Source organism: Bradyrhizobium sp. USDA 4504 (genome assembly GCF_054063995.1).
In genome coordinates this window covers 2114501-2171664 of sequence record NZ_JBSSGV010000001.1, presented here as the reverse complement: position 1 = coordinate 2171664, position 57164 = coordinate 2114501, and the positions used below count along the sequence as shown (strand labels likewise).

The window sequence follows — 57164 nt, the reverse complement described above, 5'->3', positions numbered from 1 at the left end:
AGCCGCCGCCGATATCGAACAGGATGGCGCCCCGCCCCTTCGGATCGAGCAGCGGCGAGCAGCCGATCACCGCGAGCGTCGCCTCGGTCTCACGATCGATCACCTCGAGCTTGATGCCGGTCTCGGCCGCCACCCGCGCGCGGAAGCTCTCGGCATTGCCGGCGGCGCGGCAGGCCTCGGTGGCGATCAGGCGGAGCCGGCGCGCCTTGCGATAGCGAATCTTGTCGCTGCAGATGGCCAGTGCGGCAATCGCCCGCTCAATCGCGGCCTCGCTGATCGAGCCCGTGGCGGCGATGCCCTCGCCGAGCCTGATGATCCGCGAGAATGAATCGACCACGCGGAACCCGTCGCCGGTGGGACAGGCGATCAACAGCCGGCAATTGTTGGTGCCAAGGTCAAGCGCGGCGTAGACGCCACTTTCCGCCGCTGCCGCAACCAACCCTGGCGGGGCTTCGCTGGCCGGAGGGCCGTCGCAAAGCCGCACATGGTCGTTCATCAAAACTGTCTTTCCACGGGACCCCAGGGGATCCGTAGGATCCTTTAGGCCCGCCGAATAATTATCGTTCACGGAAACTTTAGCAGCGTCAAAGCCCTACGCAAACTCCGTTCACATTGGGTCCATGCCCAATCGGGCGTTGTCGTTAAGGGGGGTGTGCGTTATCTCCTCAGCGCCCCCAAACTCCAGCAAATCCGGGCATTTCAGGTCATTTTCGATGCAAGATCACACGCCGCCTGCCTCCCTCGAAAACGCTATCGCACTGCAAAAATACGGTGTCGGACAGCCTGTTCGACGAAAGGAGGACGACACCCTGGTGCGCGGCAAGGGCAAATACACCGACGATTTCTCGCTGCCCGGCCAGGCCTATTGCTGGATGGTTCGCTCCTCGCATGCCCATGGAATCATCAAGGGCATCGAGACGGCGGCCGCCAAGGCGATGCCGGGCGTGCTCGGGGTCTGGACCGGCGCCGACCTTGCGGCCGCCGGCTACAACCCCTTCACCTGCGGCCTGCCGCTGAAGAACCGTGACGGCTCCCCGCTCAAGCAGACCAACCGTCCCGCGCTGGTGACCGACAAGGTGCGCTTCGTCGGCGATCCCGTCGCCTTCGTGGTGGCGGAGACCGCGGCGCAGGCGCGCGATGCCGCCGAGGCCGTCGAGGTCGATATCGAGCCGCTGCCCGCGGTGACCGACGCAGCTGAAGCCGCCAGGCCCGGCGCGCCGCAGCTCTACGACGACATCCCCGATAACGTCGCGCTCGACTATCACTATGGCGACACCGCCAAGATCGAGGCGGCGTTCGCCGGCGCGGCGCACGTCACCAAGCTCGAGATCGTCAACACCCGCGTCGCCGTGGTCTCGATGGAGCCGCGCGTCGCCCTCGCGCATTACGACAAGAAAACCGAACGCTTTACGCTGCAGGTGCCGACCCAGGGCGTCTCCGGCAACAAGGCGATCCTGGCGCGCCTGCTCAACGTGCCCGCCGACAAGGTCCGCATCCTCACCGGCAATGTCGGCGGCTCGTTCGGGATGAAGAATCTCAACTATCCCGAATACACCTGCATCGCGCATGCGGCGCGTGAGCTCGGCCGCCCGGTGAAGTGGCTGGATGAGCGCTCGACCAGCTTCCTCTCCGACAGCCAGGGCCGTGCGCAGCTGATCCACGCCGAGCTCGCGCTCGATGCCGACGGCAAGTTCCTCGCGGTGCGGCTGTCCGGCTACGGCAATCTCGGCGCCTACATCACCGGCGTCGCGCCGGGCCCGCTGTCGCTCAACACCGGCAAGAACCTCGCCAGCGTCTATCGCACGCCGCTGCTCGGCGTCGACATCAAGACGGTCCTGACCAACACCACGCTGATGGGCGCCTATCGCGGCGCCGGCCGGCCCGAGGCCAATTACTACATGGAGCGGCTGATCGATGCGGCCGCCGACGAGATGGGCATCAACCGCTTCACGCTGCGCAAGCGCAACTTCATCAAGCCGTCGCAGCTGCCGTTCCCGGCGGCGTCCGGCGTCACCTACGACAGCGGCGATTTCGCCGGCGTGTTCCAGAAGGCGCTGGAGATCTCCGACTACGACAACTTCGCCAAGCGCAAGAAGGAAAGCAAGAAGAGCGGCAAGCTGCGCGGCATCGCCGTCGGCTCCTATCTCGAGGTCACCGCGCCGCCGAGCGGCGAGCTCGGCAAGATCAGCTTCGAGCCCGATGGCTCGGTGAAGCTCACCACCGGCACGCTGGATTACGGCCAGGGCCACGCCACGCCGTTCGCGCAGGTACTGTCCGACCAGCTCGGGGTGCCCTTCGAGAAGATCACCCTCGAACAGGGTGACAGCGATCTGGTGCGCTTCGGCAACGGCACCGGCGGCTCGCGCTCGATCACCGCAACGGGGCAAGCGATCGTCGAGGCCTCGGCGCTCGTCGTCGAGAAGGGCAAGAAGGCGGCCGCGCACATGCTGGAGGCCTCCGAGGCCGACATCGAATTCGGCGCCGGCCGCTTCACCATCGCCGGCACCGACCGCTCGATCGGCATCATGGAGCTCGCCGAGCGGATGCGCGCCGGCAAGATGCCGGAAGGCACGCCGGACACGCTCGACGTCGATCACGCCACCAAGGAGACGGCGTCGACGTTCCCGAACGGCTGCCACGTCGCCGAGGTCGAGATCGATCCCGACACCGGCGTGACGCGGATCGTGCGCTACTCGGCGGTCAACGATTTCGGCGTCGTGGTCAATCCGATGATCGTCGCGGGCCAGCTGCACGGCGGCGTCGCGCAGGGCATCGGCCAGGCGCTGATGGAGGAAGTCAGCTACGACGCATCAGGCCAGCCGATCACCGGCTCGTTCATGGACTACGCGCTGCCGCGCGCCGGCGACGTGCCGTCGATGCTGGTCGGCGATCATCCCTCGCCGGCGAAATCCAACCCGCTCGGCACCAAGGGCTGCGGCGAGGCCGGCTGCGCCGGCAGCCTCGTCTGCATCGTCAACGCCGTGGTCGACGCGCTGTCGGAGTACGGCATCAAGCACATCAACATGCCGCTGACGCCCGAACGCGTCTGGCGCGCGATCCAGGACGCCAAGGCGAGCGCGGCATAAGGGCTCTCCTGCTCCCTCGCCCCGCTCTTGCGGGGAGAGGGCTGGGGTGAGGGACTCCATCCGGCGAGCAAGGTCGTTGTAACTGGAATTGTGCCTTGCCCCTCACCCGGATCGCATCTGCGATGCGATCCGACCTCTCCCCGTGAAGAACGGGGAGAGGTGGAAAGTTACGCCGCGGCCTGCTCGCGCGGCTGGGTGATCGCGATATGCCAGCAATGCGCGAGCGGGGTGCCATTGCCGAGCACCAGCGCGTCGAGCTCGACGAAGCGGTGGCCCTTCTTGTCGTAATTGCCCGTCACCTTGGCGCGCGCGGTCAGCTCGTCGCCGATCTTGCCCGCCGACAGCAACTGCATGCGGGTGCCGACATGGATCCAGGGCCCGAGGATCGCATTGTCGACCAGGACCTTGTTCATCACCCGCGGCAGCAGGCCGGGATGGCCGAGACCTTCGCGCAGGTAGATCGGGTCGGTCTCCCTGATATCGGCGAGATACTCCTTCGCGGCATCGCCCGACCAGTCGCGCGGGATGGTGCCGAGCCACTTGCCCTCTTCATAGGACGAGGCGCTGACCGGCTTGCGCTCGGAGACCGCGGCGACCTGCTTGTAGTCATCGAGCACGAATTTCGGCGCGGAGGCCGGCAGCGACGCGGTGCCGGTGGCGCAGAGCTCGCCGCGGCTGTGGAGCTCGATCGTCAGCCCATTGCCGGTCTCCTGTCCGGTCAATTCCGCGATCTCGCCGTCATAGACCGGCTTGACGAAGCGCGCCTCGATCAGGCCGCGCGCGAGGAAGTCGCGGCCCCATTTCTCGACCGGCAGGTGCATCATGTAGGCCATCACGTCGACGCCGGGCACCAGCCCGCCGGAAAAGCCGAACTTTCGCGCCACCGTGTCGTCGTGGATCTTGTTCTCCGACAGTTTCGAGGTGTTGTACGCCGAGACGCAGTAGGTCAGCGAAGCCGTCTTCGAATCCATGGGGTTTCCCCTTATTTCCGTTGTTTTTCTCAGGCAATCGTAGTCGAACCGGGCAGCGTGACAAGCCTCTCGTTTTGCTCGCTATTTTCCGCCCGATGGAGTACACGCAGGCCGCGCCTGCCAACCCTGGAATCGATGACTGAAACCCCTGCTCCCACCCGCATCTATGTCGACGCCGACGCCTGCCCGGTGAAGGACGAGATCTATCGCGTCGCGATCCGGCACGGCGTGCCCGTCAGCGTGGTCGCGGGCAATTTCATCCGCGTGCCGCAGGATCCGCTGATCGAGCGCATCGCTGCCGGTTCCGGCATGGATGCGGCCGACGACTGGATCGCGGAACGCGCGCGTGAGAGCGACATCGTGATCACGGCGGACATCCCGCTGGCGAGCCGCTGCGTCAAGGCCGGCGCCGACGTGATCGCGCCGAACGGCAAGCCGTTCACGGAGCAGTCAATCGGCATGACGCTCGCGGTGCGCAACCTGATGACCGATCTGCGCTCGTCGGGCGAGATCACCGGCGGGCCGAAATCATATTCGCCGCGCGACCGCTCGACCTTCCTGTCGACGCTCGACCAGACCATCCGCCGTATCCAGCGCCGCCGCGCCGAGCAGGCGCAGGCGAGCCAGCAGGGTTAGCGCGATGGCTCCTCCCCCTCTCATCCAGCTCAAGGACATCAGCCTGACCTTCGGCGGCACGCCGCTGCTCACCGGCGTCGAGCTGTCGGTCTCCGCGGGCGAGCGCGTCTGCCTGATCGGCCGCAACGGCTCCGGCAAGTCGACGCTGCTGCGCATCGCCGCCGGCCTGGTCGAGCCGGACGCGGGCAGCCGTTTCGTGCAGCCGGGCGCCACCATCCGCTATCTGCCGCAAGAGCCGGACTTCGGCGACCACAAGACGACGCTCGCCTATGTCGAGGCCGGCCTCGGCCCCGGCGACGACCACTACCAGGCGCGCTATCTGCTCGAACAGCTCGGCCTCAGCGGCGAGGAAGATCCGGCGCATGTCTCCGGCGGTGAGGCGCGCCGTGCGGCGCTGGCCCGGGTGCTGGCGCCCTCGCCCGATATCCTGCTGCTTGACGAGCCGACCAACCATCTCGACCTGCCGACCATCGAATGGCTCGAGGGCGAACTGGATAGCCGGCGCTGCGCGCTGGTGCTGATCAGCCATGACCGCCGCTTCCTCACCAATTTGTCGCGCACCACGGCCTGGCTCGACCGCGGCCAGATCCGGCAGATCGAGCGCGGCTTCGGCGCCTTCGAGGCGTGGCGCGACGAGGTGCTGGCCGAGGAAGAGCGCGAGCAGCACAAGCTCGACCGCAAGATCGTCAACGAGGAGCACTGGCTGCGCTACGGCGTCTCCGGCCGCCGCAAGCGCAACGTCAAGCGGCTCGGCAATCTCTTTGCGCTGCGAGACCAGCGCCGCAACTATCGCGGCGCCACCGGCAATGCAACGCTCGCCGCCGCCGAAGCCGAAAAGTCCGGCCGCCTGGTGATCGAAGCCAAGAACATCGCGAAAGCGTTCGGCGAGCGCAGGATCGTCGACGGCTTCTCGACTCGGATCCAGCGCGGCGACCGGCTCGGTATCGTCGGCCCGAACGGCGCCGGCAAGACCACATTGGTGCATTTGTTGATCGGCAACGATCCGCCCGAGTCCGGTTCGGTGCGACTCGGGGCCAATATCGAGATGGCAACCCTCGACCAGCACCGCGAGAGCCTCGACCCGAAGCTGACGCTGGCCGAGGCGCTCACCGGCGGCCGCGGCGATCACGTCATGGTCGGCGACAAGTCGAAGCACGTCATCGGCTACATGAAGGACTTCCTGTTCGCGCAGGAGCAGCGCGGCACGCCGCTGGAAGCGCTCTCCGGCGGCGAGCGCGGCCGCCTGATGCTGGCGCGCGCGCTGGCCAAGCCGTCGAACCTTTTGATCCTGGACGAGCCGACCAACGACCTCGATCTCGAAACCCTCGACGTGCTCGAGGACATGCTCGGCGATTACGAAGGCACGGTGATCCTGATCAGCCACGACCGCGACTTCCTCGACCGCGTCGTGACCTCGGTGATCGTGCCCGAGGGCCAGGGCCGCTGGATCGAATATGCCGGCGGCTATTCCGACATGCTGACGCAGCGCGGCGCCGACGTGAAGCGCGAGACGGTGAAGGCGGATACCGCGACCGAAGAGAAGAAGGAAGCCAGGGCCGCGGCGCCCGAGGCAGCACCGCGGCGCCGGCTGAGCTTCAACGAGAAACACGCGCTGGAAACCTTGCCGAAGACCATCGACAAGCTGCACAACGAGATCGCCAAGCAGCAGAAGCTGCTCGACGATCCCGATCTCTATACGAAGGATCGCAAGACATTCGACGCCGCCTCGGCCGCGATCGCAAAGGCGCAGCAAGAGCTCGCTGCCGCCGAGGACCGCTGGCTCGAGTTAGAGGTGCTGCGCGAAGAGATCGAGCAGGCATGAACACAATGATTCTTGCCGTCATTGCGAGGAGCGGAGCGACGAAGCAATCCATGCATCTGCAAACGCGGACAGATGGATTGCTTCGCTCCACTCGCAATGACGGAAACTCTGCAATGGAGCCACCCCGATGACGACGCCCCTCGCCGCCAAGATCGCCAAGGAATACGGCACGCCCTGCGCCGTGATCGACATGGACCGGGTGGAGCGCAACATCGCGCGCATCCAGAAGGCCTGCGACGAGGCCGGCGTCGCCAACCGTCCGCACATCAAGACGCACAAGAACCCGATGCTGGCGCAGCTGCAGATCAAGGCCGGCGCCAAAGGCATCACCTGCCAGAAGCTCGGCGAGGCCGAGATCATGGCGGACGCCGGCATCGACAACATCCTGATCAGCTACAATCTGCTCGGCGACGAGAAGATGGCGCGGCTCGGCGCGCTGCAAGCAAAGGCCAACGTCACCGTCGCAGCCGACAATTCCGTCGTCGTCGGCGACCTGCCGAAGGCCGCCGCCGCCTCCGGCCGCCCGCTCTCGGTCGTGGTCGAATGCGACACCGGCCGCAAGCGCGCCGGCGTCGAGACCCCGGCCGAGGCGATCGCGCTGGCGCGCGAGATCGCAGCCTCCAAGGGCCTCAGCTTCGCGGGCTTCATGCTGTATCCGACCGAGACCGGCTGGGCCGATGCGCAGAAATTCTATGACGAGGCGCTAGCCGGCGTGCGCGCCCATGGCCTCGACGCGACCATCGTCTCCACCGGCGGCACGCCGAACCTGAAGAATCTCGGCAAGCTGAAGGGCGGCACCGAGCATCGCTTCGGTACCTACATCTACAACGACCGCATGCAGGTCGCGGCCGGCGTCGCGACCTGGGACGATTGCGCGCTGCACATCTATTCCACCGTCGTCAGCCGCGCCGGCCCCGAGCGCGGCATCCTCGATGCCGGCTCCAAGACGCTGACCTCGGACACCGGCGGCCTCGAAGGCCACGGCCTGATCCTCGAACATCCCGAGGCCAGGATCGCGCGCTTCGCCGAGGAGCACGGCTTCCTCGATCTCTCCCGCAGCAACACCCGTCCCAATGTCGGCGACGTGGTGCGGATCGTGCCCAATCACGTCTGCGTCGTCGTCAACATGATGGACGAGGTCGTGATGGTGCGCGGTGACGAGATCATCGGTGCGCTGCCGGTGACGGCGCGGGGCAAGCTGCGGTAGCCGCATACACAGACCTTGTAGGATGGCTAGAGCGTAGCGAAACCCATCATGTCACTGCGGATCGAAGTTGATGGGTTTCGCTTCGCTCTACCCATCCTACGAACTCCGCATTTATTCCCGCATCAGCGCCTGCAGCTCGCGGTCCAGCGCCGCGCGAAACACCTCGATCGGCCGCGCCAGGCGGCCGGCCGGCGGGCGATGCACGATCCAGGCGCGGACTGCGGGATTGAAATCCGCGATCTTCACGGCCTTGAGCCGGCTACGGATCGGGCTTCGTTTCAGCGCCACCGGCGTCACGAGGCCGATGCCGAGCCCGCGCGCCACCAGCGACAGCCGCAGCTCGCTGTCGAGCGCCTCGACCGCGATGTTGAACGGCAGATGCGCCGCATCGAATTGACGCTTCAGCGTCTGGCGAAAGCCGCAGCCGTCCTGGTTGATCACCCATCCGGTCCGCGACAGCCATTCGAGATCGACCGACTTCGGCGTCTTCGTGTCGCGCGCGACGACGAACACCACCGGCTGCGCGCCGAGATCGTCGGCCACGAGATCGTCGGGCGGCGCGGTGCCGTCAGGCAAACAGATTGCAGCGGCATCGAGCTCGTTGCGGCTGACCCGCTCCATGTGGTTGGGCGACCAGCCGGAGACGACGCGCACCGCCAGCGCCGGAAATTCGCCGCGCACCGCATCGAGCGGTCCGGTCAGCCCGGCCTCCGACAAAAACGGTGTCAGGCCGAGCCTGAACTCGCCGCGCACCACGCCGTCATTGGCGACGCCTGACTTGAGGTCGTCGAGCATGCGCAGCAGCCGGCGGCCCTGCTCATAGGCTTCGATTCCCGCCGCCGTCGGCTTCAGCGGCTTCGATAGCCGGTCGAGCAGCTGCGCGCCGAGCATCTCCTCGAGATTCTGGATCCGCCGCGTCACGCCGGGCTGGGTCAGGTTCAGCCGCGCCGAGGCCGCGACGATCGATCCGGTCTCGACCACGGCGACGAACGCCACGAGGTCATGGGTGTTCATAATAATCTCGCATATTCTTCATCATCTTATTTGAATTGTAGCATATTATCCCGATCCCCTAAAGGGGGCCTCGCCACTCCATCGCGAGGTCCCATGACCATCTCCGAAGCTACCAAACTCTCCCCGGCGCGCACCGTCGCCGTGCGTCCGCTGATCTGGATCGGCGCCATCACGACCGGCACCGTCGTCACCAATCTCTTTGCGCCGCAGATCCTCGTCGGTCTGATGGGCCGCTCGCTCGGCATGACCACGCTAGAGGCCGGCCTGATCTCGACGTTGACCCTGCTGGGCTACGCGCTCGGGCTGCTGCTGCTGGTGCCGCTGGTCGACCTCGTCGAGAACAAGCGGCTGATCCTGCGGACGCTGGCCTGCGCTATCGTCGCGGCGATCGGCACCGCGATGGCGCCGACGCCGCTGATCCTGCTGGCCGCCACCTTCATCCTCGGCGCGTCGTGCGCCGCGATCCAGATGGTGGTGCCGCTGGTTGCGTCGATGGTGCCGCCGGAGCGCCGGGGACAGGCGATCGGCGATGTGATGAGCGGCCTGATGATCGGCATCCTGCTGTCGCGGCCGATGGCGAGCCTGATCGCGGACAGCTGGAACTGGCGCGGCTACTATGTCACCTCGGCCGTGCTGATGACGGTGCTCGCCGCAGCACTGGCGCGCACCCTGCCGACGCTACAGCCGGCGGCGAAGGTCAGCTACGGCGCGCTGCTGCGTTCGTTCCCGACACTGCTGCGCGAGGAGCCGGTGCTGCGCGTCCGGTCCTGGACCGCGGCGCTGGTGATGGCCTCGTTCACCGCGTTCTGGGCCGCCGTGGCGCTACGCCTGCCGGACGCGCCGTTCAAGCTCGACGCCAAGGGCATCGCACTGTTCGCACTGATCGGCGTTGCCGGCGCCGTCGCGACGCCGCTGGCCGGCCGCTGGGGCGACCGTGGCCTGGCACGGCCGATGCTGATCGGCTCGCATCTGCTGATATCCGCATCGCTCGCGCTGTGCGCTTGGGCCGGCGTACTGGAGTCGCGGATTGCAGCACTCGTCGCGCTGAGCCTCGGCACCATCCTGCTCGATCTCGGCATCACCACCGACCAGACGCTAGGCCGCCGCGCCGTCAACCTGCTGCGCCCCGAAGCGCGCGGCCGCATCAACGGCCTGTTCGTGGCGCTGTTCTTCATCGGCGGCGCGGTGGGCGCGGCAGCGGCATCCGCGGCGTGGAACTTTGGTGGTTGGACCGCGGTGTGTGCGGTGGCTGCGGCGTTCGGTGTGCTTGGATTCATCACCGACCTCGCCACGAAGACCGGCTCGGAATGAGCCTATCCCGTAGGATGGGTAGAGCGCAGCGAAACCCATCATGCTTCCGCTGGGAAAAAAGTTGATGGGTTTCGCTTCGCTCTACCCATCCTACAGAGCTACGATTTCTGCACGAGCCATCGTAACACGCCCTTCCCAGCGGCGACGCCTGTTGCAAACGACGCCTGCAACAGATAGCCGCCGGTCGGCGCCTCCCAATCGAGCATCTCGCCGGCCGCGAAAACGCCGGGCAGCCGCCGCAGCATGAAATGCGCGTCGAGTTCGTCGAACCTGATGCCGCCAGCGCTCGAGATCGCGCGTGCGATCGGTGCCACGCCGGTGATCCGGATCGGCACCGCATTGATCAGTTCGGCCAATTCGGCCGGCGGCAGCGCGGCCAGCGAACGGCCGACGGCGACGGCCGCCTCCTGCAACAGCCCGATGCCGACCGGCGAGAGCTGCGCGGCCTTGCGCAGGAAATTGGAAAGGGATTGCTTGCCCTTCGGCGCCGACAGACGCGCGACCAGTTCGTGGCGCGCGGCATCGGGCCGCAACGCCACCGTCAGTGTCGCCGTTCCCTTCGCGAGCACCGCCTCGCGCAATTCCGCCGACAGCGCATAGATGGCGCCGCCCTCGATGCCGGCGCGGGTGACGATCGCTTCGCCGCGCACCGTATGCGGACCAATCGTGAGCGCGACGCCCTTGAGCGGCTGGCCCTCGAACCGGTCGCAGAAGATATTCGACCAGGCAACCGTGAAGCCGGAATTGGCTGGCTTGATCGGCGCCATGGCAACGCCCTTTGCGGCGAGGATCTCCGCCCAGGTGCCGTCCGAGCCGAGCCGCGGCCAGCTCGCGCCGCCGAGTGCCAGCACGGTCGCATCGGCCTTGACTGTGCGCTGGCCGTCCGGCGTCTCGAACAGCAATCCCCCGCGCGCGTCCCATCCGATCCAGCGATGCCGGAATGCGAACGCAACGCCGGCGGCATCGAGCCGCCGCAGCCAGGCACGCAGCAGGGGCGACGCCTTGAACGCCTCAGGGAATACGCGGCCGCTGCTGCCGACGAATGTCGGCTGCCCCAGCGCCTCGCTCCAGACGCGCAGTGCTTCAGGCGGAAAAGCCTCGACCGCAGCCTTCAGATGCGGCATCGCCTCGCGATAGCGCGCAAGGAAATCCGGCAGCGGCTCGGAGTGGGTGAGATTGAGCCCGCCACGGCCGGCCATCAGAAACTTGCGGCCGGCCGACGGCATCGCGTCGTAGACGGTGACCTGTGCGCCACCTTGCGCGAACACCTCCGCCGCCATCAGGCCGGCAGGTCCGGCTCCGATGACGGCGACGCTCATGCTCAGAGCTTGATCCCGGCCCGCGCGGCGGCCTGGGCGACATACTTCTGCGTCTGCTCGAACGCGCCCTGCAGCGCCTTCGCGGTCGACATGTCGCTGATCGCGTTGAAGTGCGCGGCGACGCCGTCCGGCGTCCATTCCGACTGCGGCAGGTTGACGCCTTCGGTCTCCAGCACGCGGATCACGGCAAACGAGCCGGCGCCGGCGCCCATGATGGTGCGGGTCGGTGCGTCCTCCGAGAGCAGGAATTCGACCGCGGGCGTGATCGCTTCCGGCTTCATCAGCGCCAGCGCCTGCGGCGGCAGCAGTTCCTCGGTCATGCGGGTCGCAGCCGTCGGCGAGATGGTGTTGACCTTGATGTTGTTCTTGCGGCCCTCTTCGGCGAGCACGTTCATCAGGCCGACCATCCCGGCCTTCGCCGCGCCGTAATTGGCCTGGCCGAAATTGCCGAACAGGCCGGACGACGAGGTCGTCAGCACGATGCGGCCGTAGTTGCGCTCGCGCATGCCGGCCCACACCGCCTTGCAGCAGTAGTAGGTGCCGGTGAGATGCACGTCGAGCACCTTGGCCCAGTCGGCGACCTCGAGCTTGGCGAACGACTTGTCGCGCAGGATGCCGGCATTGGCGCACAACAGATCGACGCTGCCCCACTCCTTGGTGGCGCGCTCGACCATCGCGGTGACCTGCTCGAAGTTCGAGACGTCGGCGCCGTCGGCCATCGCGGTGCCGCCGGCTTTCCGGATCTCCTCGACCACGGTCTCGGCCGGCGACAGCGACCCACCGGTGCCGTCGCGCGCGCCGCCGAAATCGTTGACCACCACCTTGGCGCCGCGGCTGGCGAGCCCCAGCGCATGCGCCCGTCCGAGACCATTGCCCGCGCCGGTGACGATAGCGACGCGTCCGTCAAACCTGATTGCCATGCTTGTCATTCCTGCTCTGACTTCCCTGCTCCCCTTGTGGGAGAAGGTGGCGCGCGCGAGCGCGCCGGATGAGGGGTTCTCTCCACGGATGAGCACGCGGAGAGAGACCCCTCACCCGGCTTCATCTCGCTCCGCTCGATTTCGCCGCCCTCTCCCACAAGGGGAGAGGGTTAGTGCCCGAGCGGCATGAAAAGGTTGGAGACTTTTGAGCAGCGATGGATGGCCGGGTCAAGCCCGGCGCGCTAGACCGAAGGGGTCATCGACCCGCAGGGTTTCAGGCTTTTGAGCAGATGCCCGCTCCAGCACTCGTGATGCTCTTGAGCGTAGCTAATCGCACCGATCACAATCAAAGCGACTACGACAATTCCGGCGACGATGTTTTGCACCATGGCTGCCACTCCCGGGACCGCACCGCCTAAAGCGGGCATCATGGACACCGGGGAACACAGCCGTCAATGCGCTACATGGGCCAGAGCAGCGCACCGCCTGAAAAACAGATTGAGGTGGCTCGCTGCACCTCCCCGCTTGCGGGAGAGGTGCACAACCCTTCGCGGTTGCAACACAACCGTGTCTTGTGATCCTCAGCTGAAATAGATCAGGCCGAGCCAGTCGGCGACCAGCGCGGGCTTTTCCTCGCCCTCGATCTCGACCGTGACGTTGGTGCGCGACAACAACTCCTTCGGCTTGCGCAGCGTGGCTTCGGCCAGCACGAAGCGGCCGCGGACGCGTTTTCCGGAGCGCACCGGCGAGATGAAGCGCAGCTTGTCGAAGCCGTAATTGACGCCCATCGCGGTGCCCTCGAGCACCGGCATCACCTCGTAGGACATGATCGACATCAGCGACATCGTCAGGAAGCCATGCGCGATCGTGGTGCCGAAGGCGGTCTCCTTCCTGGCGCGCTCGGGATCGACATGGATGAACTGGTGATCCTCGATCACGTCGGCATAGGTGTCGATGCGGCCCTGATCGAGCAGGTGCCACGAGGACACGCCGATCTCCTTGCCGACCATGCCCTGGTAGGTTTCCAGCGACACCGGCGGCTTCTTCCAGACTTCGTTCATTGGCTAACCTCTGCTAACCGGAGGTCCGCACCTTCTGCAGCTCCGGAAATTCTTCCTCGCGGAACTCGACCCCGCGCAACGCATCGCTTCTGACATCGTCGTGTTCGAGCCGGCGCAACTGCACGCGACGGATTTTTCCAGAAATCGTCTTCGGCAGTTCGGTGACCAGCTCGATCTTGCGAATGCGTTTAAACGGTGCGAGCCGCGTGTGCAAATGTTTGAAGATCGACAGCGCGGTCTCCGGCGTTCGTTCGACGCCTGATACCAGCAGCACATAGGCCTTCGGGACCGCCAGCCGGATCGGGTCCGGGCTCGGCACCACGGCGGCTTCGGCCACCGCGTCATGCTCCAGCAGCACGCTCTCCAGCTCGAACGGCGAGATCCGGTAGTCGGAGGATTTGAACACGTCGTCGGTGCGGCCAACGAAGGTCAGATAACCCTCGTCATCGGTGAACACGACGTCGCCGCTGCGATAGATCTCGCCGTCGGTGCCGATCAGCTTGCCGTCGTCGCCCTGATAGCCCTGCATCAGGCCCGCCGGCCGGTCTGCGCCGAGCAGCAAGGTCACCTCGCCTTCCTTCGCGGCGTGGCCGTCATTGTCGGTCACCTGCACGCGATAGCCCGGTAGCGGCCGGCCCATCGAGCCGACCTTCACCTTCTGCCCCGGCGAGTTGCCGGCCAGCGCCGTGGTCTCGGTCTGGCCGTAGCCGTCGCGGATGGTCAGCCCCCAGGCCGATTTGACCTGGTCGATGATCTCCGGATTGAGCGGTTCGCCAGCGCCGCAGACCTCGCGCAGCGAGACCTTGAAGCTCGCGAGCTCTTCCTGGATGAACAACCGCCACACCGTGGGCGGCGCGCAAAGCGTGGTCACGCCGCAGCGGCCGATGATCGAGAGCAGTCCCTTCGCCTCGAAGCGTGGCTGATTCGCAATAAAGATCGTCGCTCCCGCGTTCCACGGCGCGAAGAAGCAGCTCCAGGCATGCTTGGCCCAGCCGGGCGAGGAGATATTGAGATGGATGTCGCCGGGCTGCAGACCGATCCAGTACATGGTCGAGAGATGGCCGACCGGGTAGCTGCGCTGGCTGTGCCGCACCAGCTTCGGCTTTGCCGTGGTGCCCGAGGTGAAATAAAGCAGCATCGGGTCGTCGGCCTTGGTAGGGCCATCGGGCGCGAATGCATCGGACTGCTTGGCAGAATCCTCGAACGGCAGCCAGCCGTCCTGCGCCTGCGTCGCGCCGACCACGATGCGGGCGAGCTTGTCGCTGCCGAGGCCCGCGAACTTCGCGACCTGATCCTGCGTGGCGACCACCGCCCTCGCCTTGCCGCGGTCGAGCCGGTCGCGCAATTCATCCGCGGTCAAGAGCGTGGTGGCGGGGATCACGACGACGCCGAGCTTCATCGCCGCCAGCATGGTCTCCCACAGCGGCACGACATTGCCGAGCAGCAGCAACAGATGATCGCCGCGCTTCAGCCCCTGCGCGCGCAGGAAATTTACAACCTGGTTTGAGCGGCGCGACAGCTCGGCGAAGGACAGCTTGGTCTCGTTGCCGCTGGCGGCATCGACGATCCACAGCGCCGGCCGGTCGCGGCTGTCAAGATTTCGCGCCAGTTCGGCATCGAACCAATCGAGCGCCCAGTTGAACGGCACCGGATCGGGCCAGCGAAATCCCTTCACCGCGGCGTCGTAGTCGGTGCGGTGCTTGAGCAGAAAGGCGCGAGCGTCCTGAAATGTGGTCATCCGGCTTCACCACGTATTCTGACGTCATCCTGAGGAGCCGCGCGAAGCACGGCGTCTCGAAGGATGGCTACAGGCACCGTTTTCGCATCCTTCGAGGCTCGCTCCGCTCGCACCTCAGGATGACGGCGATTTACTTCGGGGCAAGGGCCCTAACGTGCTGGATAATTCCGGAAAAGTCGACCCCGCCGTGGCCCGACGCGTCGAAGGTCTTATAGATCTCCTGCGCGTGCTTGCCGAGCGGCGTGACCGCGCCGGCGGCATTGGCGGCGTCCTGCGCCAGGGTCAGGTCCTTGACCATCAGGTTCGAAGCAAAACCCGGCTTGTAATCGTTGTTGGCCGGCGACGTCGGCACCGGGCCGGGAACCGGGCAATAGGTCGTCAGCGACCAGCACTGTCCCGACGAGGTCGAGGCGACGTCGAACAGCGCCTGGTGCGACAGGCCGAGCTTTTCGGCGAGCACGAAAGCCTCGCCGACCGCGATCATGGAAATACCGAGGATCATATTATTGCAGATCTTGGCTGCCTGCCCTGCACCGCCCGCGCCGCAATGCACGATCTTCTTGCCCATGTTTGCCAACATCGGCTGGGCCGCCGCGAATGCCTTCGGCTCGCCGCCGCACATGAAGGTCAGCGTCGCGCCCTTGGCGCCACCGGTGCCGCCGGAGACCGGCGCGTCGACCGAGGCCATGCCGTGCTTGGCAGCCAGCACATGCGCCTGCTTTGCGCTTTCGACGTCGATGGTCGAGCAGTCGATGATCAGCGCGCCGTTGGCCATCGCGGGCAGCACCTCGTTCCAGACACCGAGCACGTGCTTGCCGGCCGGCAGCATGGTGATGACGACATCGGCGCCCTTCACCGCAGCAACGCTGCTCTCGGCGATCGCGGCGCCATCACTCCTGGCCTGATCGCGAGACGCTGCGACCAGATCGAACGCGGTCACCTTGTGGCCGGCCTTGACCAGATTGGCGGCCATCGGCCCGCCCATATTGCCGAGCCCGATGAATGCGACGTTTGCCATGGGAAGTCCTCCGCTTGCGACGTTTCTATTTGCTGTCGGGAAATTTCAATTCGTCAGCGCCGATCTCGGCGAAGTAAGGCGTGAGCATCTCCGGCGTCACCTGTTCGATCCCGGCCGGCGACCATGTCGGATTGCGATCCTTGTCGATGACGGCTGCGCGCACGCCCTCGCGGAAATCGTCGCTGGCGAACACCTCGAGCGCGGCGCGATATTCGCGCTTCAGGCACTCTTCCAGCGTCGCGGTCGCGCGCGCCAGCCGCAGCAGTTTCAGCGTCACCACCATGCCGCGCGGCGACTTCTCACTGAGCGTCTTTAGCGTGGCATGCGCCATATCCGATCCGTCGGCCGTCAGCGCGGCGACGACGTCCTCCATCCGGCCGTGTGCGAACCAGCCGTCGATTTTGGCCTGCATCGCGGCGACAGGGCCAGCCCTCTCGCTAGTGGCGAAGCCTCCGATCAGCCGATCAATCTCGGCCGAACTCGTACCTGGCGTAACCTTGGTCAGCGCCTCGCGCAGCGCCGGCAGCTTTGCGCTCGGCACCACGGCGTCGGCGAATTTGGCGTAGATCGCATCGGGTCCGTTCATGGTGGTGCCGGTGAGCCCGAAATAGGTACCGATCTCACCCGGCGAGCGCGACAGCAGATAGGTGCCGCCGACATCGGGGAAGAAACCGAGGCCGACCTCGGGCATCGCGAGCTTGGTCCGCTCCGTCACCACGCGGTGGCGGCTATGCGCCGACAGCCCGACGCCGCCGCCCATCACGATGCCGTCCATGAAGGCGACATAGGGCTTTGGGAACTTCTTGATCCGCGCGTTGAGGATGTATTCGTCGCGCCACAGGATCTTGCCGAGATCGCCCTTGACCTTGGAGCTCTCCCAGAGCGCGCGGATGTCGCCGCCGGCGCACAGGCCACGCTCGCCCGCGCCCTCCAGCACGATGACAGCGACATCGGGATCGGCCTCGAACGCATCGAGCGCCCTGTCGATGTCGTGGAACATCTCCAGCGTCACGGCATTGATCGCCTTCGGCCGGTTGAGCCGGATAATGCCGGCAGAACCTTCCTTGCGCGCGATCAGGTCGCCCTCGGCTGCTGCCGCATCATTCATCGCGCGCCCTCGATCAACTTGCGCGACACGATCAGCCGCATGATTTCATTGGTGCCTTCGAGGATCTGGTGCACGCGCAGATCGCGCACGATCTTCTCGACGCCGTATTCGCTGAGGTAGCCGTAGCCACCATGCAGCTGCAGCGCATGGTTGGCGACCTCGAAGCCGACATCGGTGCCAAACCGTTTTGCCATCGCGCACAGCATGGAAGCGTCCGGATCCTTGCGGTCGAGCGCGGCGGCCGCCCGCCACAGGAAGGTGCGTGCGGCTTCCAGCTCGGTCGCCATGTCGGCGATCTTGAATTGCAGCGCCTGGAATTCGTCGAGGCGTTTGCCGAATGCCTTGCGGTCCTTCATGTAGGCCAACGCCTTGTCGAGCGCCGCCTGCGCGCCGCCGAGCGAGCACGCCGCGATGTTGAGCCGGCCGCCGTCGAGCCCGGCCATCGCGATCTTGAAGCCGATGCCCTCCTCGCCGAGCCGGTTCGCGACCGGCACGCGCGCGTTCTCGAACATGACAGCGCGGGTCGGCTGCGCATTCCAGCCCATCTTGCGCTCGTTATTGCCGAACGACACGCCCGGCGTCTTGCCGTCGATCACCAGCGTCGAGACGCCGCCCGGACCCTCGCCGCCGGTGCGCACCATCGCCACCAGCAGGTCGGTGCTGCCGGCGCCGGAGATGAACTGCTTCTGGCCGTTGAGCACGTAATGATCGCCGTCGCGCACCGCGCGGGTGCGCAGCGCGGCCGCGTCGGAGCCGGCGCCCGGCTCGGTCAGGCAGTAGCTCGCGATCAGCTCCATGGTGCAGAGCTTCGGCAGCCATGTGTGGCGCTGGATGTCGTTGCCGTAGGCATCGATCATCCAGGACGCCATGTTGTGGATCGAGATGAAGGCCGACGTGGTCGGGCACCCCGTCGCCAGCGCCTCGAAGATCAGCGCCGCGTCGAACCGCGTCATCGCCGAGCCGCCGACATCGTCCTTGATATAGATGCCGCCGATGCCGAGGCCTGCCGCCTCGCGCATCACGTCGACTGGAAAGTGCTTTGTCTCGTCCCATTCGAGCGCGTGCGGCGCGATGTTCTCCGCCGCAAACGCCCGCGCCATGTCGCGAACCGCGATCTGGTCCTCGTTGAGAGCGAACTGCATCTCGCCGCCTAGCCCTGAAGGTTACCCCACCGTCATTGCGAGGAGCGAAGCGACGAAGCAATCCATTCTTCCACGCGGGGGATAGATGGATTGCTTCGCTGCGCTCGCAATGACGTTCCCGGAAATCACTTCATCGTCGGGATCGAGAACTCCGCGCCTTCCTTGACGCCGGACGGCCAGCGCGAGGTCACCGTCTTGGTCTTGGTGTAGAAGCGGATCGAGTCCGGACCGTGCTGGTTGAGGTCGCCGAAGCCGGACTTCTTCCAGCCGCCGAAGGTGTAATAGGCGATCGGCACCGGGATCGGCACGTTGATGCCGACCATGCCGACATTGACCTTGGCGGCGAAGTCGCGCGCGGCGTCGCCGTCGCGGGTGAAGATCGCGACACCGTTGCCGTAGTCATGGTCGGACGGCAGCGCCAGCGCCTCGTGATAGTCGTGGGCGCGCACTACCGAGAGCACCGGGCCGAAGATCTCTTCCTTGTAGATCCGCATGTCCTTGGTGACGTTGTCGAACAGCGAACCGCCGAGATAGAAGCCCTTCTCGTAGCCCTGCATCTTGAAGCCGCGGCCGTCGACCGCGAGCGTCGCGCCTTCCTTGATGCCGATGTCGATGTAGCTCTTGACCTTCTCGACCGCCTCGCGGGTCACCAGCGGGCCGTAATCGGCCGACGGATCGACCGAGGTGCCGATCTTGAGCGACTCGACGCGCGGGATCAGCTTCTCCATCAGGCGGTCGGCGGTGGTCTTGCCGACCGGCACCGCGACCGAGACGGCCATGCAGCGCTCACCGGCGGAGCCGTAGCCGGCGCCGATTAGCGCATCGACCGTCTGGTCCATGTCGGCATCCGGCATCACGATGGCGTGGTTCTTGGCGCCGCCGAAGCACTGGCAGCGCTTGCCGGTCTGCGCGGCGCGCTCGTAGATGTACTGCGCGATCGGAGTCGAGCCGACGAAGCCGATCGCCTTGATATCGGGATCGTCGAGGATGGCGTCGACCGCCTCCTTGTCGCCGTTGACGACGTTGAGGATGCCGGCCGGCAGGCCCGCCTCGATCATCAGTTCGGCGAGCATCATCGGCACGCCGGGATCGCGCTCCGACGGCTTGAGGATGAAGGCGTTGCCGCAGGCGATCGCCGGCGCGAACTTCCACATCGGGATCATCGCCGGGAAGTTGAACGGCGTGATGCCGGCGACCACGCCGAGCGGCTGGCGCATCGAATAGATGTCGATGCCGGGGCCGGCGCCCTCGGTGTACTCGCCCTTCATCAGATGCGGGATGCCGCAGGCAAACTCGGCGACCTCGAGGCCGCGCTGGATGTCGCCCTTGGCGTCGGGAACGGTCTTGCCGTGCTCGCGCGCCAGCAGCTCGGCGAGCTTGTCGTAGTCGCGCTGCACCAGCTCGAGGAACCGCATCATGACGCGGGCGCGGCGCTGCGGGTTGGTGGCGGCCCATTCCGGCTGCGCGGCCTTGGCGTTCTCGACCGCGGCGCGGAGCTCGGCCTTGGAGGCCAGCGCCACCTTGGCCTGGACCTCGCCGGTCATCGGCTCGAAGACGTCAGCCGTGCGGCCCGACGTGCCCTTGACCTCCTTGCCACCGATGAAATGTCCGATTGAGCGCATGGAAAAACCTCCCTGAAGCACCTGAATCGCCGCTCCTCGCGGCGGGATCGCTTTACAATCCCTATTGACCCTGCATTTTATGGGATTCAAGTCCGATAAATTGCACCATAGATGTGCGGAAATGCTGGATCAAGGCGGCGGCACAATCGACTGGGACGACTTCCGTTTCGTGCTTGCCATCGTGCGCGGCGGGTCGGTTTCGGCTGCCGCCAAGCAGCTCGGCGTCGATCATGCCACAGTGATCCGCCGTGTCGACCGGCTGGAGCGCCACCTCTCCGCAAAACTGTTTGATCGGCGCAAGACCGGCTATCTGCTGACCGAGGCCGGCCAGCGCGTCGCCGACAGCGCGGAGGCGATGGAATCCACCATCGTCGCCAACCAGGAGGCGGTCGGCGGCTCGCGCGCCCACCTCACCGGCACGGTGCGGATCGGCGCGCCCGACGGCTTCGGCAGCCACTTTTTGGCCTCGCGGCTGGTCAAGTTCACCAAGCGGTATCCCGATCTCGATCTGCAGCTCGTCGCCACCGCGCGGCTGTTCTCGCTCTCCAAGCGCGAGGCCGACATCGCGATCAGCCTGACCATGCCGAACGAAGGTCGCATCGTCGGCCGCAAGCTCCTGGACTACACGCTCGGGCTTTATGCCGCACCCGCCTATCTCGCCCAGGCGCCGGCAATTGCTGCGCGCGCCGACCTGCCGCGGCACCGCTTCGTCGGCTACATCGAGGAGCTCCTGTTCACGCCGGAGCTCGACTATCTGCCGCAGGTCTCGCCGAAGATCTCGGCGAAATTCCGCAGCGCCAATCTGATCGCGCAGCTCAACGCCACCATCGCCGGCTTCGGCATCGCCGTGCTGCCGCACTTCATGGCAACGGCCCACCCCGAGTTGCAGCCGGTGCTGCCAGACGAGGTGCGGATCTCCCGCACCTTCTGGCTGCTGATGCACGCCGACAGCAAGGACCTCGCCCGCATCCGCGCGGTGGCGGACTACATCTACGAGACCGTGGAAGCCGAGCGCGCGCTTTTTAGCGGGGTGTGAGGCGGACACCGTGTTATTCCCGTCGTCCTGAGAGCCTGACTGAAAAATGGGTGAGTGATCTCAGTGGGGTGTGATTCCATCGGATTTGCAAAGATTCGAGGGAGAGCACGATGCCCTGGACCAAGATCACTCGGGAGCAATATCGGCGGGACGATCTGCGTTATGCAAGCGATATGACCGATGCGGAGTGGGCGGTGATCAGACGCCTGTTGCCGCGAGCGAACCGGCGCGGCCGGCCGCGTAAGACGGAGCTGCGTCGTGTGATCGAAGCGATCCTCTATATCGTTTCGACCGGCTGCCAGTGGCGGGCGTTGCCGCAGGAGTTCCCGCCCTATTCGACGGTGCAGGGCTATTTTTATAGATGGCGGGATACAGGCCGGTGGCAGAGGATTGTCAGCGTGCTTGTCCGACGGGCGCGAAAAAAGCTTGGACGGACACCGAAGCCGACGGCAGCCGTGATCGACAGTCAAAGTGCGCCAACCACGCAAGCTGGCGGACCGCGCGGCTACGATGCAGGCAAGCGCATCTACGGCCGCAAGCGGCATATCGTGACGGATACCAATGGCCTCCTCCTTGGGTTCATGTTCATCCGGCCAACGTTCAGGACTGCCATGGCGCCGTACCGCTGCTGAAGAACGTGCGGATGAACTTCCCCCGGCTGCGCCACGTCTTTGCCGACCGGATCTACCGCGGAAATCAACTCCTCGACGCGCTCTCAGACTGCGGTCCATGGACTGTCGAGATCGTCGAGCGGCCTCAAGGCGTCAAAGGCTTCCAGCTTCTGCCGAGGCGGTGGGTGGTTGAACGCACATTCGCTTGGTTCGGCAGATGCCGCCGCCTCGCCAAGGACTTCGAGGCGACGGTGGCAACCGAAGCTGCCTGGCTGCTGATTGCACACATCAGGCTCCTGACCCGCAGACTCGCGGCTGCAGCTAAGGTTGGGTGATTTATGAGTCAGACTCTGAGGAGCGCGTAGCGCGTCTCGAAGGATGCACGGCCCCGGTCTGACGGCTCGGAAAGCTCCGGGCCGTCGACCCTTCGAGACGCGCGCGATGCGCGCTCCTCAGGGTGACGGATCGAATATTAGGCGCGCTGCACCAGTTGGCGCTCTAAGCGCTAATTCACCTTCTTCTTCGCCGGTGCCTTGGCCGCGGCGGCACGTCCCAGCACCGCCTCGCGGCCCGCGCTCAGGATCTCGTCGGACGTTTCGCCGCTGCCGGCGATGCGCGACATCACTATGGTGCCCATCATGGTCGCCAGCGTCGCCGTCGCCTGCTTGCGGGCGGCCTTGCGCGGCACGTCCAGGATCTGGTCGGCCATCATGTCGATCATCTGGTCGAGCTTGAGGGCAAACGCCTTGCGGGTCTTCGGGCTCTCGCGGGCGATCTCGGCGCCGAGCGCCGGGATCGCGCAGCCCTGGCCGGGATCGTCGCGGTGCACCGCCGAAAGATAGCCGTCGATGATGGTCGAAAGTCGCTTCTCCGGCGGCGTGTCCGCGGCGACCTTGCGCCAGCGCTCGATGGCGCGGTCCATCGCGTAGCTGAAGGCCTCGATCACCAGCGCCTCGCGCGAGTCGAAATGCGCGTAGAAGCCGCCATGCGTCAGGCCGGCGTCCTTCATCAGGTCGGCGACACCGATGCCGTGGGCGCCCCGCTCGCGCAGCCGCGCCGCGGCCTTCTTGACGATCCGCGCGTGGGTCTCCTGCTTGTGTTCTTTCGAATAGCGCATGCCGGTCTCATGGAATGTTTCTAATCATATAATAGCAGATTTGCGGCCGGAATGCTGCAGTTATTTCGCCTTGTCGGCCACTTTCGGTTCCCCGCCGAGCATCGAAAACGTCGCGGTCGCGTGCACCGCAAGATTGCCCTTGCCGTCGCGGACGAAGCCCTCGGTGTAGCTGGTCTGGCGCCCGAGCTTGATCACCTTGCCTTCGGCGCTGATGGTGCCCGACCGTGCCGACAGCGGCCGCAGATAGGTCAGCTTGAGGTCGAGCGTCACCGAAGTCTGCCCCGCCGGCAGCATGGTCGAGATCGCACAGCCCATCGCGGTATCGAGCAGCGCCGCGGCGGTGGCGCCGTGCAGCAGGCCGATGGTGTTTTCCAGGCTCTCATGCGGCTCGAGTTCCATCACGATGCGCCCCTGCTCGACCACGGCCATGCGGAAGCCGATCAGCTTGGCCATCGGCGGCGGCGGCAACCGGCCGTCGCGGATCGCGCGCATCGCCTCGATCCCGGACATCGGCAGCGCCGCTTTCGCCACCGGTCCGGGCGCCTGCCATTCCACCACGCGGGTGCGCGTTAGATCGGGCGAACGAAGATCGATGCTTTCGGCGGCGGTCATGACGGCTCCATTTATATGACGCATATAATTCTATAGATCCGCATCCCTCGGCGCAACCGCCGCACCCGGTCCCTTGACAGAGCCATGCTTTGTCCGGGACATGGCGCAAGTCATTCCGGGGCGACGCGAGCACCAGACCCGGAATCTCGAGATTCCGGGTCTGGTGCTTGCGCACCATCCCGAAATGACTTGTCGATCCATTCCTGCGCCGGGGCTTTTCCATGGACATGCTCAATCCCCACTGCGGCATCGCCCGCGACGACAGAGGCGTCGTCCGCCTCACCATCTGCAACGCCGGCAAGCTGAACATCGTGAGTTCCGCGGTCACCAACGGCGTGCGCGAGGGTTTTGAGCATCTGGCCGCCGATCCGAGCATCCGCGCGGTGATCCTGGCCGGCGAAAGCGAGCGCAGCATGATCGGCGGCGCCGACATCAAGGAAATGGCGACGCTCGACCAGACATCCGCCGAAGCATTCATCAGCCGGCTGCGCGACCTCTGCGAGGCCGTGCGCAAATTCCCGGCGCCGGTGATCGCCCGCCTGCCCGGCTGGTGCCTCGGCGGCGGCCTCGAGGTCGCGGCCGCCTGCGACGTCCGCGTTGCCGCACATGACGCGATGTTCGGCATGCCCGAGGTGCGCGTCGGCATCCCCTCGGTGATCCACGCCGCGCTGCTGCCGCGCCTGATCGGCTGGGGCCGCGCCCGCTGGCTGATCATGACCGCGGAGAACATCGACGCCCAAACCGCGCTCGCCTGGGGCCTGGTCGACACCGTGGCAAAACTCGGCGGCCTCGACGACGCCGTCGAGCACACCGTCAAGGCGCTGCTGGAATGCGGCCCCGAAGCGCTGCGCATCCAGAAGGACCTGCTGCGGCAGTGGGAAGAGCTGCCGCTGACCGAGTCGGTCAACCTCAGCGTCGGCGTGTTCGGAAAGTCGTTCCAGACCGGCGAGCCGCAGCGCCTGCTGCAGGGATTTTTAGATCGCAAGCGGTAGCGGTTCAGCACCCGTGGCCCGCGTGAGCGCCGCAACATGTCATCTGTAGCCCGCATGAGCGAAGCGACATGCGGGGCCGGATGCCCCGGATATCGTTTCGCTCATCCGGGCGACGCTTGCTGCGCCCTCGCCACACATTCGCCGATGCGTCGATCGGCCAGAGGCCGGGCTACCACCAGCGGCTAGCTCGATACCGGGATCTCGATCAGCACCAGCGTGCCGCGGCCTGGTTCGCTTTCCAGCGCGATCCGGCCGCTGAGCGACGACACGACGGTGTTGAAGGCGATGTGCAGGCCGAGGCCGATATTGCCCCGCTCCCGCCCGGTGGTGAAAAACGGATCGAACACGCGGGCCTGCAAATCCTCGCGGATGCCGACGCCTTGGTCGGCGCAGGCGATCCGGGCGAGCGCCTGATCCGGCTGCGTCACCGTCATGGTGAAGCGTCCGCCGCGGCCGTCGGGATAAGCGTGCGCCGCGGCGTTGAACGCCAGGTTGCTGATCACCTGCGCCAGTGCGCCGGGATAGCTGCTCAGAACGATGCCTTGCGGGCAGTCGAGTTCGACGATCAATCCCTGCCGGGACAGCAGCGGCCCGAGCTTTGCGATCAGCTCGGAGAGCCATCCGCCGAGCTCGAATGTATGGCGCTCCTCGTCGGCGTGATGGATGGCGACCTGCTTGAAGCTGTGCACCATTTCAGATGCCCGATGCAGGTTTTCCGAGGTCAGTCGAAGGCCGTTCTCGATTCGTGCAATGCCCCTTGTCAGGTCGGAGCGCCGGACGGCGGTGCCGCTCAGCGCCTCGCCCATCGCGCGAAGGTCCGCCTCCATGGTGGTTGACGTGGTCAGCGCCAGGCCAAGCGGCGTGCTGACCTCGTGTGCGACACCGGCGACGAGCTGCCCGAGCGAGGCCAGCTTCTCGGCCTGCACGAGCTGCGATTGCGTCGCGTGCAGATCGCGCAACGAGGCTTCCGAACGCTCCTTTTCCTGCTTCAGCGCCTGCGCCGTTCGAAACTGCTGGCGCGCGCGGAACTCGCGGGCGGCGACGGCGTAAAGCGACAGCGCAAAGGCGTTGAGGACCAGGGAATGATTGATGAAGCGCAGCCCCGGCGGCAAAGCCGGCCCGAGCGATTCAGCGATGCATAGCGCAATCCATGTCGTGAGACAGAACACCGCCAGTGGCCCGATCCGCAGCGGCAGCATGGTCGAGACGAACAGGATCACCATCATCACGCCGGGTGCCGCATAGGTGAATCCCGAGGGCAGCACGAGGTAGACGCTCGGCAGCACGCAGCCTGGAACGACGCAATAGACGAGGAAGATCGTCTCGGCCCACGGCTTCATCGCCGGCACCGAGAGCAAGGCGGTGAGCGGCAGCAGGACCAGCACGGCGACCCCGCCGCGGATCGCCAGCGTGGTCGCCACGACGTCGGGATAGAGCACCCAATCCCAGAACGCATATCCGGCATAGGTGAAGGCGCCGAGCAGCATCGCGACCTGCGTCCAGCCGATATTGCCCCGTACGTACTGGTCTACAAATCGGCGCTCCTCGACGATGTCGTCGAAGCGCAGTCCAAGGCGGGTCAAAAGACGGAGCATTACAATATCAAACGAAAAAGGCCTGGCACTGGAACTTGGCACTGGAAATGGGAGCGTCGAAAATGGTCTACGACAGCTTGCCCGCGCTGTCGCGTCCTTTTGGCGCATCGGCGACCGCGGCGCGGCATCGCGCCGCGCCCCTCACCGGGCGTTGGCCGGGGCGTGGGTCGGCCAGAGGTCGGCGCGCCAGTGCAGCGCGATCGCCAGCATGGCGACGAAGCCGGCGGCGGCGAGCAGCGTGCCGGTCGCGGTGTAGCCGATCAGGTCGATCAGGCTGCCGGCGGCGAGCAGCCCGAGCGGCAGGCCGTAGATCACCATCATGCGCACGCCCATGACGCGGCCGCGCAGATGCGCGCTGGCATTGCGCATCAGCATCACGGCGGCCGAGATCATCGACATGCTCTGCGCGATGCCGGCGAGCAGCAGGCAGGCCATCGCGACCGGCATGGTCCTGAGCTCGACGAACACCAGCAGCATGGCGTACCAGGCGAGCGTCGCGCCGATCAGGAGCCGCGCGATGCGTACCCCGCCGGCCATGCTGAGCGTGATCGAGCCGATCAGCGAGCCCACCGCAAAGCTTGCCGAGAGATAGCCGAGCCCGGTCTGGTCGGTATGGAAGATGTCGCGCGCGACATAGGGCAACAGACCGTTGGTGAGCGGAAACGCGGTGAGGTTGGCGAGGAACGCGACGCAGAGCGCGGCGCGCATGCCCGGACCGCTCCAGGCATAGACGATGCCCTCCTTGAGGTCGCGCAGCAGCTTTGAGCCCGGCGCGGCGGCCGCAAGATCGGTCGTGCCATGCGACTTCGGGCGGCTCATGCAGAGCATCAGGATGGCGGCGACGAAATAGAAGCCGGCAATCCCGACATAGACGTAGCCGATGCCGAGCGCCGCGAACAATCCGGCCCCGGTCAGGGCTCCTGCGATACGCGCCGAGTCCTGCGTGGTGCGCGCCAGGCTGATGGCGCCGACCAGCTGCTCCGGCGGCATGATGTCGGCGAGCAGCGCGCCGCGCACGCCGAGATCCGACGGGCGGATCACACCCATGATCGCGACGATGATCATGACGTTCAGCGGGGCGAGATGCCCGGTCAGCGCCAGCGTCATGATGGTGCCGGCGAGCACCGTATAGGCAAAGCGCATCACGGCGAGCAGATCGCGGTGCCCTATGCGGTCGCCGATCATGCCGACGACCGGCGCGACCAGGGTGCCGACATATTGCAGCGACGCCAGCACGGTCAGCAGCAGCACCGAGCCGGTCTCGACCATGATGTACCAGCCGAGCACCAGCGTCTCGACCTCGAACGCCCAGGAGGTGAGCAGATCGGACGGCCATTGAAAGCGATAGCTGCGGATGCGAAATGGCGCGAGCGCGGAGGTCCGCGTGGTCCCGCTCAAGACGCGATGACGCGTGTCACGGCGTGTCCTGCCCTTTTCCTTGTTCTTCTGGGTCTTGCTTCTTGGTCGTGCTTGCGGCGCTTTGAATTCGTCTCGAGTCGCTTGGGAAAACGCTCTGTTCCGGCAGCGTAGCGCCGAGTCGATTGGTGTCAATCGAGGCTGCCGCATGCGGCCATGCACGATGGTATCCGCAGCGACGTGATGGCGTAGCCTCGCGAATCGCAGGCCCTACATCGGCGGCGCGGCGCGCCGCAGCATGAAATGGGTGGGTATGAAGGCGAGCAGTGGCAGGCCGATCATCAGGCCGGCCAGCCACACCAGCGGCGGCACGAAGCCTTGCGCCGCCCTGTCGCTGGTGCCGAAGACGTAGTTGATGTTGACCGGGGTCATGCCCGGGTCCGGCCGCGGTCCCGGCATCACAAAGTAGCAGATCAGCAGCAGCGCCCATGCCAGCACGCCCCAGGCGATCAGCGCGCGCTGGTCATAGCCGAGCCGCCAGACCAGGAACAGCAGCAGGAACGGCAGCCAGCCGTGGAAGCCCGACAGGAACCGCAGGAACAGCGACAGGTTCTGGTCGAACATGTAGTCGGTCATTCCGGTGAGCGAGCAGCCGGCGACATGGGCGAGAAAGTCGATCACCCAAAATGTTTGCGGCACAAGGAGTCCGACGGCGCACATCGAAATCAACAGTGCGCTCTCGGTCCAGACCCCGATCAAGGTGAGGATCAGGCAGACATCGCAGAAATACAGAAAGTTGGTCGGCCCGTAGCAGTAGGTGTACACCGGCACCAGGACAGCCATGAAGGCGCTGAAGCCGATCTTGACGGAGAGCGGAATGCGGGCGGACGGCTGCTCGACGGCGATCACGGACATTGCGGTGGGACTTTCCATTGCACAATCCGCCAGCCCTAGCGCCGGATCGGTAAACAGACCCGTATTCCGCAACCTTGAATTGATCGGCGTCCGGGAATTCGGTTAACGCCAACTCAGCGGCGCCGGTACAGTTTTAGCCGCCCGCGCGCGCGATGATCGTACTAGCATGTCTGTTCCGAAGCCGCGGAGGACGACATGAACGCCTTCGAAGTTTTCGCGATCTACCTGGCGCCCTTTGTAATCATCGCGATCGCAATCCGCCTGCTGATGCAGCGCCATGCCGTCGACCTGCCGGACGTGCAGAAACAAGCGGGCTCCGCGCCGAAGCGACGATTTCTGCTCGGCGCCTGGCGGTCGGATTAGGTCAGGTCGCAGACAAGCTCGGATGCGCCGCCGCCCAGCGAAAATTCTCAATCACTGATTTGCCCGACGGCGCAAGCGACGACCAAGCGAGTGTATGGTTTGTCTGTCTCACCCGATCGAGGGACGAATCGCGATCGTCACGAACGGTCGAGATGCGGACACCTATTCGGTGTCGTCCCTGCCTAGTGCGCAATTGCGCACGGGAGCAGGGACCCATAACCACAGGCCGTCATTGTTGAGCGGCGCCCGAACGACGAGTCCCATTCACAATATCCGCTGCGGAGTATGGGTCCCCTGGCTTTCGCAAGGACGACATTGGTGATGGCGGAACGATCCCGTCCCCAACTCATGCGAACACGACATTTTGTCATGAGAGCCGCAGTTGCATTTTTTGCATTGCATCATATGATGACAATAATTCAATCAAATCCCCGGCATTGAAGGGACTCCTGCCATGGCAACCAGCACCGATCCCGTCGTCATCCTCTCCGCCGCCCGCACCCCGCTCGGCCGCTTCATGGGCGAACTCGCGCCGCTGCCGGCGCACAAGCTCGGCTCGCATGTGATCGGGGCTGCGCTCGAACGCGCAAAACTTGCGCCCGAGCGCATCGACGAGGTGTTCATGGGCAACGTGCTGCCCGCCGGCCAAGGCCAGGCCCCTGCTCGCCAGGCCGCGCGCGGCGCCGGACTGCCGGATGCCACCGGCGCCACCACCGTCAACAAGGTCTGCGGTTCCGGCATGAAGGCGACCATGCTGGCCCACGACATCATCAAGGCCGGCTCGGCCGAGATCGTGCTGTCCGGCGGCATGGAGAGCATGAGCAATGCGCCGTATCTGTTGCAGAAGGCGCGCGGCGGGTATCGCGCCGGCCACGACCGCATCATCGATCACATGATGATGGACGGGCTCGAGGACGCCTATGAGACCGGCCGCTCGATGGGCGATTTCGGCGAGGCGACCGCGGAGGCCTATCAGTTCACCCGCGCCGACCAGGACGCGTTCGCGATGGAGACGCTGAGCCGTGCCCGCAAGGCGGTCGAGGGCGGCGCCTTCAAGGCCGAGATCGCGCCGATCACGCTCGCCGAGAAGGCCGGCCCGCGCATCGTTGCCAATGACGAGCACCCGCTGAAGGTCGATCCGGCAAAAATCCCCGGCCTGAAGCCGGCGTTCCGCGCGGGCGGCACCATCACGCCTGCCGCCTCCTCCGCCAATGCCGACGGCGCCGCAGCGCTGATCCTCAGCCGCCGCTCGCTCGCCGATCGCGATGGACTGCCTGTGCTGGCCGAGATCAAGGGCCACGCCACCCACAGCCAGGAGCCACAGTGGTTCACGACAGCGCCGATCCCGGCGATCAGAAAACTGCTCGACAAGGTCGGCTGGAGCGTCGGCGATGTCGACCTGTTCGAGATCAACGAGGCGTTTGCGGTGGTCGCGATGGCGGCGCAGCGCGATCTCGGCATTCCCAGGGACAGGCTGAACATCAACGGCGGCGCCTGCGCGCTCGGCCATCCGATCGGCGCCACCGGCGCGCGGCTGATCGTGACGCTGCTGCACGCGCTGGAGGCGCAGAACCTGAAGCGCGGCGTTGCCGCGCTGTGCATCGGCGGCGGCGAAGCCACCGCGATCGCCGTCGAGCGGGTCGCGCACTGATCCGGTATACCGTCATTGCGAGCGAAGCGAAGCAATCCATCTCTTTTCACAAACCGAACGATGGATTGCTTCGTCGCTTCGCTCCTCGCAATGACAGTTAGTTATGAAAGGCGTCCGTGAGGCAGTACGACGGCCTGGCGCCTAAGTCCGAAAACGAGGGAACTATGGCATTTTAGCCATGGCTCCTCTGTGCCATATTGCGCATCACGCAAAGCTTTCACCGCAATCGATCCGGAACACAATGATCTCGAACTGGCTTGCTTCCGCCCTCGCCCGCCGCAACATCCACTACGGCTGGGTGATGGTGGCCGTGACTTTCCTTGCCGCCCTGATCTCCGCCGGCACCGTCGGCGCGCCCGGCGTGTTCATCGTGCCCCTGCAGAAGGAGTTCGGCTGGTCCACCGCCGAGATTTCCTCCGCGCTGTCGATCCGCTTCATCCTGTTCGGGCTGATGGCGCCGTTCGCCGCCGCGCTGATGAACCGCTACGGCCTGCGCAACGTGACGCTGGCGGCGCAGTTGATCGTGGTCTCCGGTCTATTGGCCTCGCTCGCCATGACCCAGGTCTGGCAGCTCATCCTGCTGTGGGGTGTCGTGATCGGAATTGGCACCGGGATGACGGCGCTGGTGCTCGGCGCGACCATCGCTGCGCGCTGGTTCGTGGCGCGGCGCGGCCTCGTGGTCGGGATCCTCACCGCAAGCGTCGCGACGGGACAGCTCGCCTTCCTGCCCCTCCTCGCGACACTGACCGAGCGCTACGGCTGGCGCGTCGCCCTTGGGCTGGTCTGCGTCATGCTCGGCGTCGCCGCCTTCGCCGTGCTGATGGTGGTGCGCGACCGGCCGAGCGACGTCGGCCTGCGTCCGTTCGGCGACGAGGGCACCGCGCCGCTTCCCGCGCCGCCGCCGGCCAATGCGCCGATCGTGGCCGCCGCGCTCGGCACGCTGCGCGATTCCGCGAAATCCTCGGTGTTCTGGATCCTGTTCGCGACCTTCTTCGTCTGCGGCGCTTCCACGAACGGCCTGGTCCAGGTTCACCTGATCCCGATGTGCCTCGACTACGGTATCCCGCAGGTGCAGGCGGCAAGCCTGCTCGCCGCGATGGGGATCTTCGATTTCTTCGGCACCATCGTCTCGGGCTGGCTGTCGGACCGCTACGACAACCGCTATCTGCTGTTCTGGTATTACGGCCTGCGCGGCCTGTCGCTGCTGTTCCTGCCGTTCTCCGACTTCACGTTCTACGGGCTGTCGCTGTTCGCGATGTTCTATGGCCTCGACTGGATCGCGACGGTGCCGCCGACCGTGCGCCTCACCGCGCAGCGCTTCGGCGCCGAGCGTGCCAACCTGGTGTTCGGCTGGATCTTCGCCGGCCATCAGCTCGGCGCTGGCGCCGCCGCGTTCGGCGCCGGACTGTCGCGCACGATCTATCAGAGCTACCTGCCGGCGTTCTTCATTGCCGGCGCGCTGTGCATCTTTGCCGCGCTGATCGCTCTGGCGATCGCGCGGCCGCAGCCGAAATCGGTGGCGGAGCCGAAGCCGGTCGCGGCCTGAGGCCGCTTCCCGCGCGACGTGCGCCGGTCAGTACGACAGAATGGTGCGCATCCCGAACACCACGCTGTCCTTGATCCGATGCGTTTGCGTCGGATCGTTGGGATCGACGGCGCCGCCGCCGGGATGGGCGATGTATTGAAACATCGGCTGCATGGTGAAATTCGGGTTCACCACGTGCTGGTAGGTGATCTCGAGAATCGCCTCGTAGTCGCGGATCGGATACGGCGTGCCCGTGAAGATCTGGGTGTCGCGGTCGAGCGCACGCGCGGCGTCCGAAATCCTGGCATAGATCGCGGCGATGCCGAACCGATCGTCCGGATATGTCTCGCTGAAGCCGGTGAACAGGAAGCCGCCGTCGACATAGGTGCTGATCAGATTGCGGTCCGATGGGCTGACCGAGGCGCGCATGAAGAACGCCACGCCCTTGTCAGCGTCCGGCCTGGCGCGCGCAAGCAGCTGCTCGTAGACCATGAAGATGCCGTTGTCCCGCCGCAGCCATCGCGTGTCGCCGGAGCTGTCGGGATCAGCGAGCGACAGCCCGTCGGCCGAGAAGCGCTGGTCAGCAAACGAGCCCACGTGATACCAGGCGCCGCCGGTGATGGTCGCCGGCAGCCTGCTCTCGCCGATCTCGAACTTGTATTTGAGCTGGCCGATCCACCATGGCGGATCGTTGACCCGGAAATTCAGCCCGTGGGCGTTCAATATCTGCGGATCGTCCGTCCCCTGCGGCGGCGAAGCCGAGCCGTCGAACAGTGCCAGATAGGCGGTGATGCGATCGGACAGATTGGCCTTGAACCGGATGCCGGGCACGGCAAGTGGCGGCGACGGTCCGCCGGCCGGCAGAATGGTGCCGACAATGCCGGGCCAGCCGAGCGCCGAATTGATGAAGATGTCGTCGTACTGGCTGTCGATGAACTCGACGTCCGAGCCCTGCTGGCCGACGCGCACCGAGAGTTTGCCGCCGAGCAGCTTCTGCTCGATCCAGAATTCATAGAGCCGCATCGCCGGCAGCGACTCGACGCCGGACACCAGGAACAGGTTGCCGACATAGCTCCGCGACAGCCCGTCGCCGTGGATCTGGTACATGTTGGCGTGGAAGGTCGCGCCGGTCCAGCCCATCGCCTTCTCGAGGTCGATGGTGGTGCCGAGATCGAGACGGCCGGTATAGGCCGCGCCGTTGCTGACGCCGCCGGAGACGTTGGAAAACCCCTCACCGATATAGGTCAGGCTGAACTGGTAGCCGGCTTCCTCGAGCGCAGCCCGCGTATCCGCAATCCGGTCGGCGAAGGGCTGGTCCTCCGCATGCGCCGGCGCGCCGAGTGCGAGGCCCGCGGCCACCAACATCGCGGGGGAGAGAACTCTGTACATGGGAAATGCCGCGGTGCGATCGCGCTATTTGACGATGCCGAGCCGCCGCATCAGCAGATAGGCCAGCAGCGCCGACCCGGCCAACAGGCCTGCGGCCACCAGAAATCCGCTGTCGACGTCGGTCAGCGGCAATCCCTTGGTGTTCATGCCGAAGATGCCTGTGACGAGCGTCGGCGGCAGCAGCATCATGGTGACGACGGACAAGGCGTGGAGGTGCTTGTTGCTCTCCTCCTCGAGCTTGAAGCGCAGCTCTTCCTCGAGCAGGCGGCTGCGCTCGTGCAGTTCGACGATGTCGTGGTCGAGGCCGTCGAGCCGCTGCGCGAGCTTGCCGGCCTGCAGCCGCAGCGCCGGGCTGAGATTGTCGGTGTTCTTCTGCTCGAGCCGGTGAAACAGCACGCGCAGGCCGGCGAGCTGGCGATGCAGTCGCACACAGGTGCGGCGCATCCGGCTCAGATTCTTGCGCAGCTCCGATCCGGTATCCTCGGCGAGCACCCGCTCCTCGATCGCATCGATATCGGTGCCGATCTTGTCCGCCATGCGGTCCATGGTATCGGCGATCTCGTCGACGATCTTCTCCAGCAGCGCCGCGACGCTGCCGACGCGATGGCCACCTTCGAGCACGCGGCGCGTCGCATCAGCGGAGCACAGCGCCTGATGGCGGCCGCTGACCAGGAGGCGTTCGGTCATCGCAAAGCGGAGAAAGCCGGTCTCCCGGGTCGCGGCGTCGATATCCCGCACCAGATCGGAAAACACGCCGTAGACGCAATTGTCGACGACGTGGATCTGCTGGAAATTGTCATTCGACAGCAAGAGGTCCCGCGCGAGCTGCGGGATGTGCATGTTGGCGAGCCATGCCCGGGTGCGGACGTCGGTCAGGTTGAAGTGCAGCCACAGCCTTCCGTCATGGCTCGGCTCGATCGGCGCATCGATCGGAAGCGCCTCGGCACGGCCGTCGTGATGCAGGCGGAACGCCCAGACCAGACCGGGGACCGCCTCACGGGTCAGCAGCGACCCGACCGGAGCGGGAGGTGGATCAGCCAGCATGGCCGCCCTCCAAGGCAATCGACAACGCAACCGCGCGAAATGACATGTTCAAAGCCTCGCCCACGCGCAACGCTGAGCAAGCGCGTCCCTTCGACGGAACATAGGAGGACGCGCCTGTTACAGTGTTATGTCAGCGACCGCCCTACTCCGCCGCAAGACCGGTCGGCGCCGCCGCCTCCGCGGCCTCCTTGTTGTAGTCATGCACGACGCGGCCGAACGGCAGCGTCAGATCGGCGAGGAAGTGGTGCGCGCCGACGACACGCTTGACCGGGAAATCGGCGACCGGTGCATTGACATGCGGCACCAAATGCAGCCGGCCCGGTCCGATCCAGGAGCCCTTGACGACGATGTCGGTCAGGTTGATCGCGACCAGCTGGCAGACCTCGAGATGCCCGTCGACGCCGGGGATCATCTTCAGATTAACTTGCGTCTTCGACAGCGTGGCGCGGGTGACGTCGCCATTGCCCGCCATGCTCTCGTGCTTGTAGCCCATCGTGCCCATCGCAACGAGCTGGCCGGCATATTCCAGCGTGCCGGTCAGCGTGTCCTTGACGATCTCGAGCTTGGGATGAGCGTACTTCTTCGGAAAGCCCCAGATCTCACGGCCGGCCGCGATCGGCGGATCATCGTCGAGATACATCTGGCAGACGAAGTTGACCTCTTCGCCATGCAGGCGCGCGGGGATCACGAGGCCGGACTCGGTGTAGCTGCCGAAGCCGGAGCTGTCGGGCATCTTGATCCATTCGTAATGCACGAACGCCTGCTCGATCGGCTCCAGCGGCTCGGGCAGGCCGGCGCGGATCAACTCCGGATCGGTCTCATAGGTGATGACGAGGAATTCGCGATCGATGAAGCGATACGGACCGGCGGGATAGCTCGGGCCGGCGGCCGGCATCGACGGACGCTTGAGCAGATCTTCCCTGCGCATCGCAATAACCCCCTGTTTGAAAAATTTTCCCGGAAGCTAACGGCCGAGATTGACAGCGATGTGAGGAATTTCCGTCAGGCGCATGACCGCGGTTGCGCGTCGCGACCCGCGTCGCGTTGCCGAGGCCAATGCTAACCATGCAGGCAGGCATGCCGGATGCGCCGAGTGTGGGCGCCGCAATTGTCATCACGGCGTCATCGGCGCGCTGAATTCTCGCCGCGAATTTCTGGAGTGTCTGATATGGACGCGCGAACCCCGCATTTCGACGACATCGATCACGCGACGCCGGGCTGGCGTCCGGAAGGCTGCGATCGCGTGGCCCTGGTCCTGCAGGGCGGCGGCGCACTCGGCGCCTATCAGGCTGGCGTCTATCAGGCGCTGCATGAATCCAACATCGAGCCCGACTGGGTGTGCGGCGTCTCGATCGGCGCGATCAACTCGGCGATCATCGCCGGCAATCCGCCCGAAAAGCGGCTGGAGCGGCTGCACACATTCTGGGATCGCATCACCAGCCGCAAGATCTGGCACTACACTCCGGACGGCGACGTCTTCCGCAAGGCGCGCAATTTCACCAGCTCATGGCTGACGACCACGCTCGGACAACCCGGCTTCTTCACCCCGCACCAGGCCAATCCGTGGTTCAGCGCGGCCGGCGCGCGCACCGCCACCAGCTACTACGACACCACGCCGCTGCGCGAGTCCTTGCTCGAGCTGGTTGATTTCGACCGCATCAATTCCAAGAAGATACGCTTCGCGGTCGGCGCAGTGAACGTGCTGTCCGGCAACTTCATCTATTTCGACAATGCCCATGACGAGATCATTCCCGAGCACATCATGGCGAGCGGCGCGCTGCCGCCGGCGCTGCCGATGGTGAAGGTCGGCACCGACCATTTCTGGGACGGCGGCATCGTGTCCAACACGCCGCTGCAGCATCTGCTCGACCAGGAAGACAACATGAACTCGCTGGTGTTCCAGGTCGACCTGTTCTCGGCGCGCGGCGCGCTGCCGCGCGACATCCAGGACGTGATGGCCCGGCACAAGGACATCATGTATTCGTCGCGTACCCGCTACAACACCGACGTCTATCGCAAGACCTACAATCTGCGCACCGCCCTGCACAATGCGCTGGGGAAGATCCCCGACGATCAGCTGTCGGACGAGGAGCGCCAGCTCAAGAAGGCAAACGCCCGGCTGCCGGGCATCACGCTGTTGCAGCTGATCTATCAGCAAAAGGCCTATGAGGGCGACGCCAAGGACCACGAATTCTCCGGCACCTCTATGCGCGAGCACTGGGTGAGCGGGCACGAGGACACCAAGCGCTCGCTGAAGCGGCGCGAATGGATCAAGATGCCCGAGAACGGCATGGGCATCGTGATCCACGACGTGCATCGGGAGGCGGAGTAAATAAGGCCGTCATTGCCGGGCTTGACCCGGCAATCCATCCCGCTTCGGATGACTCATTCGATGGATGCGCGGGTCAAGCCCGCGCATGACGCGTTGAGTCTGAGGGCCCTTACGGCCGCGTCGACATGTTGCTCGGCGGACCAGCCTTGCGGATCGGTTCGGCGAGGCGCGCGAACTCGCAGAGCAGCGAGCGCGTCTTGCGCGGGTCGATCACCTCCTCGACCCAGAACTTCTCGGCCGAGCGGAACGGCGAGCGCAGCTTGTTGAGGCGATCCTCGATCTCGCGCAGCTTGGCGGCGGGATCGGCGGCCGCATCGATCTCGGCGCGATAGGCCGCCTCGATACCGCCTTCGAGCGGCAGCGAGCCCCAATAGGCCGACGGCCACGCATAGCGCATCGAGAAGCGGTTGGCCGGCTGATGCACCACGCCGGCGACGCCGAAGGCGTTGCGGATGATGATGGTGCACCACGGCACCGTGCTCTGGTTGACCGCCGCCATCGCCCGCACGCCGTGGCGGATGGTCGCCGTCTTCTCCGCCTCGAGCCCGATCATGAAGCCCGGGCAGTCCATCAGATAGACCACCGGCAGATGGAAGGTCTCGGCGAAGTCGACCCAGCGCACCACCTTCTGGCAGGCGTCAGCGGTCCACGAGCCGCCATAGTGGAACGGATCGCTGGCGAGCAGCAGCACCGCCCTGCCCTCGATCCGCGCCAATCCGGTGATGATCGGGCGGCCGAAATTGGTGCCGACCTCGAAGAACGAGCCCTTGTCGACGACGGCATCGATGATCGGCCGCATCTTGTAGACCTGCCGGCGGTTGCGCGGCACGGCGGTGAGCAGCGATTCCTCTGCACGTTCCGGATCGTCGGTGCAGGGAATGGTCGGCGGCAGGTCGTAGACCGACGACGGCAGATAGGACAGGAAACGCCGCGCATAGTCGAACGCCTCCTCTTCGGTCTCGACGGCCTGGTCGATCGCGCCGGCGCGGGTCTGGATGTCGGCGCCGCCGAGCTCTTGCTTGGTCAGATCCTGACCGAGGCGCTTCACCACCGGCGGGCCGGCGACGAACATCGCGGAGCTCTTGGTCATGACCGAGTAGTGGGTGGCGGCAAGCCGCGCGGCACCGAGGCCCGCGACCGAGCCGAGCCCGAGACCGACCACCGGCACGCGGGCCAAATTGGCGGTCGTGTACCAGTACCAGCGCGTACCGCCGACGCCGCCGGGCAGATTGGCCGCGCCCCTGGTCTCGATCGTCTTCACCGAGCCGCCGCCGCCGGAGCCCTCGATCACGCGAACGATCGGCAGGCGGAAGTCGTGCGCCATCTCCTCCGCCATCAACGGCTTGGCGGAAATCGATGCATCCGCCGAGCCGCCGCGCACGGTGAAGTCGTCGCCGACCACGACGACGGTGCGGCCGTCGACCCTGGCGCGGCCGAACACGCAGTTCGCCGGCGTCAGGTGCTTGAGTTCGTTGCTCTCGTCATATTCGGCAATGCCGGAGATGGCACCGACCTCATGGAAACTGTTCTGGTCGACGAGCTTGTCGATACGCTCACGAACCGTGAGCCGGCCCTGGTCGCGTTGCCGCTTGACCTTGTCAACGCCTCCCATCTCCCGCGCGAACGCTTCGCGGCGGGCGAGGTCGTCGAGTTCCGGCTTCCAGTTCATTCACTGCTCCCGTCTTGAGGATTTTGTTGTTGTTATGGGCGGTCACCGGAAGCGACTTGCGCTCGATCCGATTGCTGAAGATGTCGCCGTCGGCGCCTTCGAGCAGGCTGCCGAGCGCGGCCGCGAGCTCGACCATTTGCGGCGCGACCTCGCGATGCAGCCGCGCCTCGTCATACATCGCCGAGAGCAGGCCGATCGTGGTGACCACATAGGTCTGATACTGCGGCGACCACAGCGGCACCGCGACGCCGTTGATGTGCGGGCTCCACAGTCCGCAGGCGACGACGTAGCCGTGCTCCTGCAAATGCCGGCGGTTGGCCTCGATGCGCGGCGTCAGCATCTTGGCGCTGTCGGGCAACTCGCCTTCCATCTCGGCGATCAGCGCGTCGCCGACCGCGGGATCGAGCGCGGCCGTGTAGGCGTGGCCGGCCGCGGTGGTCGCCATCGAAATCCGGCTGCCGGTGGCCTCATGCAGGCCGAGCGCGTTCGCCGCGCGGGCGAACTCCAGATAGACCAGGTGAAAGCGGTCGGGGATGACGAAGCCCACCGTGCCGGGCAACTGATCGGCGACATCCTGCAGGCGCAGCCGGATCAGATTGCGCAGCTGCAGCCCCTTCATCATCGTGGTGCTCATCGCGACCGCGCTCGGGCCGATGCGATATTTCTGGTCGCGCGGCAGATAGACCAGCTGACCCATCCGCGTCAGCGTGTGCGTCAGCCGTGACACCGTCGAACGCGGCAGGCCGCAGCGGTTCGAGATCTCGAGATTGCCGAGCCGGGCCTCGTGTCCCTCGAAGCACCGCAACACATCGAAGGCGCGCGACACCACCTGGATGACATCGCCATCGCCTGTCTCGCTGGCGAGCATTCCCTGCCTGCTAAGCCGTTCCGAGCGCCTTCCCATCTGTTTGGCTCCATTCCGTCCTGCGGAATAAAATTCCACTTGCAGAAGAAGCTACCTCAGGCAATCTGCCGCCACAAACAAAAAGCCGTTCGCCGGATGAAATTTCCGCAAGACGGTATCGGAGAGTGGAATGCCAGAGATCAAGGTTGTGACCGAAGTTGCCGGGCGCGTTTGCGCGCTTCCTGTCGAGACCGGCAGCAGCATCGGCAATGGCGACGAGATTGCGTTCGTCGAAGCGATGAAGATGGAAATACCGGTCACGTCGACGACAGCAGGCAAAATCAAGTCGATTCTGGTCAAGATCGACGATGTCATCGCCGAAGGCCAGGCGGTCGCGATCGTCGAGACCTGAGATCCCACCCCTGCCATCCGGCCGCGACAATCTGTCCGGTGATGCAGCGGCCGAAATCGCCGGCTTGCGCCGGAGGTAGCGTTGCCATCGCCGGATCACGATGCAATCATTCCGCCCGGAAAAGTTTCGCACAGCGAAACAAAGGGAGGAATTATGATCCATCGGCTGATGGCGCTCGCGCCTGCCGCTCTTGCCGGCATTTCGATCTTCGCTGCCCTGCCCGCCTCGGCCGACGACATCAAGCTGCCGCCGACCATGGCGGTGACCGCCTACGACACCGGCACCGCCGGCTTCAACATCGCGGTCGGCGTCGGCAAGATGATGAAGGACAAATACGGCACCGACGTCCGCGTGCTGCCGGCCGGCAACGACGTCGCGCGGCTCGCGCCGCTGCGCGCCAAGCGCGCGGTCTCCTCGGCGATGGGATCGGGGACCTATTTCGCGCAGGAAGGCGTGTTCGAGTTCGGCGCCAAGGAGTGGGGCCCGCAGCCGCTGCAGCTCATGCTGTCGTCGGTCGACTGCAATTGCGGCGCGCTCGGCGTGGCAGCCGATGCCGGCGTCAAGGAAATGAAAGACCTTCGCGGCAAGCGCGTCGGCTTCGTGGTCGGCTCGCCGGCGCTGAACCAGAACTCGCTCGCGATGCTCGCGTTCGGCGGCCTCACCCAGAAGGACGTCAAGATCGTCGAGTTCGCAAGCTATGGGGCGATGTGGAAAGGCCTGATCAACAACGACACCGATGCCGCCTTCGGCACCACGATCACCGGCCCCGCCAAGGAAGCCGAGACCTCGCCGCGCGGCCTGATGTGGCCGCCGCTGCCCGCCGACGACAAGGAAGGCTGGGCACGGGTGAAAAAGGTCGGCTCGTTCTTCTTCCCGCAAACCGCAACCTGCGGCGCCGGCATCTCGCCGGACAAGCCGATCCAGCTCGGCAATTACCCCTACCCGATCTTCGTCGCCTATGCGGCGCAGCCGGTCGACCAGATCTACGCGATCACCAAGGCGATGATCGTCAACTACGACGCCTACAAGGATTCGGCGCCCGGCGCCGCCGGGCTCGGCGCCGACCGGCAGACCAAGAACTGGGTCGTCCCCGTGCATCCCGGCGCGGTGAAGGCGCTCAAGGAAACCGGCCACTGGAGCGACGAGCAGGACGCGCACAACAACACGCTTTACAAGCGCCAGGAGGTGCTGGCCGCCGCCTGGACGGATTACGGCAAGTCGAGCCCGCCGTCGGACGACAAGGCCTTCCTCGATGGCTGGATGAAGGCGCGCGCTGCCGCGCTTGCGAAAGCCAATATGCCCAATGGCTTTGAGTGAGACCCGCCAACGCGCGATGAGATCGGGTTAGTCGTCATCGCGCTTGCGCCCGTTCGAGCATGGTGCTTCCGGAAAACCGCTTCGCACTTTTCCGGATCATGCTCTAGGCTACGGGCAAAACGGACAACATTGGGGGATGCAATGCCCGAGAACGCCGCGGCTGCGCCTGCGAAAAGAATCGAGTTTGAAGATCCGCATGCCGGTCTCGACAATCTGCAGGAGGCCGAGGTCACGCGCGTGCGCACCCTGCGCGGGGTGTGGCGCTGGGCGCTGGTGGTCGCAACCGCCGCAACCATCCTGCTCTGCATCAACCAGCAATTCTCGCTGCGCTTCTTCATCGACTACACCCAGCTCAACACCGAATATTTCTATCTCTTGATCGCGCTGATGCTGCCCTTCACGTTCCTGATCTTCCCCGGATCGGAGCGCGCGCCGCTGAACCGCATTCCCTGGTATGACCTCGCGCTCGCCGTCGCGACCTTCGCCGCCTCGATCTGGCTGATGCTGAACGTGCGCAAGGCGGCGCAATATGGCTGGGAGTCCGACGGCGCCCCGAGGAACGTCGTCATCGCCGGCCTCGTGATGTGGGTGATGCTGATGGAGGCGCTGCGCCGGACCGGCGGCTGGAGCCTCCTGCTCAGCGTGCTGCCCTTCACCGTCTATCCGCTGTTCGCCGAGGCCAGCTGGCTCGGGCCGTTCCGCGGCTCGCAGCTGACGCTCGACCAGACCACCGCCTATCACGTGTTGTCCGGCGAGAGCCTGCTCGGCATTCCGATCCAGGCCTTCGCCGATACCGTGATCGGCTTCCTGGTGTTCGGCACCGCGCTGATGATGACCGGCGCCGGAAAATTCTTCATCAACCTCGCCTTCGCGCTGTGCGGCACGTTCCGCGGCGGTGCCGCCAAGGTCTGCATCTTCGCGTCCGGCCTGCTCGGCATGATGTCGGGCTCGATCGTTTCCAACGTGCTGACCGCCGGCACCATGACGATCCCGGTCATGAAGAAGAGCGGCTTCCGCGCCTCCTATGCCGGCGCGATCGAGGCCTGCGCCTCCACCGGCGCCGTGCTGGCGCCGCCGGTGATGGGCGCCACCGCGTTCGTGATCGCGCAGTTCCTCAATATCAGCTACGCGGAGGTCGCGGTGGCCGCGATCATTCCTGCGGCGCTCTACTATGTCGGCCTGTTCATGCAGGTCGACTCCTACGCCGCACGCCACGGGCTGAAGGGCATTCCGCGCGCCGAGCTGCCGCGCGTGATGGATACGATCAAGAACGGCTGGTATTACGTCTTCGTCATTGCGCTCCTGATCGTGATGCTGCTGTATTTCAAGCGCGAAAGCCACGCGCCGTTCTACGCCACCGCGCTGCTGCTGGTGCTGAACCAGATCTTCTCCAAGGAGAGCCGCTGGACGCTCGGGACGATCGGAAAATTCCTCGAGGTCAATGGCCGCACCTTCGTCGAGCTGGTCGGCATCCTCGCCGGTTGCGGTCTGCTGATCGGGGCGTTCTCGATGACCGGCGTGGTCTCGAGCCTGGCCAACGATCTTTTGACGCTTGCGGGCGACAACGCGTTCCTGCTGCTCGTGATGTGCGCCTTCACCAGCCTGATCCTCGGCCTCGGGCTGACCACCACCGCCTGCTACATCTTCCTCGCCATCCTGGTCGCGCCCGCGCTGGAGAAGCTCGGGCTGAACCGGATGGCGGTGCACATGTTCATCTTCTATTGGGGCATGCTGTCGTCGATCACCCCGCCGGTGGCGATCGCCTCCTTCGCTGCGGCCGGCATCGCCGGCTCGCCCGCGATGAAGACCGGATGGGAATCGATGTGGGTCGGCAGCATCATCTATTTCATCCCGTTCTTCTTCGTGCTGAACCCGGCGCTGGTGATGCAGGGACCGAGCCCCTATCTCGCCGGCCTCGGCCTGATGGCGCTCGCGGCCTGCGGCACGCTGTTCATCTGCGGCGGCATCCAGGGCTACCAGGCCTTCGTCGGCGACCTCCGCGGCGCCGGTGCCCTGGAATGGCCGCTCCGGGTGCTGCTGGTGATCGGCGGCTTCGTGCTCGCGACGCCAGGCGGCGGCATCAACCCGCTGTCGCAACTGCAGGTGTCGCTGCTGGGGCTCGCGATCCTCGCCCCGACGGTGTTGATCGCCTTGCTGCTGGTCCGCCGTCAGGCGCTGGTTCCGAACCAGTTGCGCGCGCCTTGATTGCGTTGCACAACAGGAGGCGATGAAACGATCGCCTCCTCCCGTCACCGCCACCACCACGGCTTGGTCCAGCTCGAAGCCGCCGCTGCTGCGGTTTCTGCACACTTGTTACGCAGACTTCCTGCCGGAGGCCGCGGGCGCGGTTGCCGACTACATCCCCGAGCTCGGCAAGGCCGACCCTGCCCATTTCGGCATCAGCCTGGCGACGCTCGACGGCCACGTCTACGAGGTCGGCGACACCAGGGTGCCGTTCACCATCCAGTCGATGTCGAAGCCGTTCGTGTTCGCGCTGGCGCTGGACACGCTGGGCGCCGAACGGGTGGAAAGCGTGATCGGCGTCGAGCCGTCCGGCGACCCCTTCAACTCGATCCGGCTCAATGCCGAGAACCATCCGTTCAATGCGATGGTCAATGCCGGCGCGATCGCCTGCTCCGGCCTGCTCCACGCCGACAAGGGCGACGGCGCGTTCGACTACATCCGCCAGGCGCTCGGCCGCTTCGCCGGACGTGAGCTCGATATCGACGAGGCGGTCTATGCCTCCGAGAGCGCCACCGGCGACCGCAACCGGGCGATCGGTTATCTGCTGCGCACCAACAGCGTGATCACCGAGAACGTGCCTGCGGTGCTCGACGTCTATTTCCGGCAATGCTCCATCCTGGTCACCGCACGCGACACCGCCGTGATGGCGGCGACGCTCGCCAATCGCGGCATCAACCCGCTGACAGAGGAGCAGGTGGTGACGCCCTACGCCATCGCGCGCACGCTATCGGTGATGACCTCGTCGGGCATGTACGACTATGCCGGCGAATGGATCTACCGCGTCGGCATTCCCGCCAAGAGCGGCGTCGGCGGCGGCATTCTGGCGGCACTGCCGGCGCGGCTGGGGCTCGGCAGCTATTCGCCAAAACTCGACAAGCACGGCAACAGCGTGCGCGGCATCAAGGTGTGCGAGACGCTGTCGGCGCATTACGACCTGCATATGCTCAACCGCAGCGACGACGCACGCCACAGCATCATCGCCGACTACAATATCGGCAAGAACCCGTCGCGGCGGGTGCGCCGGCCGCAGGAGCAGGAGATCCTGGCAAGGCACTTCCAGGAGGTCCGAGTGATCGAGCTGGTCGGCACCCTGTCGCTCTCCAATGTCGACTATGTCTCGCGCCGCCTCGCCGGCAGCCCGCGGCCCGAATTCGTGATCTTCGATCTGCGCCGCGTCACCGCGACGACCCGCGCCGGCGCAAGGCTGGTGGCCGAAGCTTTCCAGGAGCTCGCCGAGCTCGGCGTCACCGTGATCCTGTCCGGCATCAAGCGGACCTCGCGCGAATGGGCCACGATCAGCGAGTGGACCAGGCGGCTCGGCAATATCAGGGATTTCTATCTGCTCGACACCGCGATCGAGTGGGCCGAGGACCAGATCGTCTACCGCTATGGCGGCTCGATCGACTTCCTCGAGACCACGGAGCTTTCCGAGCAGCCGCTGCTCGCCGGATTGAGCGAAGCCGAGATCGCCGATCTCACCTCGATTTGCACGGTCCGGACCTACCAGCAGAATGAAAAGGTCATCGCCGCGGGCAGCGAGGCCACCTCGCTGTTCTTCCTCCGCAGCGGCGTGGTCCACGTCACCCTGCCGGACGGCATCCGGCTCGCGACGCTGACTGCCGGCATGGCGTTCGGCGAGATGGCGCTGCTGGAGCCGAAGCGGGTCGCGGACGTGGTCGCCGACATGTCGGCGACCACCTACGAAGTGACGATCGAGGATTTCGAGCGCTTCCGCGAGCGACATCCGCGCGCCGGCGAGCGGATCATGCGCAACCTCGCGCAGATCCTCGCCGAACGGCTGATCCTGGCGAATGCAAAGGTGGATCTGCTGACGTCGGGGTAGGTCTCTCTGTTCTCCCTCTCCCCGCCCTTCGCGGGGAGAGGGTCGGGGTGAGGGGCTGCATCCGCAAAATAACTTCGAGTTAGACTCGCGGAGATTCCCCCTCACCCGGACCGCATTCCGCTTCGCTGCATGCGCTCCGGCCTCTCCCCGCAGGCGGGGCGAGGCGAAGGACTCCGCGACGCGATCCGCTCAGCTCACTACTTCCGTCACCGGCTGCATGTCGATCTCGAAGGTCTCGAGAAATTTCGACGTCATGATGTAGAAGCCGACCGAGAGTTGCAGCTCGATCAGCGCGGCCGGCGTCAGCTTCACTGCGATCGTCCTGAAGGTCGCGTCGGTCGGCTTCTTGAGCTTGACGATCTCGTCGGTGAAGGCGAGCGCCGCGCGCTGCACATCGTTGAAGCAGGTCGCGGACCGCCAATCCTCGAGCGCGGCGTTCTGCTCGTCGGTGACGCCGACATTCTTGCCGATCCGCTTGTGCGCGACGATCTCGTAGGGCGCCTCGCAGAGAATGCCGGTGCGCGTGATCGCAAGCTCGCGGACGACGGGATCGAGCTCGCCCTTGTGGCGGATCGCGCCGCCGAGCCGGCAATACTGTTCAAAGTAGCTTGGCGAATGCGCCATCATGCGAAAGATATTGGCGTTGCGGTTCTTGTCGAGGATCTCGCGGGTCCGCGGGCTTGCCTTCGCGGGATCGGAGTAGTCGATACGGGCCATTTCCTAACCTTGATCTTGCCGTCGTTTCTGTCGGGTTCCGAAACACTAGAGCTTTTTCCGTTCCGATGAAATCGGAACGGGGCCCTAGATCCTTGTTTCGACGCGTTTTCTTCACGCGAACCGATATCCACTTCGCTCGAAAACGCTCTGTACGGGCTGCTGTCGCAGGAGCGACACGCGCGAGTCAAATTGCCGCCGCATTCCCAGACAACGCTGTCACAGTCGATATTCGCTGAGTGGGGACTCGTCAAAAGCGAATACTCGACGCGGGGTGTTCCGAGTAAAAAATCCGGCCGTCTTGCGCGCAATTTGCGCAACGATGAGTCACGCCCAAGTCTAGGGGAAACGCATGAAGGAAGCCACCAAGAGGGCGGCCTCGGAAGCGCTTGCGCAAATGCTGGCGGTGACGGCAATGCTCGTCATCGCCAGCGTGATCTTTTATTGGCACTGAGGCATGATCCCGAAAAGTGTGTAGCGGTTTTCGGAAAGATCATGCCCAAAATGATCCGCAAACTATGAGGGGCAAGAGCGAACCTGTTCAGCCTGGTCTTGCGTTCTGACTGGATCGTTCAGCCCCTCATTTCGCCTTTGCGAAATATGGAACCAGCCTCCCCGCGAATTGCGTGAAGCGCGCCGCGACCTTGTCGCCGATGGCAAGGTCGTTGTCGCCATGGGCCATCATGCGAAAGCCTTCGTCGGCATCGACAAGCACGATGTTGTAGGGCACATGCGCCCGCGCCTCCGGCGTCGCGGCGCGGCAGACCAGCGAGGTCGCATACACCGTCCCTGCCCCACTCGCGCGATGCTCGGCAAGATCTGGCGAACCGCATGCGGCGCAAAAGCTGCGGCGGAAATATTGCCGCGCGCCGCAGCCGTTGCAGGTCTGGTAGACGATGGCTTCAGTGCCCTTGGTCCAGTCCACGATCGGTCCGCTCATCGCACGCGCTCCAGGAACATGCTGACATGCGACGACAGCACGCCGCCATCGCCGTGCAGAAGCGCCACCGAGGCGTCGCGCACCTGACGATTTTCGGCGCGGCCGGTCATCTGCAGATGGGTCTCGATCAGATGCGCCATCGCGCCGCCGACGCCGCAATGGCCGTAGCTGAGCAGGCCGCCATGGGTGTTGAGCGGCATCTCGCCATCCTGATTGAAATAGCCGGCGCGCACCCGCGCCGCCGCCTCGCCGCGTCCGGCAAGGCCGAGATCCTCCAGCAGCATCGCGAGCGTGATCGTGAAGCTGTCATAGACCGCGGCGTAGCGCACGTCCGGGATCGCGACGCCCGCCGCCTGCTTCGCTTTCGCGATCGAAATCTCGGCGCCGAGTTCGCTCAGCGCAGGCGCTGCGGTGACGTGCTGATGGGTGTGTGCCTGGGCGCAGCCGCGGACGCGGACCTGCCGCTCGCCGGTCGGCTCGCGGCTGATCACACAGGCCGCACCGCCGTCCGACACCGGGCAGCAGTCGAGCAGCTTGAGCGGCATCGCCACGGGCTTGGAGGCCATCACGTCGGCAACCGTGATCGGCTCGTGGAATTGCGCGCCGGGATGCGTCAGCGCGTGCTTGCGCATCAGCACCGCGAACTCGGCGAGGTCTACCTGCGTGAGGCCGTATTCATGCATGTAGCGCGTTGCGACCAGGCCGTAATAGGCCGGGATCGTCGGCCCCAGCGTCACCTCGTAGTCGGGATGGCCGACCTGGGCCAGCGCCTGGATCGAGGCGTCCCGGCTCTGCCCGGTTAGCCGGTTCTCGCCGCCGACCACCAGCACGTGTTTTGCAACACCGGCGTCGACCAGGTGATGCGCCAGCATGGTCATCGCAAGCCCGGTGGCGCCGCCGACCTGCACGGCGTGCGCGTAAGCCGGGCGAATGCCGAAGTGCTCGGCGAAGACCGTGGCCAGCATGATGTGCGGCGAGACCGTGGAGTAGCCGCAGAGGATGCCGTCGATCTCGGAGCGCTTCAGCCCGGCATCCGAGATCGCAAGCTCGGCCGCCTTGCTCATCAGGTCGAGCGAGGACAAGCCCTCATGCTTGCCGTAGGACGTGAGGCCGACGCCGGTCACGAAGCTCATTTCAGCGCACCTATCTCAGAGCGTCATTCCGGGGCGATGCGAAGCATCGAACCCGGAATCTCGAGATTCCGGGTCTGGTCCTTCGGACCATCCCGGAATGACAACCTACAATGACTTGCGTCATCTCAATACGACTTCGGAAGGCCGAGCACCTTCTCGCCGATGAAGCTGAGGATCAGCTGTGGACTGATCGGCGCGATGCGCGGGATCAGCGATTCCCGCAAGTAGCGCTCGACGTGGTACTCCTTGGCGTAGCCGAAGCCGCCATGGGTCATCACCGCTTGCTCGCAGGCATGGAAGCCGGCTTCCGCCGCGAGATATTTTGCGGAGTTCGCCGCGGGGCCGCAGGGCAGGTTCTGGTCATACTGCCAGCCGGCGCGCAGCACCATCAGCCAGGCTGCCTCCAGTTCCATCCAGCACTTCGCCAGCGGATGCTGGATCGCCTGGTTCATGCCGATCGGCCGGTTGAACACGATGCGGCCCTTGGCATATTCCGACGCCCGCTTCAGCGCGATCTGGCCGAGGCCGACGGCTTCAGCCGCGATCAGGATGCGCTCGGGATTCATGCCGTGCAGGATGTATTCGAAGCCGCGGCCCTCCTCGCCGATACGGTCTTCGACCGGGATCTCGAAATTCTCGAAGAACAGCTCGTTGGAATCGACTGGCTTGCGGCCCATCTTCTCGATCTCGTGCACGGTGACGCGCTTGCGGTCGAAATCGGTGTAGAACAGGCTGAGGCCATGGGTCGGGCTGCGCACCTCCTCCAGCGGCGTGGTGCGCGCGAGCAGCAGGATCTTGTTGGCGACCTGGGCGGTCGAGATCCACACCTTCTGGCCGTTGACGATGTATTTGTCGCCCTGGCGCACCGCGCGGGTCTTGAGCTGCGTGGTGTTGAGGCCGGTGTTCGGCTCGGTCACCGCGAAGCAGGACTTGTCGCGGCCGTCGATGATCGGCGGCAGCATGCGCTGGCACTGCTCCTTGGTGCCGAACACCACCACCGGATTGAGCCCGAACACGTTCATATGCACCGCGGACGCGCCGGACATGCCGGCACCGGATTCGGAGATCGTGCGCATCATGATCGCGGCATCGGTGATGCCGAGCCCGGAGCCGCCATATTCCTCGGGGATGCAGATGCCGAGCCAGCCGGCATCGGCCAGCGCGCGGTGGAAGTCGGCCGGATAGCCGCCCTCCTTGTCCTTCTTCAGCCAGTAGGCTTCGTCAAAGCGCGAGCAGATCTTGGCGACGGCATCGCGGATCGATTCCTGGTTGGCGGAGAGTGCGAAATCCATCTGTCGTGCTCCTATGCCTGCACCGCTTTGGCCGCGCCGTCGCGCACCATCGCCGCGATCTCCTCGGTGGAGAAGCCTGCCTCCCGCAAAATCTCCGCGCTGTGCTCGCCGAGCCGTGGCGCCAGCCGGCTCGGCTCGACCTTGGTCTCCGACCACCGCGCCGACGGCGTCATGCTGCGGATCCGCCCCTCGGTCGGATGATCGACCACGGGGAAGACGCCGGTCGCGACCATATGCGGGTCCTCCAGCAGGCTCTCGAGATCGTGCATCGGCATTACCGGCACGTCGGCCTTTTCGAGGATCCCGTTCCACTCGGCGGTCGTCTTGGTCTGCAGGATGCGCGCGAGCTCGGCGTAGACGACATCGATATTGGTGGCGCGGCCGGCGAAGGTCGCGAATTTCGGATCGCTGCGCAGATCGTCGCGGCCGGTCGCCTTGAAGAAGTTCTCCCACTGCTTGTCGTTGTAGACGATCACGCAGATATAGCCGTCGAGCGTCTTGTATGGCCGCCGGTCCGGCGACAGATGGCGCGCATAGCCGCCCTTGTCGAGCGGCGGATCGTAGGTCAACCCGCCCATGTGATCGCCCATGACGAAGCCGGCCATGGTCTCGAACATCGGAATATCGACGCGTTGGCCCTGCCCGGTGCGATCGCGATGCACAAGGCTCGCACAGATCGCGCCGACCGCGGTGAGGCCGACGATGCGATCCACCAGCGCGTTCGGCACATAGCGCGGCACGCCGTCCGAGGTTTGCGCCATCAGCGCCGGCAGCGCGGTCGCGCCCTGGATCAGATCGTCATAGGCGGGCTTGGCGGCATAAGGTCCCTCCTGGCCGAAGCCGAACACGCCGGCATAGATCAGCCGCGGGTTGACCTTGGAAACGACGTCATAGCCGAGCTGCAGCCGCGCCATCGCCTGCGGGCGCACATTGTAGACCAGCACGTCGGCCTTCGCGATCAGCCGCAGCACCGCCTCGCGCCCCGCCGGCTTCTTCAGATCGAGGCAGACCGAGCGCTTGCTGCGATTGGTGTTGAGGAACACCGGTCCCATGCCGGGATGCCGCGTCGGACCGATCTGCCGCGTCACGTCGCCGTCGGGGGATTCCACCTTGATGACGTCGGCGCCGTAATCGCCCAGCATCTGCGTGGCGTAGGGTCCCATCAGCACGGTCGTCATGTCGACGACCTTGATACCCTGCAGTGGTCCCATCGTCTTGTTCGCTCCCGGATGTCGTGGTTATAGAGCTAGTAACGGGAGCTATTCCAAGAGATCAAGCTGCGCCGGGCGTATGGGCGTATGCATGGCTGCGGCCGGGCCGCTTCCGTGCGGCGGAACGCAGGCTGGGCAAAACGAAGCGTATTCACCGCCGCCCTTATGCCGGCGACTGCCCCGTCATCACCTCGCGCGCCTTCAGGAGCTTTTCCAGTTCCGCATTCTGCTGCTCGAGCCGCTCGGCGATGCGCTCCTCGACTTCGGCGCCGGCTGCGCCTGCGGCCTGCTCGATCAGCTGCCTGATATTGTCCCGGAGGATCGCGATGCGATCGTTCACTTCCGACAGCGACAGAGACGTCTCGATTCCCATGGTCCGTTCTCCCGGTGACAAGCACAGGCAGCTTAGCGCGGCGGGAGGTCCGGGCATATCCCTTAACCGCCTTAGTGACCCCAATCCCTACTGTGCATGGGGTTGTCTTCGATGTTTTCGATTCAACCCAGGCTCGCCCCGCTTTAGCCCATGCCTTTGGCCAGCATCTCCCGCAGCGCGGTCTTCAGCACCTTGCCGTAATTGTTCTTCGGCAGGGCATCGAGATAGACATAGCGCTTCGGCCGCTTGAAGCGGGCGATCGAGGCAAGGCAATGCGCGTCGAGCTTGCCGTCGTCGGCGGCGGCGCCGTCCGCGAGCACGACGCAGGCGACGACGATCTCGCCCCATTCCGGATCCGGCACACCGACGGCCGAGACCTCGCTGACATCGGGATGGGTCAGCAGGGCTTCCTCGACCTCGCGCGGATAGATGTTGGTGCCGCCGGAGATGATCACGTCCTTGGAGCGGTCCGACAGCGTGAGGAAGCCGTCGGCGTCGAGCCGGCCGACATCGCCGGTGCGCAGCCAGCCGTCCTTCAATGTCTCGGCATTGGCCTTCGGATTGTTCCAGTAGCCGAGCATCACGGTCGCGCCCTTGACCTCGATCTCGCCGGTCTCCCCGGGAGGCAGCGGCGTGCCGTCCTTGTCGGTGATGCGCACGGTGACGACGCTCTGCGCCAGCCCGACTGAAGCCAGCCGTTCGAGATAGCGCGGATGATCGCTCCGGGCGTGCCAGCCGCGCGACAGCGCCGTGATGGTCATCGGCGACTCGCCCTGGCCATAGATCTGCACGAAGCGCTGGCCCATCGTCGTCATCGCATCGGTGATGTCGGCCGTGTACATCGGACCACCGCCATAGATGATGGTGCGCAGCCCCTCGCCGTTCTCGCCGCGCTTCTTCGCGGCATCGACCAGGCGGCGCACCATCGTGGGGGCCGCGAACATCACGACATTGTCAAGCTGGCGGCCGAGGTTGAGCACCTCGTCAGGATCGAAGCCGCCGGACTCCGGCACGACGTGGCGGCCGCCCATCCGGACGTGCGGGAAATTGTAGAGGCCGGCGCCATGCGAGATCGGCGCGGCATAGAGCGAGGCATCGTGCGGCGTCGCCGGATCGACGTCGGCGAGATAGCACAGCGACATCGCGACCAGATTGCCGTGGCTGAGCATCACGCCCTTGGGACGGCCCGTGGTGCCCGATGTGTAGAACAGCCAGGCGAGATCGTTGTTTTCGCGCGGCAGCGGTGCAGGTGGCCCCTCGCCGCTTCGCATCGTCTTGTAAGCGTCGCTGTCGACCGACAGCGTGGTCATGCCGGCGGGGCAGTCGTCCTTCGCCTTGTTCAACGCACCGATCGTGTCATCGGAGACGAAGGCGAGCTCGGCACCGCCATTGCCGCAGATCCACGCCGCCTCGCGGCCGTGCAGCTTGGCGTTGATCGGGATCGCGGCGGCGCCGATCCACCAGATGCCGTAGAGGCATTCGAGATATTGCGTGCAGTTCGACGCAAACAGCGCGATGCGGTCGCCGGCGGCAATGCCGTGATCGCGCGCCAGCGCCGCCCCGATCGAGGCGGCGCGGCGGGCAAAGGTGGCGTAGTCGGCGTCGAGATCGAAACCGGTCAGCAGCGCCGGCGCGTCGGGACGCGCCCGTGCCGTCGCCGCCAGCCATTCGGCAATGTTCAAGCTACTTCGCCGGCTCGAGGATCGAGACGTAGTTGGCGACCGCGGCGCCGCCCATGTTGAAGATGCCGCCGATCTGCGGGTTCTTGAGCTGCATGCCCTCGGGCGCTTGCCCCGTGAGCTGCATCGCGCTCATCACATGCATGGAGACGCCGGTGGCGCCGATCGGGTGGCCCTTGGCCTTGAGGCCGCCGGACGGATTGACCGGCAGCTTGCCGTCCTTCTGGGTCCAGCCTTCCATGATCGCGCGCGCGCCCTGTCCCTTCGGCGTCAGGCCCATCGCTTCATATTCGATCAGCTCGGCGACGGTGAAGCAGTCATGGGTCTCGACGAAGGACAGGTCGGAGAGCTGCAGGCCGGCCTTCTGCAGCGCGCGCTGCCAGGCGGTGGTGCAGCCTTCGAACTGCAGGATGTCACGCTTGGACATCGGCAGGAAATCCTGCGCATGCGCGGTGGCACGGATGTTCACCGCCTTGCCCATGGTCTTGGCGGTCTCGGCATCGGTCAGCACCAGTGCCGCGGCGCCGTCCGAGACCAGCGAGCAGTCGGTGCGCTTCAAGGGACCGGCGACGAACGGGTTCTTGTCGCTCTCGGCGCGGCAGAACTCGAAGCCGAAATCCTTGCGCATCTGCGCATAGGGATTGGCGACGCCGTTCTTGTGGTTCTTGGCGGCGATCATCGCCAGCGCATCCGACTGGTCGCCGTATTTCTGGAAATAGGCCTGCGCGATCTTGCCGAACACGCCGGCAAAGCCGCCGACCGTGTCGCCGTCCTCGGGCAGATACGACGCCTTGAGCAGGTTCTTGCCGATCTCCGGGCCCGGCGTCTTCGTCATCTGCTCGACGCCGACCACCAGCACGATCTTCGCGGCGCCGGCTTCGATGGCGCGAATGCCCTGATGCACGGCGGCCGATCCGGTGGCGCAGGCATTCTCGACCCGGGTGGTCGGCTTGAAGCGCAGCGCCGGATTGGCCTGCAGTACCAGCGAGGCCGTAAAATCCTGCGGCGAGAAGCCGGCGTTGAAATGACCGAGCATAATTTCGTCGACATCGGACGCGGCGATGCCGGCGTCAGCCAGCGCCTCGTTGGCGACCTTGACCACGAGACCCTCGACGGTCTCCGCGTCGAACTTTCCGAATGGCGTGTGCGCCCAACCCACGATGCTGGCGGTCATGGCTGTATCTCCCTGTTCCTGTTCGGAGAGTTATGTAGCGTATCTTCAGGCGGCTTTCAGCGTTTTCATCGCCGTCGCGCACATGGCGGTTATGCCCGCCCAATTGGCGGCGCGGATATCGGCCGCGGGGCACAGCCAGGAACCGCCGACCGCCAGCACATTCGGTTCGGCGAGCCAGGTCACCGCATTGGCCTCGCTGACCCCGCCGGTCGGGCACACCCTGACCTGCGGAAATGGCCCGGCCAGAGCCCGCAGTGCCTTGATACCGCCCGCCTGCTCGGCCGGGAAGAATTTGACGACGTCGAAGCCGTGGGCCAGCGCCTGCATCAACTCGGAGGCGGTCGCGATCCCCGGCGCGAAGGGCAGCTGGCTGGAGGCTGCCGCCGCCAACAGCTCGGGCGTCGCACCCGGGCTGATGCCGAATTTGGCGCCCAGCGCCTCGGCGCGCATCAGGTCGTCACCATTGAGGATCGTGCCGATCCCGACGATTGCCTCCGGCACACCGGCGATGATGGCCCTGGCCGCGTCGACCGCGACCGCCGTCCGCAGCGTCACCTCGAGCGTCCGCACGCCGCCGGCGACCAGCGCCTTTGCAAGCGGCACCGCGTCCTCGAGCCGCTCGATGGTCAGCACCGGGATCACGGTGGCCTGACGGATCAGCTCGGCGATCCGGTCCTGCTTCGATGTCGTTGTCATTGCGAGGCCTTACGGGATGGTGGGAGACGAAGCGCCTTTTTCGGCGGCATGGCGTAGCGCGGAATGATCGCGCCGGGATAGCACACCACTACACCGGCCAGCCGATGGCCGGCGCGCGCCGCCTCCTCTGGCTCGGCGCCGCCGAGCCGCGCGGCGAGATAGGCGGCGGCAAAGCTGTCGCCGGCCGCGGTGGTATCGACCACCGGCTTGGTAAGCTGCTCCGCCTTCACCTCGCGCGTTCCGCCGGCCGAGCGCACGATGCAGGCCGGCTCGGCGAGCTTCAGCACCACCTCGGGGCTCGAGATGCCGGCCAGCAGCGCCGTGTTGCTCTCGCCGGGATAAAGCGGCGCCAGATCCTCGGTCGAGGCAAGCACGATATCGGCCGTCTCGAACGCGCTGCTGAAGACCTTCCGCGCGACGTTCAGGTCCGGCCAGCCGCGGGCGCGGAAATTGGTGTCGAACGCAAACCGCGTCCCCAACAGCCGCGCACGCTTCAGCGCCGCCAGCAATCGCTCCTGCCCGTCCTCGCGCAGGATCGAGAGCGTGATCGCCGAGAGATAGACGACGTCATAGGTCGCGAGTGAGTTCAGGATGTCTTCCGTTTCGGGCAGATCCATCAGGTCGCGGGCGGCGGCGCTGTCACGCCAGTGGAAGAAGCGCCGCTCGCCCTTGTCGTCGGTCTGGATCAGATAGAGGCCGGGCAGCTTGCCCGCCGATCGCGCGACATGCTTGGTGCCGATGCCTTCGCTCGCCCAGCCCGCGATCATCTCATCGCTCAGCGCATCATCGCCGAGCGCCGTGAAGTAATCGACGTGGATGCCGAGCCGGGACAGATAGACCGCGGTGTTGAGCGTGTCGCCGCCATAGGAGCGCGAATACAGCCCGCCGAGCTGGCCGCCAGGAGCCTGGCGCAGCTCGATCATGCATTCGCCGATGCTGGCAACTCTGGTCATCTCAAGCGCCGCGCTAAAGCGCGATGAAGCCTGGTTGAATCATCATCGCGCCTTAGCCCCTTGTCTGAGCATGATCTTCGCGCAAACGCGTTCCGCGTTTGTCGCGAGGGAAACCGCTTCGCACTTGTCCGGATCATGCTTTAGCTCGGACGTTGCTCAGGCGGCGAACTTGCCGCCGAGTTCGTCCTCGATATGGATCCGGATGATGTCGTCGAACGTCTTCTCGGCCGTGGTGAAGCCGAGCTTCAGCGCGCGGTCGGTGGCGAAATCGCGCGGCCAGCCCGAGACGATGCTGATGATGGTCGGATCGGGCACCCGCTTGATCCGCGCGGTGACGTTCTTGCCGGCGACGCGCTCCAGCGACGCGATCTGCTCGCCGACGGTGACGGACATCCCGGGCATGCTGAGATTGCGCCGCGGCCCCATCGCATTGAGATCCATCGTGCCGGCGTGAACCAGAAAGCCGACCGCCGATTTCGGCGAGGCGTGCCAGTGCCGGACGTCCTCGGAGACCGGCAGCACTGCCTCCTCGCCCGCCAGCGGCTCGCGGATGATATTCGAGAAGAAGCCGGACGCCGCCTTGTTCGGCTTGCCCGGACGCACGCAGATTGTCGGCAGGCGGATCGAGATCCCGTCGAGCAGACCCTTGCGGGTGTAGTCGTTGATCAGGAGCTCGCAGATCGACTTCTGCGTGCCATAGCTCGTCAGCGGCGTATGGAAGAACTCGTCGCCGATCTTCTCGGGGAACGGCGCGCCAAACACCGCGATCGAGGACGTGAACACCAGCCGCGGCTTGTAGCCGCCGCCGACGGCACGGATGGCGTCGATCAGATAGCGGGTGCCGTCGAGGTTGATCCGGTAGCCCTTGTCGAACTCGGCCTCGGCCTCGCCCGAGACGATCGCGGCGAGATGGAAGATCACCTCGGGACGCTCGGCGATCAGGGGCGCCGCGGCGCCGGCATCGGCGAAATCGGATGCGACCACATTGACCGGGATCGAGGCATTGGCGGGCTTGGCCGGCGCGACCACGTCCTGCAGCGTCATCCGGGTGATCTCTTGCTTGCCGAGGCGGCCCTCGCGCAAGAGACGCTCGGTCAGCTTGCGGCCGACCATGCCGGCGGCGCCCAGAATCAGAATGTGCACGACCCTGCTCCTTTTCTTGTCTTGTTCGAATTCAGCTGCGGGCCTTGCGCGCTCATTCCTTCACGGCACCCGTCATCGCCGAGACATAATGCTCTACGAAGAACGCGTAAAGAATAACCAGCGGCAGCGAGCCGCATAGCGCCCCTGCCATCAGGGACCCCCAGCGATAGATGTCACCGTCAACGAATTCGTTGACGATGGCGACCGGCACGGTCTTGTTCGGGGTCGATTGCAGGAACGTCAGCGCATAGATGAATTCGTTCCAGCACAGCGTGAAGCAGAAGATGAAGGCCGAGATCAGGCCGGGGACGGCGAGCGGCAGCACGATCTTGATCAGTATCTGCCAGCGGCTGGCGCCGTCGATCAGCGCGCATTCCTCGAGCTCGAACGGGATGGTCTTGAAATATCCCATCAACAGCCAGGTCGAGAACGGAATCAGGATCGTCGGATAGGTCAGGATCAGCGCCAGGGGCGAGTCGAACAGGCCGTACTGAAACACGACGGTCGCGAGCGGAATGAACAGGATCGACGGCGGCACCAGATAGGCCAGGAAGATCAGGCCGCCGACGACGTTGGCGCCCTTGTAGCGCAGCCGCACGATCGCATAGGCCGCGAGCACGCTCGCGATGATCGACAGCACGGTGGCGCCCACCGCCACATACATCGTGTTCCAGAGCCAATGCGGATAGTAGCTCTCGAACAGCAGCTTGTGGACGTGCTTGAAGGTCGGATTCCAGGTCCAGAACGGATTGTACTTGTCGAGATCGAGCAGTTGCTCGTCCGGCTTGATCGCCGTCAGCCCCATCCAATAGAACGGGAACAGCAGGATGATCACGATGATCGACAGCGGGATGTAGAGCGTCACGATCCGCCGCGGCACCGACTGCAGGTAGCTCATGCCCTCGCTGTTGTCGACGCGCGACGGCGTCGACAGGATGCTCTTGAGGTCGACCTTGGAGGCGGGAAGATCAGTCATTGCTCTCTCCCTGCTGCCACTTCCTGCGTTGCAGGCCG

51 protein-coding genes (2 of these 51 running past the window's edge) are annotated in these 57164 nt (G+C 65.5%); 16 read left to right on the top strand and 35 right to left on the bottom strand.

All coding sequences use genetic code 11. The annotated features are described in order from the left end of the window. Positions 1-496, bottom strand: the 5' end (the start) of a protein-coding gene (locus ACVMB1_RS09560) for a Ppx/GppA phosphatase family protein (protein WP_083714947.1). 548 nt of this gene lie to the left of the window's left edge; only the first 496 of its 1044 coding nucleotides appear in the window; its start codon is at positions 494-496; its stop codon lies beyond the left edge, outside the window. Positions 497-713: 217 nt separating this feature from the next. Here ACVMB1_RS09560 and ACVMB1_RS09555 point away from each other — a divergent pair, with 217 nt between their 5' ends. Further along, entirely contained in the window at positions 714-3086 is a 2373-nt protein-coding gene (locus tag ACVMB1_RS09555; protein ID WP_076826598.1) for a xanthine dehydrogenase family protein molybdopterin-binding subunit, read from the top strand. 167 nt (positions 3087-3253) lie between these two features. Here the strand turns inward: ACVMB1_RS09555 and ACVMB1_RS09550 are convergent, their stop codons facing one another. After that, positions 3254-4057 carry a hotdog family protein gene (locus ACVMB1_RS09550; RefSeq protein WP_076826597.1) on the bottom strand — a complete coding sequence of 268 codons (804 nt, stop codon included), beginning with the start codon at positions 4055-4057 and terminating at the stop codon, positions 3254-3256. A gap of 135 nt (positions 4058-4192) precedes the next feature. Here ACVMB1_RS09550 and ACVMB1_RS09545 point away from each other — a divergent pair, with 135 nt between their 5' ends. From ACVMB1_RS09545 to ACVMB1_RS09535, 3 genes are all read left to right on the top strand, one after another. Next, on the top strand, positions 4193-4693 hold the full coding sequence (locus ACVMB1_RS09545; protein ID WP_076826595.1) for a YaiI/YqxD family protein: 501 nt from the start codon (positions 4193-4195) through the stop codon (positions 4691-4693). A 4-nt stretch (positions 4694-4697) separates the two neighbouring features. Next, positions 4698-6515 (top strand): ABC-F family ATP-binding cassette domain-containing protein, encoded by a 1818-nt coding sequence (locus tag ACVMB1_RS09540; RefSeq protein WP_076826593.1) that lies wholly within the window; start codon positions 4698-4700, stop codon positions 6513-6515. A 127-nt stretch (positions 6516-6642) separates the two neighbouring features. Further along, positions 6643-7722, top strand: coding sequence for a D-TA family PLP-dependent enzyme (locus tag ACVMB1_RS09535; RefSeq protein ID WP_076826591.1), 1080 nt, complete (start codon positions 6643-6645; stop codon positions 7720-7722). Between the two features lie 111 nt (positions 7723-7833). Here ACVMB1_RS09535 and ACVMB1_RS09530 read toward each other — a convergent pair whose 3' ends face one another. Then, the gene (locus ACVMB1_RS09530) at positions 7834-8736 is read right to left on the bottom strand and encodes a LysR family transcriptional regulator (protein WP_076826589.1); all 903 of its coding nucleotides are present in this window, start codon (positions 8734-8736) and stop codon (positions 7834-7836) included. Between the two features lie 93 nt (positions 8737-8829). Here ACVMB1_RS09530 and ACVMB1_RS09525 point away from each other — a divergent pair, with 93 nt between their 5' ends. Continuing rightward, positions 8830-10047, top strand: a complete 1218-nt coding sequence (locus ACVMB1_RS09525; RefSeq protein WP_076826587.1) for an MFS transporter — start codon at positions 8830-8832, stop codon at positions 10045-10047. 98 nt (positions 10048-10145) lie between these two features. Here ACVMB1_RS09525 and ACVMB1_RS09520 read toward each other — a convergent pair whose 3' ends face one another. The 9 genes from ACVMB1_RS09520 to ACVMB1_RS09480 form a co-directional block, all read right to left on the bottom strand. After that, the gene (locus tag ACVMB1_RS09520) at positions 10146-11366 is read right to left on the bottom strand and encodes a TIGR03862 family flavoprotein (RefSeq protein WP_076826585.1); all 1221 of its coding nucleotides are present in this window, start codon (positions 11364-11366) and stop codon (positions 10146-10148) included. Between the two features lie 2 nt (positions 11367-11368). Next, positions 11369-12286 carry an SDR family NAD(P)-dependent oxidoreductase gene (locus tag ACVMB1_RS09515; protein ID WP_076826583.1) on the bottom strand — a complete coding sequence of 306 codons (918 nt, stop codon included), beginning with the start codon at positions 12284-12286 and terminating at the stop codon, positions 11369-11371. A gap of 242 nt (positions 12287-12528) precedes the next feature. Continuing rightward, the gene (locus ACVMB1_RS09510) at positions 12529-12675 is read right to left on the bottom strand and encodes a hypothetical protein (protein ID WP_225159189.1); all 147 of its coding nucleotides are present in this window, start codon (positions 12673-12675) and stop codon (positions 12529-12531) included. A gap of 192 nt (positions 12676-12867) precedes the next feature. After that, complete coding sequence (locus ACVMB1_RS09505) at positions 12868-13347, bottom strand: MaoC family dehydratase (RefSeq protein WP_016846543.1); 480 nt, start codon at positions 13345-13347, stop codon at positions 12868-12870. 13 nt (positions 13348-13360) lie between these two features. Next, positions 13361-15085, bottom strand: coding sequence for an AMP-binding protein (locus ACVMB1_RS09500; protein WP_076826582.1), 1725 nt, complete (start codon positions 15083-15085; stop codon positions 13361-13363). A gap of 130 nt (positions 15086-15215) precedes the next feature. Then, positions 15216-16103: a 3-hydroxyisobutyrate dehydrogenase gene (mmsB, locus tag ACVMB1_RS09495; RefSeq protein WP_076826580.1), complete on the bottom strand. Its 888-nt coding sequence runs from the start codon at positions 16101-16103 to the stop codon at positions 15216-15218. Between the two features lie 25 nt (positions 16104-16128). Further along, positions 16129-17211, bottom strand: a complete 1083-nt coding sequence (locus tag ACVMB1_RS09490; RefSeq protein ID WP_057019763.1) for an enoyl-CoA hydratase/isomerase family protein — start codon at positions 17209-17211, stop codon at positions 16129-16131. After that, on the bottom strand, positions 17208-18353 hold the full coding sequence (locus ACVMB1_RS09485) for an isobutyryl-CoA dehydrogenase (RefSeq protein ID WP_076826578.1): 1146 nt from the start codon (positions 18351-18353) through the stop codon (positions 17208-17210). Before ACVMB1_RS09485 ends, ACVMB1_RS09490 begins: the two co-directional genes overlap by 4 nt. A gap of 125 nt (positions 18354-18478) precedes the next feature. Beyond that, entirely contained in the window at positions 18479-19975 is a 1497-nt protein-coding gene (locus ACVMB1_RS09480; protein ID WP_057020030.1) for a CoA-acylating methylmalonate-semialdehyde dehydrogenase, read from the bottom strand. Positions 19976-20096: 121 nt separating this feature from the next. On the opposite strand from ACVMB1_RS09480, the gene ACVMB1_RS09475 reads away from it, so the two are divergent. Next, complete coding sequence (locus ACVMB1_RS09475) at positions 20097-21011, top strand: LysR family transcriptional regulator (protein ID WP_076826576.1); 915 nt, start codon at positions 20097-20099, stop codon at positions 21009-21011. Positions 21012-21121: 110 nt separating this feature from the next. Next, positions 21122-21957 (top strand): IS5 family transposase gene (locus ACVMB1_RS09470; RefSeq protein ID WP_456848511.1). Its coding sequence is split into 2 segments (ribosomal slippage): positions 21122-21593 and positions 21593-21957, totalling 837 coding nucleotides; the frame shifts between segments, so codons are not numbered across the junction. Between the two features lie 170 nt (positions 21958-22127). On the opposite strand, the gene ACVMB1_RS09465 is transcribed toward ACVMB1_RS09470, so the two are convergent. Next, positions 22128-22739 carry a TetR/AcrR family transcriptional regulator gene (locus ACVMB1_RS09465; protein ID WP_076826575.1) on the bottom strand — a complete coding sequence of 204 codons (612 nt, stop codon included), beginning with the start codon at positions 22737-22739 and terminating at the stop codon, positions 22128-22130. Between the two features lie 60 nt (positions 22740-22799). Next, positions 22800-23351 carry a PaaI family thioesterase gene (locus ACVMB1_RS09460; protein ID WP_456816121.1) on the bottom strand — a complete coding sequence of 184 codons (552 nt, stop codon included), beginning with the start codon at positions 23349-23351 and terminating at the stop codon, positions 22800-22802. 221 nt (positions 23352-23572) lie between these two features. Here ACVMB1_RS09460 and ACVMB1_RS09455 point away from each other — a divergent pair, with 221 nt between their 5' ends. Next, positions 23573-24343 carry an enoyl-CoA hydratase gene (locus ACVMB1_RS09455; protein WP_076826571.1) on the top strand — a complete coding sequence of 257 codons (771 nt, stop codon included), beginning with the start codon at positions 23573-23575 and terminating at the stop codon, positions 24341-24343. Positions 24344-24525: 182 nt separating this feature from the next. Here ACVMB1_RS09455 and ACVMB1_RS09450 read toward each other — a convergent pair whose 3' ends face one another. The 3 genes from ACVMB1_RS09450 to ACVMB1_RS09440 all read right to left on the bottom strand — a co-directional run bounded on the left by ACVMB1_RS09450 (position 24526) and on the right by ACVMB1_RS09440 (position 28227). After that, positions 24526-25938: a sensor histidine kinase gene (locus ACVMB1_RS09450; protein ID WP_076826569.1), complete on the bottom strand. Its 1413-nt coding sequence runs from the start codon at positions 25936-25938 to the stop codon at positions 24526-24528. 141 nt (positions 25939-26079) lie between these two features. Continuing rightward, positions 26080-27336: an MFS transporter gene (locus tag ACVMB1_RS09445; protein WP_076826567.1), complete on the bottom strand. Its 1257-nt coding sequence runs from the start codon at positions 27334-27336 to the stop codon at positions 26080-26082. A 228-nt stretch (positions 27337-27564) separates the two neighbouring features. Further along, positions 27565-28227, bottom strand: coding sequence for a hypothetical protein (locus ACVMB1_RS09440; protein WP_233475336.1), 663 nt, complete (start codon positions 28225-28227; stop codon positions 27565-27567). Between the two features lie 177 nt (positions 28228-28404). Here ACVMB1_RS09440 and ACVMB1_RS09435 point away from each other — a divergent pair, with 177 nt between their 5' ends. The 3 genes from ACVMB1_RS09435 to ACVMB1_RS09425 all read left to right on the top strand — a co-directional run bounded on the left by ACVMB1_RS09435 (position 28405) and on the right by ACVMB1_RS09425 (position 31769). After that, positions 28405-28572: a hypothetical protein gene (locus ACVMB1_RS09435; RefSeq protein ID WP_168855689.1), complete on the top strand. Its 168-nt coding sequence runs from the start codon at positions 28405-28407 to the stop codon at positions 28570-28572. A gap of 454 nt (positions 28573-29026) precedes the next feature. Further along, entirely contained in the window at positions 29027-30223 is a 1197-nt protein-coding gene (locus ACVMB1_RS09430; protein WP_076826563.1) for an acetyl-CoA C-acyltransferase, read from the top strand. Between the two features lie 241 nt (positions 30224-30464). Continuing rightward, a complete protein-coding gene (locus ACVMB1_RS09425; protein WP_076826561.1) occupies positions 30465-31769 on the top strand; it encodes an MFS transporter in 1305 nt (434 codons plus the stop codon). A 27-nt stretch (positions 31770-31796) separates the two neighbouring features. Here ACVMB1_RS09425 and ACVMB1_RS09420 read toward each other — a convergent pair whose 3' ends face one another. The 3 genes from ACVMB1_RS09420 to ACVMB1_RS09410 all read right to left on the bottom strand — a co-directional run bounded on the left by ACVMB1_RS09420 (position 31797) and on the right by ACVMB1_RS09410 (position 35109). Continuing rightward, positions 31797-33137, bottom strand: coding sequence for a carbohydrate porin (locus ACVMB1_RS09420; protein ID WP_076826559.1), 1341 nt, complete (start codon positions 33135-33137; stop codon positions 31797-31799). 24 nt (positions 33138-33161) lie between these two features. Next, positions 33162-34181, bottom strand: coding sequence for a transporter (locus tag ACVMB1_RS09415; RefSeq protein WP_092085466.1), 1020 nt, complete (start codon positions 34179-34181; stop codon positions 33162-33164). 142 nt (positions 34182-34323) lie between these two features. Further along, positions 34324-35109, bottom strand: a complete 786-nt coding sequence (locus ACVMB1_RS09410) for an acetoacetate decarboxylase (RefSeq protein WP_076826556.1) — start codon at positions 35107-35109, stop codon at positions 34324-34326. Positions 35110-35349: 240 nt separating this feature from the next. Between ACVMB1_RS09410 and ACVMB1_RS09405 the strand changes: the two genes are divergently transcribed. Next, entirely contained in the window at positions 35350-36513 is a 1164-nt protein-coding gene (locus tag ACVMB1_RS09405; RefSeq protein ID WP_083714945.1) for a patatin-like phospholipase family protein, read from the top strand. A gap of 109 nt (positions 36514-36622) precedes the next feature. Here ACVMB1_RS09405 and ACVMB1_RS09400 read toward each other — a convergent pair whose 3' ends face one another. Continuing rightward, on the bottom strand, positions 36623-38182 hold the full coding sequence (locus tag ACVMB1_RS09400; RefSeq protein ID WP_076826554.1) for an acyl-CoA carboxylase subunit beta: 1560 nt from the start codon (positions 38180-38182) through the stop codon (positions 36623-36625). Next, positions 38112-39086 carry an IclR family transcriptional regulator gene (locus tag ACVMB1_RS09395; RefSeq protein ID WP_057019748.1) on the bottom strand — a complete coding sequence of 325 codons (975 nt, stop codon included), beginning with the start codon at positions 39084-39086 and terminating at the stop codon, positions 38112-38114. Before ACVMB1_RS09395 ends, ACVMB1_RS09400 begins: the two co-directional genes overlap by 71 nt. 130 nt (positions 39087-39216) lie before the next feature. Between ACVMB1_RS09395 and ACVMB1_RS09390 the strand changes: the two genes are divergently transcribed. The 4 genes from ACVMB1_RS09390 (at position 39217) to glsA (ending at position 44842) form a co-directional block, all read left to right on the top strand. Beyond that, complete coding sequence (locus ACVMB1_RS09390) at positions 39217-39438, top strand: acetyl-CoA carboxylase biotin carboxyl carrier protein subunit (RefSeq protein WP_076826552.1); 222 nt, start codon at positions 39217-39219, stop codon at positions 39436-39438. A gap of 153 nt (positions 39439-39591) precedes the next feature. Continuing rightward, positions 39592-40755, top strand: a complete 1164-nt coding sequence (locus ACVMB1_RS09385) for a TAXI family TRAP transporter solute-binding subunit (RefSeq protein ID WP_076826550.1) — start codon at positions 39592-39594, stop codon at positions 40753-40755. 141 nt (positions 40756-40896) lie between these two features. Further along, on the top strand, positions 40897-42960 hold the full coding sequence (locus ACVMB1_RS09380) for a TRAP transporter permease (RefSeq protein WP_076826548.1): 2064 nt from the start codon (positions 40897-40899) through the stop codon (positions 42958-42960). Positions 42961-42982: 22 nt separating this feature from the next. After that, complete coding sequence (glsA, locus tag ACVMB1_RS09375; protein ID WP_076826546.1) at positions 42983-44842, top strand: glutaminase A; 1860 nt, start codon at positions 42983-42985, stop codon at positions 44840-44842. 189 nt (positions 44843-45031) lie between these two features. Here glsA and ACVMB1_RS09370 read toward each other — a convergent pair whose 3' ends face one another. From ACVMB1_RS09370 to ACVMB1_RS09310, 13 genes are all read right to left on the bottom strand, one after another. After that, positions 45032-45559 carry a carboxymuconolactone decarboxylase family protein gene (locus ACVMB1_RS09370; RefSeq protein ID WP_456848509.1) on the bottom strand — a complete coding sequence of 176 codons (528 nt, stop codon included), beginning with the start codon at positions 45557-45559 and terminating at the stop codon, positions 45032-45034. A gap of 577 nt (positions 45560-46136) precedes the next feature. Then, positions 46137-46496 carry a Zn-ribbon domain-containing OB-fold protein gene (locus ACVMB1_RS09365; RefSeq protein WP_076826541.1) on the bottom strand — a complete coding sequence of 120 codons (360 nt, stop codon included), beginning with the start codon at positions 46494-46496 and terminating at the stop codon, positions 46137-46139. Continuing rightward, positions 46493-47629: a thiolase family protein gene (locus ACVMB1_RS09360; RefSeq protein ID WP_076826540.1), complete on the bottom strand. Its 1137-nt coding sequence runs from the start codon at positions 47627-47629 to the stop codon at positions 46493-46495. Before ACVMB1_RS09360 ends, ACVMB1_RS09365 begins: the two co-directional genes overlap by 4 nt. A 125-nt stretch (positions 47630-47754) precedes the next feature. Continuing rightward, on the bottom strand, positions 47755-48921 hold the full coding sequence (locus ACVMB1_RS09355; RefSeq protein ID WP_028344637.1) for an acyl-CoA dehydrogenase family protein: 1167 nt from the start codon (positions 48919-48921) through the stop codon (positions 47755-47757). An 11-nt stretch (positions 48922-48932) separates the two neighbouring features. After that, the gene (locus ACVMB1_RS09350; protein ID WP_057019740.1) at positions 48933-50132 is read right to left on the bottom strand and encodes a CaiB/BaiF CoA transferase family protein; all 1200 of its coding nucleotides are present in this window, start codon (positions 50130-50132) and stop codon (positions 48933-48935) included. A gap of 163 nt (positions 50133-50295) precedes the next feature. Further along, a complete protein-coding gene (locus tag ACVMB1_RS09345) occupies positions 50296-50505 on the bottom strand; it encodes a hypothetical protein (RefSeq protein WP_057019739.1) in 210 nt (69 codons plus the stop codon). A gap of 143 nt (positions 50506-50648) precedes the next feature. After that, the gene (locus tag ACVMB1_RS09340) at positions 50649-52187 is read right to left on the bottom strand and encodes a class I adenylate-forming enzyme family protein (RefSeq protein ID WP_141339952.1); all 1539 of its coding nucleotides are present in this window, start codon (positions 52185-52187) and stop codon (positions 50649-50651) included. A gap of 1 nt (position 52188) precedes the next feature. Then, positions 52189-53358 carry an acetyl-CoA acetyltransferase gene (locus tag ACVMB1_RS09335; protein WP_028344634.1) on the bottom strand — a complete coding sequence of 390 codons (1170 nt, stop codon included), beginning with the start codon at positions 53356-53358 and terminating at the stop codon, positions 52189-52191. A 45-nt stretch (positions 53359-53403) separates the two neighbouring features. Further along, complete coding sequence (gene eda, locus ACVMB1_RS09330) at positions 53404-54054, bottom strand: bifunctional 4-hydroxy-2-oxoglutarate aldolase/2-dehydro-3-deoxy-phosphogluconate aldolase (RefSeq protein WP_076826536.1); 651 nt, start codon at positions 54052-54054, stop codon at positions 53404-53406. Further along, positions 54051-55007: a sugar kinase gene (locus tag ACVMB1_RS09325; RefSeq protein WP_057019736.1), complete on the bottom strand. Its 957-nt coding sequence runs from the start codon at positions 55005-55007 to the stop codon at positions 54051-54053. The genes eda and ACVMB1_RS09325 overlap by 4 nt, the downstream gene beginning before the upstream one ends. A gap of 156 nt (positions 55008-55163) precedes the next feature. After that, positions 55164-56150, bottom strand: a complete 987-nt coding sequence (gene denD, locus ACVMB1_RS09320; protein ID WP_028344631.1) for a D-erythronate dehydrogenase — start codon at positions 56148-56150, stop codon at positions 55164-55166. A gap of 52 nt (positions 56151-56202) precedes the next feature. After that, complete coding sequence (locus ACVMB1_RS09315; RefSeq protein ID WP_057019735.1) at positions 56203-57126, bottom strand: carbohydrate ABC transporter permease; 924 nt, start codon at positions 57124-57126, stop codon at positions 56203-56205. Beyond that, positions 57119-57164: the 3' end of a carbohydrate ABC transporter permease gene (locus ACVMB1_RS09310; protein ID WP_057019734.1), read on the bottom strand. It continues 914 nt past the right edge of the window; 46 of the gene's 960 nt are visible here — the last part of the coding sequence; its start codon lies beyond the right edge, outside the window; it ends in the stop codon at positions 57119-57121. Before ACVMB1_RS09310 ends, ACVMB1_RS09315 begins: the two co-directional genes overlap by 8 nt.

Coding starts and splice junctions, on each gene's coding strand:
- ACVMB1_RS09555 (WP_076826598.1), top strand. CDS start 714: ATGCAAGATCACACGCCGCCTGCCTCCCTCGAAAACGCTATCGCACTG.
- ACVMB1_RS09550 (WP_076826597.1), bottom strand. CDS start 4,057: ATGGATTCGAAGACGGCTTCGCTGACCTACTGCGTCTCGGCGTACAAC.
- ACVMB1_RS09545 (WP_076826595.1), top strand. CDS start 4,193: ATGACTGAAACCCCTGCTCCCACCCGCATCTATGTCGACGCCGACGCC.
- ACVMB1_RS09540 (WP_076826593.1), top strand. CDS start 4,698: ATGGCTCCTCCCCCTCTCATCCAGCTCAAGGACATCAGCCTGACCTTC.
- ACVMB1_RS09535 (WP_076826591.1), top strand. CDS start 6,643: ATGACGACGCCCCTCGCCGCCAAGATCGCCAAGGAATACGGCACGCCC.
- ACVMB1_RS09530 (WP_076826589.1), bottom strand. CDS start 8,736: ATGAACACCCATGACCTCGTGGCGTTCGTCGCCGTGGTCGAGACCGGA.
- ACVMB1_RS09525 (WP_076826587.1), top strand. CDS start 8,830: ATGACCATCTCCGAAGCTACCAAACTCTCCCCGGCGCGCACCGTCGCC.
- ACVMB1_RS09520 (WP_076826585.1), bottom strand. CDS start 11,366: ATGAGCGTCGCCGTCATCGGAGCCGGACCTGCCGGCCTGATGGCGGCG.
- ACVMB1_RS09515 (WP_076826583.1), bottom strand. CDS start 12,286: ATGGCAATCAGGTTTGACGGACGCGTCGCTATCGTCACCGGCGCGGGC.
- ACVMB1_RS09510 (WP_225159189.1), bottom strand. CDS start 12,675: ATGGTGCAAAACATCGTCGCCGGAATTGTCGTAGTCGCTTTGATTGTG.
- ACVMB1_RS09505 (WP_016846543.1), bottom strand. CDS start 13,347: ATGAACGAAGTCTGGAAGAAGCCGCCGGTGTCGCTGGAAACCTACCAG.
- ACVMB1_RS09500 (WP_076826582.1), bottom strand. CDS start 15,085: ATGACCACATTTCAGGACGCTCGCGCCTTTCTGCTCAAGCACCGCACC.
- mmsB (WP_076826580.1), bottom strand. CDS start 16,103: ATGGCAAACGTCGCATTCATCGGGCTCGGCAATATGGGCGGGCCGATG.
- ACVMB1_RS09490 (WP_057019763.1), bottom strand. CDS start 17,211: ATGAATGATGCGGCAGCAGCCGAGGGCGACCTGATCGCGCGCAAGGAA.
- ACVMB1_RS09485 (WP_076826578.1), bottom strand. CDS start 18,353: ATGCAGTTCGCTCTCAACGAGGACCAGATCGCGGTTCGCGACATGGCG.
- ACVMB1_RS09480 (WP_057020030.1), bottom strand. CDS start 19,975: ATGCGCTCAATCGGACATTTCATCGGTGGCAAGGAGGTCAAGGGCACG.
- ACVMB1_RS09475 (WP_076826576.1), top strand. CDS start 20,097: ATGCTGGATCAAGGCGGCGGCACAATCGACTGGGACGACTTCCGTTTC.
- ACVMB1_RS09465 (WP_076826575.1), bottom strand. CDS start 22,739: ATGCGCTATTCGAAAGAACACAAGCAGGAGACCCACGCGCGGATCGTC.
- ACVMB1_RS09460 (WP_456816121.1), bottom strand. CDS start 23,351: ATGACCGCCGCCGAAAGCATCGATCTTCGTTCGCCCGATCTAACGCGC.
- ACVMB1_RS09455 (WP_076826571.1), top strand. CDS start 23,573: ATGGACATGCTCAATCCCCACTGCGGCATCGCCCGCGACGACAGAGGC.
- ACVMB1_RS09450 (WP_076826569.1), bottom strand. CDS start 25,938: ATGCTCCGTCTTTTGACCCGCCTTGGACTGCGCTTCGACGACATCGTC.
- ACVMB1_RS09440 (WP_233475336.1), bottom strand. CDS start 28,227: ATGGAAAGTCCCACCGCAATGTCCGTGATCGCCGTCGAGCAGCCGTCC.
- ACVMB1_RS09435 (WP_168855689.1), top strand. CDS start 28,405: ATGAACGCCTTCGAAGTTTTCGCGATCTACCTGGCGCCCTTTGTAATC.
- ACVMB1_RS09430 (WP_076826563.1), top strand. CDS start 29,027: ATGGCAACCAGCACCGATCCCGTCGTCATCCTCTCCGCCGCCCGCACC.
- ACVMB1_RS09425 (WP_076826561.1), top strand. CDS start 30,465: ATGATCTCGAACTGGCTTGCTTCCGCCCTCGCCCGCCGCAACATCCAC.
- ACVMB1_RS09420 (WP_076826559.1), bottom strand. CDS start 33,137: ATGTACAGAGTTCTCTCCCCCGCGATGTTGGTGGCCGCGGGCCTCGCA.
- ACVMB1_RS09415 (WP_092085466.1), bottom strand. CDS start 34,181: ATGCTGGCTGATCCACCTCCCGCTCCGGTCGGGTCGCTGCTGACCCGT.
- ACVMB1_RS09410 (WP_076826556.1), bottom strand. CDS start 35,109: ATGCGCAGGGAAGATCTGCTCAAGCGTCCGTCGATGCCGGCCGCCGGC.
- ACVMB1_RS09405 (WP_083714945.1), top strand. CDS start 35,350: ATGGACGCGCGAACCCCGCATTTCGACGACATCGATCACGCGACGCCG.
- ACVMB1_RS09400 (WP_076826554.1), bottom strand. CDS start 38,182: ATGAACTGGAAGCCGGAACTCGACGACCTCGCCCGCCGCGAAGCGTTC.
- ACVMB1_RS09395 (WP_057019748.1), bottom strand. CDS start 39,086: ATGGGAAGGCGCTCGGAACGGCTTAGCAGGCAGGGAATGCTCGCCAGC.
- ACVMB1_RS09390 (WP_076826552.1), top strand. CDS start 39,217: ATGCCAGAGATCAAGGTTGTGACCGAAGTTGCCGGGCGCGTTTGCGCG.
- ACVMB1_RS09385 (WP_076826550.1), top strand. CDS start 39,592: ATGATCCATCGGCTGATGGCGCTCGCGCCTGCCGCTCTTGCCGGCATT.
- ACVMB1_RS09380 (WP_076826548.1), top strand. CDS start 40,897: ATGCCCGAGAACGCCGCGGCTGCGCCTGCGAAAAGAATCGAGTTTGAA.
- glsA (WP_076826546.1), top strand. CDS start 42,983: ATGAAACGATCGCCTCCTCCCGTCACCGCCACCACCACGGCTTGGTCC.
- ACVMB1_RS09370 (WP_456848509.1), bottom strand. CDS start 45,559: ATGGCCCGTATCGACTACTCCGATCCCGCGAAGGCAAGCCCGCGGACC.
- ACVMB1_RS09365 (WP_076826541.1), bottom strand. CDS start 46,496: ATGAGCGGACCGATCGTGGACTGGACCAAGGGCACTGAAGCCATCGTC.
- ACVMB1_RS09360 (WP_076826540.1), bottom strand. CDS start 47,629: ATGAGCTTCGTGACCGGCGTCGGCCTCACGTCCTACGGCAAGCATGAG.
- ACVMB1_RS09355 (WP_028344637.1), bottom strand. CDS start 48,921: ATGGATTTCGCACTCTCCGCCAACCAGGAATCGATCCGCGATGCCGTC.
- ACVMB1_RS09350 (WP_057019740.1), bottom strand. CDS start 50,132: ATGGGACCACTGCAGGGTATCAAGGTCGTCGACATGACGACCGTGCTG.
- ACVMB1_RS09345 (WP_057019739.1), bottom strand. CDS start 50,505: ATGGGAATCGAGACGTCTCTGTCGCTGTCGGAAGTGAACGATCGCATC.
- ACVMB1_RS09335 (WP_028344634.1), bottom strand. CDS start 53,358: ATGACCGCCAGCATCGTGGGTTGGGCGCACACGCCATTCGGAAAGTTC.
- eda (WP_076826536.1), bottom strand. CDS start 54,054: ATGACAACGACATCGAAGCAGGACCGGATCGCCGAGCTGATCCGTCAG.
- ACVMB1_RS09325 (WP_057019736.1), bottom strand. CDS start 55,007: ATGACCAGAGTTGCCAGCATCGGCGAATGCATGATCGAGCTGCGCCAG.
- ACVMB1_RS09315 (WP_057019735.1), bottom strand. CDS start 57,126: ATGACTGATCTTCCCGCCTCCAAGGTCGACCTCAAGAGCATCCTGTCG.